The organism is Nissabacter sp. SGAir0207, from assembly GCF_005491205.1.
Taxonomy (GTDB): Bacteria; Pseudomonadota; Gammaproteobacteria; order Enterobacterales; family Enterobacteriaceae; genus Chimaeribacter.
Window position 1 is genome coordinate 744,047 of sequence record NZ_CP028035.1, and the last position, 56,952, is coordinate 800,998.

A 56,952-nucleotide genomic window follows, 5' to 3' on the forward strand; every position below is an offset into this window, starting at 1 on the left:
ATCGGTAACCCAGACCACGGACAGTGGCGCGAATGGCTGCTGGCGTGGCCAGCGGTGAGTGACGGCTCCCGCCCGACGCCGCTGGTGCTGCATGAAGATCGGCTCTACCTGCAACGGATGTGGCAGTGCGAGGCGCAGGTGGCGAGCTTTATCGCCAGCGACTGCGACCAGCCGGCGGATACGCAGGCGCTCGCCGCCATCCTGGATGCGCTGTTTGGCGCGGGCGGCGCGGAGCCGGACTGGCAGAAGGTGGCGGCCGCCGTGGCCATCACCCGGCGCATCTCCATCATCTCTGGCGGCCCCGGCACCGGCAAAACCACCACCGTCGCCAAGCTATTGGCGGCGCTGGTGCAGCTGTCTGGCGGCAAGCCACTGCGCATCCAGCTGGCCGCGCCGACCGGCAAGGCGGCGGCGCGCCTGACCGAGTCGCTGGGCAAGGCCAGCCGCGAACTCAATCTGTCGGTCGCCATCCCGCAGGAGGCATCGACGCTGCACCGCCTGCTTGGCGCGCAGCCCAACAGCCAGCGGATGCGCCATCATGCCGCCAACCCATTGCACCTCGACGTGCTGGTGGTGGATGAGGCGTCGATGGTGGATCTGCCAATGATGGCGCGGCTGATTGCGGCCCTGCCGCCACACGCCAGGGTGATCTTCTTAGGGGATCGCGACCAGCTGGCGTCCGTGGAGGCCGGGGCAGTGCTGGGCGATCTCTGTCGCTTCGCCGAGCAGGGTTACAGTGCGTCCCGCGCTGGCCAGCTCAGCGAGTTGACCGGCTGTGCGCTTGAGGGGGCCGACCACCCGAGCCACGCCTCCGTCCGTGACAGCCTCTGCCTGCTGCGCAAAAGCTACCGCTTCGATGCCCGCTCCGGCATTGGCCGGCTGGCGAGCGCGGTGAATGCCGGGCAGGCCCCGCAGGCGCTGAAGGCGCTGGAGGGGAGCCATGAGGATGTGCGCGGCTACCCGCTGGGCAGCGCCGAGGAGTACCAGCACCTGCTGGCGGTGTGTATGGAGGAGTACCAGCCCTACCTGAAACAGGTGAACGCAGGCGGGGATGCCGCCGAGATTTTGGCACTGTTCAACCGCTTCCGCGTGCTGTGCGCCCTGCGCGAGGGGCCATTTGGCGTCAGTGGGTTGAATGAACGGATTGAGCAGGCGCTGAGCCGACAAGGGGTGATCCGCCGTGCGCCGGGCGCGGCCGGACGCTGGTATGCAGGCCGACCAGTGATGATCAGCCGCAATGACAGTGCGCTGGGGTTGTTCAACGGCGATATTGGCATCACGCTGCGGGACGCGCGCCACGAGCTGCGCGTCTATTTCCAGTTGCCCAACGGCGAGATCAAATCGGTGCAGCCCAGCCGCCTGCCAGCCCACGAGACCGCCTACGCGATGACGGTGCACAAGTCGCAAGGGTCGGAGTTCGACCACACCCTGCTGGTGCTGCCCAACCAGTGGCTGCCAGTGCTGACGCGTGAGCTGGTCTACACCGCCATTACCCGCGCCAAACGGCAGCTTTCGCTCTATACCAGCCAGAAGGTGTTGGCGAGCGCCATCAGCACTCCCACCCAGCGCCGCAGCGGGCTGGGTGATCGGCTGATGCAGCCCCTCGCGTCATAGATCTGGCTTAAACGCACACCGGCGCCTGAGGCGCCGGTGTGGCATTAGAGGTCGGCCAACAGGATCTTGGAACGCCGCTGGTAGTTGTAGAGCGCCAGTTTCTCGGTGGGCAGTACGTCCACCTCCGCTGGCTGGAAGCCGCGCTCCTGGAACCAGTGGATGCTGCGGGTGGTCAGCACAAACAGCTTCTCCAGCCCCATCTGGCGCGCCTGACTGGCGATGCGCTGCAATAGCAACTCGCCACGCGAGGAGCTACGGTACTCCGGGTGCACCGCCACGCAGGCCATCTCGCCAATCTTCTCTTGTGGGAAGGGGTAGAGCGCGGCGCAGGCGATGGTCAGGTTGTCACGCTCGATGATGGTGAACTTGTCGATCTCCATCTCCAGCTGCTCACGCGAGCGGCGCACCAGAATGCCCTGCTGCTCCAGCGGGCGGATCAGTTCGAGGATGCCGCCGATGTCATTGATAGTGGCGCGGCGGATCTGCTCGGCGCTCTCCATCACGATCTGGGTGCCGATGCCGTCCCGTGAGAACAGCTCCTGCACCAGCGCGCCATCCTCCTGATAGCTGATCAGGTGGCTGCGGCGCACGCCGCTGCGGCAGGCTTTCACGGCCCCACGCAGGAAACGCACGGTGTCGGAGTGGTAGTCGCCGCTGCCCTCTAACGTCTCAATCCGCTGTTGGGCATCATTCGGGAACAGTTCAGAGATGATGTTGCCCTCGCCATCCGTCACGCCCTGCTCAGCGCAGAAGCCAATCATCTTCTCCGCCTTCAGTTTAATCGCCAGCTGCGTCGCCACCTCTTCAGAGGTGAGGTTGAAGCTCTCCCCGGTCACTGACACCGCCACCGGCCCCAGCAGCACAATCGCGCCGCTGTCGAGCTGGCGATGGATCGCCTCCTCATCAATGCGGCGGATACGGCCGCTGTGGCAGTAATCCACGCCATCATCTACCCCCAGCGGCTGGGCGATGATGAAGTTGCCGCTCACCACGTTGATGTGCGCGCCCTGCAACGGGGTGTTGTTCAGGCTCATGGAGAGGCGGGCGGTGATGTCCAGTTGCAGCAGGCCGGCCGCCTGCTTCACCCACTCCAGGGTTCTGGCGTCGGTTACCCGCGTATGCTTATGGTAGACCGGCTCGCACTGGTGCTGGGCCAGGTTGGCGTCAATCTGCGGCCGCGCGCCATAGACCACCACCAGCCGGATCCCCAGACTATGCAGCAGGCCGATGTCATTGACGATATTGGCAAAGTTCTCATGCTCAATGGCTTCGCCGCCCAGCATTATCACAAAGGTCTTGCCCCGGTGGGCATTGATATAGGGAACTGAGTGACGGAATCCTTGAACCAGCTCTGTACTACGTTCCTTCACGGCCTCGCCTCTTTGAATTTTTATTCGTAATTTTTGTATTTTTATTCTTTTACAGCGGAAATGGCAAGCGCGAATTGGCGCAGGATTGGTCAGGGAGGGGAAAAAATATGGCGGATTCACAAAGCGTAACGCTCTTTTTGCCCGCCGGGGGGCGTAAGGGGTGACAGGAAGGGACTGATTCGTTAAAGTTTTTGCGGCTTTTTCCTATTTTGGCGGTGCGCTTTCATCGCCCTTACCTTTTTCCGGAGTCGCATGACCGATCAACCCACCAATCTGGCGCGCCGTCGCCTGATGCAGGCCGCCACCGCGACCTGGTTGTTGAGTGTCAGCCGGGTCGGTTTTGCTGCCGCATCGCATGTTATCGCCGTCCGGGTCTGGCCCTCGTCCACTTACACCCGCGTGACACTGGAGTCCAACACGCCGCTCAAGTACCGGCAGTTTGCCCTCAGTCACCCGGAGCGGGTGGTGATCGACATTGAGGGCGTCCACCTCAACAGCGTGCTGGAGGGCATCGGCAAGCAGGTGCGCAGCAACGATCCCTACCTGAAGCGGGCGCGCGTCGGCCAGTTCGACCCCAATACCGTGCGCGTGGTGCTGGAGTTGAAGCGCAACAGCAGCCCGCGCCTGTTTACCCTCAGCCCGGTCTCCAGCTTTAAAAACCGGCTGGTGGTCGATCTCTATCCGGCCAACGGCCATGCCGCCGGGGGGGAGGCGGCGGATCCGCTGCTGTCGCTGTTGCAGGACTACAATCAGGGCGACCTGGAGCGCACTCTGCCAGCGAAGAGCCAGGCGAGCGGCCATGCCGGGCATGACCGGCCCATCATCATCATGCTCGATCCCGGCCACGGCGGCGAGGATCCGGGGGCCATCGGTAAGTACAAAACGCGTGAGAAGGACATTGTGCTGCTGATTGCGCGGCGGCTGAAACGGCTGATTGACCGCGAGCCGCATATGCGCGCCTACATGACGCGCAGTGAGGATGTGTTCATCCCGCTGCGGGTGAGGGTGGCAAAAGCGCGCAAACAGCGGGCCGACCTGTTCGTCTCGATCCATGCCGATGCCTTTACCAACCGGGCGGCGCGCGGCTCCTCGGTGTTTGCGCTCTCCACCAAGGGGGCGACCAGCGCGGCGGCGCGCTATCTGGCGCAGACGCAAAATGAGTCCGATGAGATTGGCGGCGTCAGCCGCAGCGGCGACAAGTACCTCGATCACACCATGTTTGATCTGGTGCAGACCGCCACCATCAATGACAGCCTGAAATTCGGCAAAGAGGTGCTGGGGCGGATGGGCAAGGTCAACCACCTGCACAAGAGCAAGGTCGATCAGGCGGGCTTTGCGGTGCTGAAGGCACCAGACATTCCGTCGATTCTGGTGGAGACGGCCTTTATCAGCAATGTGCAGGAGGAGCGCAAGCTGAAAACCAGCCGCTTCCAGCAACAGGTGGCGGAGTCCATTTTGGCCGGCATTAAGGCCTACTTTGCCAAGGGCGGGCTGGCGGCACGGCGCGGATAGTCAGCGGACGTCGATGGGCAGGGAGGCCCGTCGATATGCAAAAGGGGAGGGGGAAAAATGGGCGGAGGCCAGAAACAAAAAAACACCCGGAAGGGTGTCATTTAAGTTGGTTGCGGGGGCCGGATTCGAACCGACGACCTTCGGGTTATGAGCCCGACGAGCTACCAGGCTGCTCCACCCCGCGTCCGTCTTACTGCTTTAGGGTACTGCTATTTTTACCTTCAATCACTGCTGGTACAGCGTTGAAGTGGTTGCGGGGGCCGGATTCGAACCGACGACCTTCGGGTTATGAGCCCGACGAGCTACCAGGCTGCTCCACCCCGCGTCCGTCTTACTTCTCACTTTTACATCGTACCATCTTATGGCTGGCGCTTGCCAGTGCATCAGATTGGTTGCGGGGGCCGGATTTGAACCGACGACCTTCGGGTTATGAGCCCGACGAGCTACCAGGCTGCTCCACCCCGCGTCCGATGTGGAGCGCACTATACCCGGCATGAGATTTGTTGCAAGTGGTTTTTACAAATAACTGGCCGGGCGGGGGTTTTTTAAACAAATTGGGCCGGATTGGGTGGATTTTCGCTCGAAAGGCCCGTTTCCTTTTTTTAGAGCGGAGAATTCCTTTCTTTAGGCCCGTTTGTTATCGTGCGCAGAAGGAAATTCGGCAAAGAGTGCAGGCAATGAGAGGAATGTTCAAATATATCGTCAGTGGATTGGTGGTGGCCGTGCTGGCTGGCTGTTCATCCAAGCCCACCGATCGCGGCCAGCAGTATAAGGATGGGCATCTCAAGCAGCCGTTGGAGCTGGTGAATGAGCCAAATGCCAAGGGAAAACCGGTCAATGCGAAGGATTATTCTGACCAGTTGCTGGAGATCCGCTACGCCTCGCCGGGCCTGTTCGATCGCAACAGCGCCACCTACCAGAATGTGCAGCAGTGGATCCGCGATGGCGCCGACACCCGCGCCCTGAGCCAGTATGGCCTGAATGCCTACCAGATGGAGGGGGTGGATAACTTCGGCAACGTGCAGTTCACCGGATACTATACGCCGGTGGTGCAGGCGCGCTACACGCCGCAGGGCGAGTTCCGTTACCCGCTCTACCGGATGCCGCCGAAGGGCAAGCGCCGCCTGCCGGATCGCGCCGCCATTTACTCCGGCGCGCTGGATGAGCGTTATGTGGTGGCCTACACCAACTCGCTGATGGACAACTTCATGATGGAAGTGCAGGGCAGCGGCTACGTGGATTATGGCGATGGCCGCCCGCTGATGTTCTTCGGCTATGCCGGTAAGAATGGCCACGCCTATCGCAGCATTGGCAAGGTGCTGATTGATCGCGGCGAGGTGGCGCGCGAAGATATGTCGATGCAGGCAATCCGCAAGTGGGCCGACAGCCACTCCGAGGCCGAGGTGCGCGAGCTGCTGGAGCAGAACCCCTCCTTTGTCTTCTTCAAGCCGGAGATGTTCGCACCGGTGAAGGGCGCGAGCGCCGTGCCGCTGATCGCCAAGGCGTCGGTGGCCTCTGACCGCTCGCTGATCCCCGCTGGCACCACGCTGCTGGCCGAAGTGCCAGAGCTGGACAACGAGGGCAAGTTCACCGGAAAATACCACATGCGGCTGATGGTGGCGCTGGATGTGGGCGGGGCCATCAAGGGCCAGCACTTTGACATCTACCAAGGCATTGGGCCGGACGCCGGTCACGCCGCGGGCTACTACAACCACTATGGCCGGGTCTGGGTGCTGAAATCCAAACAGAGCGGCGGCCCGCTGTTTACCGCCTACCAGAGCCAAGGCAAGCCCGGCTTGCAGACCTCCAGCCCACAGGGCGGGAGCTTCCTGGTCAATAACCAGCAATAACTGCCTGCCGGCTTCGCACCAAGCGGCCTGCGGGCCGCTTTTTTTATTTATGCATGACCGCCCGCCGGTCCGTTATCTGAGGTAAAAGCCGTGACAACTCCTGCGTACTCTGACGCTTATCTGCAACGTTTTGGCGGCACCGCCCGGCTCTATGGCCAGTCTGCGCTGGCGGTATTTGCCCAGGCGCATGTCTGCGTCATCGGCATCGGCGGCGTCGGCTCCTGGGCCGCCGAGGCACTGGCGCGCACCGGCATCGGTGCCATTACGCTGATTGACATGGATGATGTCTGCGTCACCAACACCAACCGCCAGATCCACGCCCTGAAACAGAGCGTCGGGCAGGCGAAAACCGAGGTGATGGCCGAGCGCATCCGCGCGATCAACCCGGAGTGCCGCGTCACCTGCGTGGATGACTTCATCACGCCAGACAACGTGGCCGAGCTGCTGAACCGCGATTTTAGCTACGTGATTGACGCCATCGACAGCGTGCGGCCAAAGGCGGCGCTGCTGGCCTACTGCCGACGCTTCAAGATCCCGGTGGTGACCACCGGCGGGGCGGGCGGGCAGATCGACCCGACGCGGATTGAGGTGACGGATCTGGCGAAAACCATTCAGGATCCGCTGGCCGCCAAGCTGCGCGAGCGGCTGAAAGGGGAGTTCAACGTGGTGAAAAACAGCAAGGGCAAGCTGGGGATCGACTGCGTATTCTCCAGCGAGCCGCTGGTCTACCCACAGCCGGATGGCTCGGTCTGCGCCTCGCGCAGCACCGCCGAGGGGCCAAAGCGCATGGATTGCGCCGCCGGGTTTGGCGCGGCCACCATGGTGACCGCGACCTTTGGCTTTGTCGCGGTTTCCCATGCGCTGAAGAAGATGGTGGCGAAGGCCGAACGGCTGGCCGCCGCCAGCTAATCAGCCGCCTTCGGTGGCGGCGATGCGCGCCACGGCATCCGCCAGCGCCTGCAAGCCGCCAGCGCGGGTGGCGCTAAGCTGCTGGCGCAGGCCGAGGGTGTCAAACAGCGCCAGCAGATCCCACTGGCGCAGGGCAGCAGGCGTCTGCCCCTCTACTGCCGTCAGGATCACCGCCAGCAGCCCCTTGACGATCCGTCCCTCGCTGTCGCCATAGAAGTGCAGCGTGCCATCCGCATTGCGCTGGTAATCAAACCAGACGCGGTTCTCACAGCCGGACAGCTCCCGCGCCGGCGTTTTCAGCGCCTCATCCATCGGCGGCAGCCGCCGTGCCAGCTGGATCAGCTGGCGATAGCGATCCTCCCACTGGCTGTATCCGGTGAAGGTGGCGACCAGCGCCTCCAGGGTGATCTCCGTCCCGAAGGGGTGGGGGGCGAGCAACATAATTGACTCCAGTCAGGTTAATCCAGCAGCAGGGCGCGAGCCTGACGCACGGCAGCCACCAGCGCCTCCACGTCCTGCGGGGTGTTGTAAGGGGCGAAGGAGGCGCGCAGCGTGCCGCTGACGCCCAGTTGCGCCATCAGCGGCTGGGCGCAGTGCTGGCCAGCGCGCAGCGCGATGCCCTGTTCCGCCAGCAGCGTGACCAGATCGCTGTGGTGCAGATCGGTGAAGTCGAACGCCAGTAGGCTGGAGTCCGACCGGCGGAAGCTGCGAAAGTGCGGCAGCTCCGCCAGCTGACGCTCGGCCTCCCGCGCCAGTTCGCAGCTGTAGCGCTCCGCCGCCGCCATATCCTGTTCCGCCAGCCAGCCAAGAGTGGCGGAGAGGCCAATCACCCCGGCGATATTGGGGGTGCCAGCCTCAAAGCGGTGCGGCGCGGGCTGCTGGCGGTAATCCTCAAAGGTCACCTGACTTATCATCTTGCCGCCGCCCTGCCAGGCATCCATCTCCGCCAGCAGCGCGCTTTTGCCATACAGCACGCCAAGGCCAGTCGGCCCATAGAGCTTATGGGCGGAGAAGGCATAGAAGTCGATGTCCAGCGCCTGCACATCCGGCGGGCAGTGCACCGCGCCCTGCGCGCCATCCACCACCACCAGCGTCTGGTTGGCATGGGCCAGCGCCACTGCGCGCGCCAGATCCGGGCAGCCGCCAGTGACGTTCGACATCTGCCCAAGGGCGAGCAATCGTGTGCGTGGCCGCAATAGCTCAGCTAATGCGTCCACGTCCGGGATCTGCTGCGCATTCAGCGGCAGCGGCAGCACTTTCGCGCCAGTCTGCTCGGCCAGCATCAGCCAGGGCAACAGGTTGGCGTGGTGCTCCGCCTGGCTGACCAGAATCTCATCGCCCGGTTGCAGGCGCGGGCGGAAATAGCCCTGCGCCACCAGATTCAACGCCTCGGTGGCACCGCGCGTCCAGACGATGTCCTGCGGCTGCGGGGCGTGGATCAGGGCCGCCACCTGGGCGCGCGCCGACTCATAGCGGGCGGTCTGCGCCAGCGCCTGCGCGTGCTGGCTGCGGTGCACCGTCACGCCGCCCTGCTGGTAGAAGGCGGTGGTGGCGTCAATCATCGCCTGAGGTTTCAGCGCCGTGGCCGCGCTGTCGAGGTAGCTGCCGGGCTGCGCCAACGCCGGGAAGTGGCGGCGGAAGCCGGCGGGATCAAAGGGGGTCATGACATTCACTCTGTTGGTTACTGGCGGCGATCCTCGCCGATTTGGCGCGCTGGCACAAGACCGCCGCGGCGCCCGGCGGTTTTCTGGCAAACCGTCGGAACTTTGTTATGCTAATTTATGACAGGTGGAAAGATTTTCCCCTGACAACATCAACGATTTCGAGAGTATAACCCTCTACAAGGAGTTCATGATGAAGAAGATAGCGGCAGTGGTTTCTGCGGTAATGCTCACGTGTACTTTGGCTGCCTGTTCCAGCAACTATGTCATGCATACGAATGATGGTCGTACCATCGTTGCTGATGGCAAACCGAAAGTTGATGATGATACCGGGATGATCAGCTACACCGATGCCTACGGCAATCAGCAGCAGATTAACCGTTCCGATGTCAAAGAGATGGTGAAAGGGGAGTAAGCTTCCTGCCTGGCGGGGCACGGCTCCGCCACGGGCAAAAAAAAGCACCGCTAAAGGGCGGTGCTGCATAAAATCACTATTGACAGACAGGGTAAATGTACAGGAAGTGAAAAAGAGTAGCTCGCGCTACTGTGTCTGGATTGCCAGACAACTTGCAAACACAACATCACAACCACAAGCCAAAAGCCTCAGCGTATCCTCATACCCCTCAACTTTTCGTTCCGGCCCGGGAAGTGCCGCCACTATAGGTATTTGCTGGCGCATCCTCAACGGACAAATTATAATGGCTCGGATAAAAAAAACTAATAAGTAACTAAAGATTATTTTATTGCAACCGCATACTAACCAATAAGCTGTCACCATGTCCAAACGTCTACCGCCACTCAATGCCCTAAGGGTGTTTGATGCGGCCGCCCGCCACCTGAGCTTTACCAAGGCGGCAGAAGAGCTGTTCGTTACCCAGGCCGCTGTCAGCCACCAAATCAAGTCACTGGAAGATTTCCTCGGCCTGAAGCTGTTCCGTCGGCGTAACCGCTCGCTGCTGCTGACCGAAGAGGGGCAGAGCTACTACCTTGATATCAAGGAGATCTTCACCGCGCTGAATGACGCCACGCGCAAATTGCAGGCGCGCAGTGCCAAGGGGGCGCTGACGGTCAGCCTGCCGCCCAGCTTCGCTATCCAGTGGCTGGTGCCGCGCCTCTCAGGCTTCAACTCCGCCTATCCTGGCATCGATGTGCGCATCCAGGCGGTTGACCGCGAGGAGGACAAGCTGGCGGATGACGTGGATGTCGCCATTTTTTATGGCCGCGGCAACTGGCCGGGGCTGCGCACCGAGCGCCTCTACGCCGAGTACCTGCTGCCAGCCTGCGCGCCCACGTTGATAACCGGTGGCGAGCACCCGCTGAAAACCCCCGCTGACCTGGCTTACCACACCCTGCTGCATGACTCGTCGCGCCGCGACTGGCTGGCCTACACCCGCCAGCTTGGCTTGCAGCACATCAATGTGCAGCAGGGGCCGATCTTCAGCCACAGTGCAATGGTGGTACAGGCGGCGGTGCATGGGCAGGGGGTGGCGCTGGTGAACAATGTGATGGCACAGATGGAGATTGAGGCGGGCCGGTTGATCTGCCCCTTCAATGACGTGCTGGTAAGTAAAAACGCTTTTTATCTGGTTTGCCATGACAGTCAGGCAGAACTCGGTAAAATAGCGGCCTTCCGACAGTGGATCCTGGCGCGCGCCGCCAGTGAACAGGAAAAATTCCGTTTTCGTTATGAGCATTAAGCACGCGCCGCGCGCGGGCTTTTATCCTCTTTTATCGACAGTTTCACAGCGATGGGCCATACCATGAGCAGCCGTTTCATGTTGATTTTCGCCGCCATCAGCGGCTTTGTGTTTGTCGCGTTGGGCGCGTTTGGTGCCCATGTTTTGAGTGGGTCGCTGGGTGCCAAGGAGATGGCCTGGATCCAGACCGGCCTGAATTATCAGGGTATCCACACCCTGGCAGTGATGGCGCTGGGTGTGGCGATGCAGCGCCGCACCTGCCTCTGGTTCTACTGGAGCGGCGCACTGCTGGCGCTGGGCACGGTGCTGTTCAGCGGCAGCCTCTACTGTCTGGCGCTGTCACAGCTGCGCCTGTGGGTTTTCGTCACGCCGGTCGGGGGATTCTGTTTCCTGGCGGGCTGGGTATTGATGTTGATTGGCGCGTTGCGTCTTAAGAAAAGGGCAGAACGCCATGAATAAATTAGCGTTATATTGCCGTCCGGGCTTTGAAAAAGAGTGCGCGGCGGAGATCACCGAGAAAGCGGCCACCCTTGAGGTGTTTGGCTTTGCGCGTGTGAAAGAGAACAGCGGCTACGTGCTGTTTGAGTGCTACCAGGTGGATGACGCCGATAAGCTGGCGCGTAACCTGCCGTTCCGCGAGCTGATCTTCGCCCGCCAGATGCTGGTGGTCGGCGAGCTGCTGAAAGACCTGCCGGTGGATGACCGGGTGTCGCCGATTGTCGGGATGCTGGTGGGGGTGATTGAGGGCGCGGGCGACCTGCGCGTCGAGGTGCCAGACACCAACGAAGGCAAAGAGCTGACCAAGTTCTGCCGCAAGCTGACGGTGCCGCTGCGCGCCGGGATGCGCGCGCAGAAGGTGATGGCGCAGCGCGAGAACCCGCACCGCCCGGTGGCGCACGTGTTCTTCATCGCTGCCGGTTGCTGCTACGTCGGCTACTCCTACAGCAACAACAACTCGCCGTTCTACATGGGCATTCCGCGCCTGAAGTTCCCGGCCGATGCGCCAAGCCGCTCCACCCTGAAGCTGGAGGAGGCGTTCCACGTCTTTATCCCGGCGGATGAGTGGGACGAGCGTCTGGCGAGTGGTATGCATGCGGTGGATCTGGGCGCCTGCCCCGGCGGCTGGACTTACCAACTGGTGAAGCGCAGCATGATGGTGCACGCGGTGGACAACGGCCCGATGGCCCCAAGCCTGATGGATACCGGCCAGGTGACGCACCATAAGGCCGATGGCTTCCGCTTTGAGCCGACGCGCAGCAACATCTACTGGCTGGTGTGCGACATGGTGGAGAAGCCAGCGCGCGTGGCGCAGCTGATGTCTGACTGGTTGGTGAATGGCTGGTGCCGTGAGGCGATCTTCAACCTGAAGCTGCCGATGAAAAAGCGCTACGAAGAGGTGAGCCAGAACCTGCAACTGATCAAGGCTCGGCTGGATGAGCAGGGCATCAACTCCGAGATCCACGCCAAGCAGCTCTACCACGACCGCGAAGAGGTGACGGTGCACGTGCGCCGTATGTGGTCTGCGGTGCCGGGTCGCCGCGACGAGCGGTAATCCCTGAACGGCGCACCCTGTGCGCCGTTTTTTTTAGGCTGGCAACCTGAGCTGTTGCAGATTGCCATGCAGCGTGACGTCCGTGCGCAGCGTCGCCACCTGCTTGCTGATGAACGCTGCCTCACGGTGCTGCTCCAGCTTCTTGCGCCACTTCTCCGGCACCGCCGCCAGATTCTCATACAGCCCCTCCAACGAGCCCGCTTGCTGCAACAGGGTGACGGCAGTTTTCGGCCCAACGCCGCTGACGCCGGGGATCTTGCTGCTGCCGATACCTGCCAGCCCCCAGAAATCCGGCAATTGCGCCGGTGCCACGCCAAACTCCTGCATCACGAAGGGCAAGTCGAGCCAGCGCTTCTGGAAGTAATCCCGAATCTGTACCTGCGGAGCCAGCAGTTGGCAGTAGCCCTTGTCGGTGGAGACGATGGTCACCTGGTGGCCAGCGGCAGAGACCCTGGCCGCCAGCGTGGCGGCGATGTCATCCGCCTCATGGCCCGGCGACTGCCAGCAGGCGACGCCCGCCGCCTCAAAGGCCGCCCGCAGTTGCGGCAGCTCCTGTTGCAGCGTCTCTGGCATCGGCGTGCGCCCCGCCTTGTAGGCAGGCAGGCTGCGGTGCCGCCAGCTGTCGGCGCGGTCATCCTCATCAAATACCGCCACGGCGTGGGTGGGGCTGGCGTGCTGGCGCAGCTGGTGCAGGGCGTGCAGGCAGGCTTCCTGACAGGGGGAGCCTTGTACGGCATGGATGCGCCGGATCAGGTTCAGGGCATCGACAATCAAAAGGTGGATCATGGTGGGCAGACCTGGTTGAACATTCGCCCGCGGGCAGGGCCACGGGTGAGAAAAGGGGCGCCGCATGGCGGCGCCAGAGTGTGCGTCAGGCGCAGATTTCGTAGCAGGGGATGTAGGCGCTGCCGGGCAGCTTCATCCGGTGCTGGGCGACAAAGCCCTGTAACAGGCTGTCCATCTGCTTCATCAGTTGCGGATCGCCATGCAGCTTGTAGGGGCCAAAAGCCTCAATCGCATGGATGCCGAACTCCTTCACGTTGCCAGCGACAATGCCGGAGAAGGCGCGGCGCAGTGCGGCCGCCAGCGCCTCGGGCGGCTGGTCAGGGAAGAGGTTGAGGGCCGCCATGTTCTCATGGGTCGGCAGGAACGGCAGTTGCAGCGCCGACTCAATGTGGATTGACCAGTTAAAGCTGTAGGCGTCGCCGCTGTTGCGGCGGTTCTCTTTCACCAACGGCATCGCCCGCTTCATTTGGCGCGCCACTTCCGCTGGATCGTCAATGATGATGGTGTAGTGGCGGCGCGCCGCCTCACCCAACGTATTGAAGATAAATTCATCCAGTACGCGGAAGTAATCAGCGCTCTCCTTTGGCCCGGTGAGGATCAGCGGCAGTACCTGATCGTGGTTGGCAGGATCCATCAGGATGCCCAGCAGGTAGAGCAGCTCCTCGGCGGTGCCGACGCCGCCGGGGAAGATGATGATGCCGTGGGCAAGGCGCACGAAGGCCTCCAGCCGCTTCTCAATGTCCGGCATGATGATCAGCTCATTGACCAGCGGGTTCGGCGGCTCGGCGGCAATGATCGACGGTTCAGTCATGCCGATGAAGCGGCCCAATTTATAGCGCTGTTGCGCATGGCCGACCGCCGCGCCCTTCATCGGTGCCTCCATCGCGCCCGGCCCGCAGCCGGTGCAGATATTGAGCTCACGCAGCCCCAGCTCGCTGCCGACGCGGCGCGCGTAGAGGTACTCCGTCTCATTGATGGAGTGGCCGCCCCAGCAGACCACCAGATTCGGGTCTTCATCCAGGTGCAGCGCCCGGGCGTTGCGCAGGATGGAGAAGACGATGTTGGTGATGTGCGCCGGGTTCTCCGGGTCGAGGTGCTGGAAGCGCCCGGCATTGGCCAGCTGCCCGTTGACGAACAGGATGTCGCGCAGCACTGCGAACAGGTTGGCCTGGAGCGAGCGGATGATCCGCCCATCGACAAACGCCTCTTCAGGCGGGTTGACCAGCTCCAGCTTCACGCCGCGCTCACGGCGCAGCACGTTGATGTCAAAGGATTGGTAGCGATCCAGCAACTGTTTGCTGTTATCGGTCTGGCTGCCACTGTTGAGCACGGCCAGGGAGCAGTTACGGAAAAGGCGGTAGAGGTCGCTGCTGGCGGTCCGTTTCAGCATGTCGACCTCAAGTTGGGACAACAGATCCATAGAGCCGAGCGGGCTGATATGTGTAATCAAAATTGCTCCTTACATCCTGTGTGATGCCGTTGTTATCTCTCTTAACCTTCTTAACCTTAACGGCGCTCCCGGCGTTTTACCAATGGTGGCGTGATGTTCGGCGCTTTGTTGAGCAGCGCCTCCCAATTACTGCCGAACCAGACGCCCGTTGGCTGGCGTAAAGTCAAAGTTGGCGCGCCACGGGTTGATGTCCAGACCGCCGCGACGGGTGTAGCGTGCATAGACCGCCAGCTTCTCCGGCTGGAAGAAGCGCATCAGGTCATTGAAGATACGTTCCACGCACTGCTCATGGAACTCATTGTGATGGCGGAAGGAGACCAGATAGCGCAGCAGCGCCTCGCGATCGATCTGGTTGCCGCGATAGTGGATCTGCACCGAACCCCAGTCTGGCTGGTGGGTGATCAGGCAGTTGGATTTCAACACATGGCTGACCAGCGTCTCCTCTACCGGCGCGCCACCGCGGGCCTGCTCAAGGAAATCAGTGCTGAACTCATAGCTGTCGATGCGGATATCCTGCTCATCAATGCACTCGCCGTGGAAGCGGCTGATGGGCTGCCCCTCCACCTCGCTAAGGCGGAACAGCTCGACCGTCACCTCACCGTCGGCGCAACGGGAGAGATCGCGTTGCAGGGTGGCCTGCACCTCTTCCCAACTGGCAAAGTGGGTCTGGTTAAAGCTGTTGAGGTAGAGCTTGAAGCTTTTTGACTCCACCAGATTCTGGCTGCTGGCATCCAGCCGCACCTCACCGACCGCCACCTGCGGCAGGCCATTGGCGTTCAGCCAGGAGAGTTCGTAGAGCGTCCAGATGTCCGCGCCGTGGAACGGCAGGTTGTCCGGGTAAAGTCCCAGCGGTTCGCGGTTCATGCTGCGCGGCACGGCCTGGAGCAGGGCAGCGTCATAGTGATCCTGGTAGGCGGTGGGTTTCCCCAGCGTCAGTTGTTGCAGAGCCTGATGCTCCTGATAAGAAGACATGCTGTCACCTTACGTTGAGAGAGTTACAATGCCGATAGTTTACCGTACCCCCGTCCAGGAGATGAGAGAAATATGACAGAGACCGCACAGGCGCTGGCCGCCTTTACCCAGCGCTATGAGGCATTATGGCGCAATGAAACCGGTTTACCTCCTGCCAGTGAGGCACTGTTGGGTGTGCCTTCGCCCTGCATCGTACGCAGCAGCGACAGCGAGGTTTTCTGGCAAGCGCAGCCCTTTACCCCGGCGGCAACGCTGGTGGCGGTGGAGCGCGCGCTGGAGATCCGCCTGCGCGAGGAGATTCATCCCTTCTATACCAGCCAATATGCCGGTGATATGGGTGCCAATTTTGACGGACAGGCGTTGACGCTGCTACAAGTATGGAGTGAAGAGGATTTTACCCGCCTGCAGGAGAATCTGATTGGCCATTTGGTGACGCAAAAGCGCCTGAAACTCTCGCCGACGCTGTTCATCGCCACCACTGATTCAGAAATGACCATGGTGTCGCTCTGCAATGTCAGTGGCAACGTAGTACTTGAACAATTTGGCACCGCCAAGCGTACGGTGCTCGCCCCGACCCTGGACGCCTTCCTGACCCAATTGGAACCGGTTCTATCGTAGCGTTTATTGCCAATTTATTTGTGAGATATCTCTTACAAAGAGTGTGAGACATTGCTTTTAATTTCGCGTGTAATTATTTGGCTGTAATTTGAAAAGTTTTCCTTTTCAATTAGTTAAGTAAGTTTGTTCTAAGCTTATTACAAGAACGTGTAACGATAAGGACTTACACTGGCTTGCGGGGAAAGGTCAAATAAGCGAATGTATTAGCACCAGAGGGAAATACTGGTGAAACAGGGTAATCAGGATGATCCCCGTTTCAAAAAAAGGAGAGCGTCCAGGATGGAGGCAGGAGGCGTCAGGATGAGGCCAGGAGACTTCAAGGATGAGGTAAGGGACACCTCCAGGACGGAGAAAGAGAGCTTGTCCACGGAGCCGACAAGTGGGTCAGGATGACTAAAGGATACGCACCGGCAGGGTGCAGGATGACGCGTCAGGATGAAAGAGGGACGGCCGCAAGGGATGGCTGGGTTAGGATAACCGCGGGAAAAGTTTTCAAGGATCGAGCAGGGAGCACACAGGTAGCGGGATCGCTGCAAAACGAACCGGGGGTACTGTTTATACAGTACCCCCTTTTTTTATGCCCGTCGCTGAACAGGTTTGGTGCTATGCTCTGCCGGCCAACGGTTTGAGAAGCAAGTTGAGAGTTGATGATGAGTAAAGAGACCCAAGTCCAGCACTGTCTGCTGGAAATTGAAGAGGCGATGAAGGCAGCGGCCCTGTGGCAGGCGGCACCGCCGGCCCCGGCAGCCTTTGAGAGCACGGAGCCTTTCAGCGTGGATACCATGGACGCCGAGCAGTGGTTGCAGTGGGTATTTCTGCCACGTATGCAGGCCCTGCTGGCGCAGCGTGCCACGTTCCCCACCCGCTTTGCCCTGACCCCCTATTTTGAGGTGGCCTTCACCCAGGCGGGCACACCGGCCCCGGCCCTGCTGGCGGCGTTGCAGCGCCTTGACGACCTGCTGAACCAAGACGCCTAAGATGCTGGAAATCCTTTACCAAGATGAACATCTGGTGGCGGTCAACAAGCCCGCCGGCTGGCTGGTGCACCGTAGCTGGCTCGACCGCCATGAGACGCAATTTGTGATGCAGACCCTGCGCGACCAGATTGGCCAGCATGTGTTTACCGTCCATCGCCTTGACCGGCCCACCTCTGGCGTGTTGCTGATGGGGCTGTCGAGCGAGGTGGGCCGCCTGCTCTCGCAACAGTTTGAGCAGCGGCAGGTAGGCAAAACCTACCACGCGATAGTGCGCGGTTATGTGCTGGAAGATGGCACCATTGACTATGCGCTGACCGAGGAGCTGGACAAGATCGCCGACAAGTTCAGCCAGCCGGACAAGGCCCCGCAGCCGGCGGTCAGCCACTACCGCGCGCTGGCACAGGCAGAGGTGCCGCTGGCGATTGGCCGCTACCCGACCTCACGCTACAGCCTGCTGGAACTGACGCCGGAAACCGGCCGCAAGCACCAGTTGCGCCGCCACATGGCCCATTTGCGCCACCCGATTGTCGGCGACACCACCCACGGTGACTTGCGCCAGAACCGGGGCATCGCCAGCCACTTCGACTGTCCCGGCCTGATGCTGCACGCCAGCCATATGACGCTGGCGCACCCGGTGACCGGCGCGCCACTGGCGATCACCGCCCGCTGGGATGCTCGCTGGCAGCGGCTGACCCACGCCTTCGGCTGGCAGGGAAAACTGCCCGCGTTGGAAAGGGTTGAGTTTCCCGACGAGTCGGGTCAGGATAACGGCTGATCTCAATCACCCAGAGGGGAGGAGTCACCATGGCTCAGGTGGGTATTTTTGTTGGGACCGTCTACGGCAATGCGTTGCTGGTGGCGGAAGATGCGGAAGCCATCCTTACCAAGCAGGGTCATCAGGTGACGCTGTTTGAGGAGGGGACGCTGGAGGCGTGGCAGTGCTACCGCTCCCACTATGCGCTGGTTGTCACCTCGACCACCGGGCAGGGCAACCTGCCGGACTCCATCGTGCCGCTGTATGAGGCGATCCGTGAGCAGCTGGGCTACCAGCCAGAGTTGCGTTACGGCATCATCGCGCTGGGCGACAGCAGCTATGACCACTTCTGCGGCGCGGGGCGCTCCTTCGATGCGCTGTTGCAGGAGCAGGGTGCGGCGCGGCTCGGTGAGCGTCTGGAGATTGACGCCATGGAGCAGCCGGAGCCGGAAGTCGTGAGCGGCCCCTGGGTGCAGCAGTGGGGCACACTGCTCAAATAAAAAAAGAGTGGCCAGGTGCCACTCTTTTTTTACGTCTCTCTCTGCTGGCCTGTGCCCCTAGCGGCCGTTTTTGGTCAGCTTCTCCAGATCGGCCTCAATCTCACTGATCTTGTTGGCGACCACTGACTCCAAATGGCGCAGGTCATCGAGGATTTTGTGCTTCAGGTCAACTTCCTCCTGATCGCGCTGGCAGATCTGGTCAAGCTCATCAATCACATAGCGTAGGTTTGGGTTGATCTCATGGATATCCCGGAAGCCCTGCGTCGTGTTGTCAGCCACCACGGTTTTCCGCTGGCGTGGATATTTGAACTTCACGCTTTTGGCGAAAAACTCCCCCTTATCCTTTCTGAAGTAGATTTTGAGAATATCGTTGTTGGCCTCCTGGCGCAGGCTGTAACGATCAATGTCATCCGGGTTGGCAATCCCCAGGCCTTTCAGGTTGTCATACATAGCGGCACCTTTTGGTTATTTTCCACCCCCTATTATGGCGTGAATAGATGAACCGGGGTGTGACGCCAGACAAGGCCGCTTACAGAGAGGCAAAAAAATAGCGGGCCAGAGGCCCGCTACGTGTCATTGTCAGACAGGGATCAGTCGATGGAGCGCAGCAGCTCGTTGATGCCGACTTTGCCACGGGTTTTGGCATCCACTTTCTTCACGATCACTGCGCAGTAGAGGCTGTAGCTGCCATCTTTGGACGGCAGGTTGCCGGAAACCACTACCGAGCCAGCCGGTACGCGGCCGTAGTGCACTTCGCCGGTTTCGCGGTCATAGATCTTGGTGCTCTGGCCAATGTAGACGCCCATGGAGATCACGGAACCCTCTTCCACGATCACACCCTCGACCACTTCAGAGCGCGCGCCGATGAAGCAGTTGTCTTCGATGATGGTCGGGTTGGCCTGCAGCGGCTCCAGTACGCCACCGATGCCGACGCCGCCGGAGAGGTGGACGTTTTTGCCGATCTGCGCACAGGAGCCAACGGTGGCCCAGGTGTCAACCATGGTGCCTTCATCGACATAGGCGCCGATATTGACGTAGGAGGGCATCAGCACAGTGTTGCGGGCGATGAACGCACCCTGACGCACAGCGGCAGGCGGCACCACACGGAAGCCCTCTTTCTGGAAGCGCGCTTCGTCGTAGCCAGCAAATTTCATCGGCACTTTGTCGTAGTAACGGGTTTCCGCGCCATCGATAACCTGGTTGTCGTTGATGCGGAAGGAGAGCAGCACGGCCTTTTTCAGCCACTGATGCGTTACCCACTGGCCATCGACCTTCTCGGCGACGCGCAGCGCGCCGCTGTCCAGCAGACCGATAACCTGGTTAATCGCTTCGCGCGTTACGGTGTCTACGTTCGCCGGGGTGATCTCTGCGCGGCGCTCGAAGGCGTTTTCAATAACGGTTTGTAATTGCTGCATCCTGATGTCTGTCCTGATTTGTCATTTAGAGAAAAACTACTTTTATCACACTTTATCGTTCGGATTGAGTGCTTCTGTCAATCGTTGTTCCAGCTTTCGCCGCGTCTCGCGGTTCAGCGCGCGCCGATCGCCATCCGCCAGGATGAAGAGATCCTCCACCCGCTCGCCGATGGTGGTGATGCGCGCGCCATGCAGCGACAGCCCCAGATCGGAGAAGACCTCGCCCACCCGCGCCAGCAGGCCGGGCTGGTCGAGGGCCACCAGCTCCAAATAACTGCGGCGATCGGTGTGGGTCGGCAGGAAGTTGACGTTGGTCGGCACGCTGAAGTGGCGCAGCTTCGAGGAGGGGCGGCGCGCGCGCGGCGGCTGGTACTCCTGGGTGGTGGCCTGCGCCAGCGCCTGACGGATCGCCTCGTGGCGATCCGCTGCCAGCGGGCTGCCGTCCGGCTCCAGCACAATAAAGGTGTCCATCGCCATGCCGTCGCGGTTGGTGAAGATCTGCGCGTCATGGATGCTCAGGTTGCGGCGATCCAGCTCGCCAGCCACCGTGGCGAACAGGTAGGGGCGGTCGGGCGCCCAGATGAAGATTTCCGTGCCGCCGCGCGTGGCCTGACGGCTCACCAACACCAACGGCTGGCTGGCGTCGTGATCCAGCAGGTGGCGGGCGTGCCACGCCAGCTGGTTGGGCGAGTGGCGCAGGAAGTAGTCGGCGCGGCAGCGGCTCCAGAGATGGTGCAGCGCCTCCTCATCAATGTTGTCCATGCGCAGCAGCGCCAGCGCTTGCAGGCGGTGGTGGCGCACCCGCTCGCGCAGGTCAGGGCTGTTCTGCATCCCGCGGCGCAACTGCTTCTCGGTGGCGAAGTAGAGTTCGCGCAACAGGCTCTGTTTCCAGCTGTTCCAGAGGGTCTCATTGGTGGCGCAGATGTCGGCCACGGTCAGGCTGATGAGGTAGCGCAGCCGGGTTTCACTCTGCACCTCGGCGGAGAATTGCTGGATCACCGTCGGATCCTGGATGTCGCGCCGCTGGGCGGTCACGGACATCAGCAGGTGGCAGCGCACCAGCCAGGCCACCAGCTGGCTCTCGCGCGAGTTGAGGCCATGCAGGCTGGCGAACTCCAGCACATCCTGTGCGCCGAGGATCGAGTGGTCGCCGCCGCGCCCCTTGGCGATGTCATGGAATAGCGCCGCCACTAGCAGCAGCTCCGGGTGCGGCAGGCGCGGGTAGATCTCGACGCACAGCGGATGGCGCGGGCGCGTCTCCTCATCGGCGAAGCTCTCCAGCTTTTGCAGCACCCGGATGGTGTGTTCATCCACCGTGTAGGCATGGAACAGGTCGAACTGCATCTGGCCGACGATGTTGCTCCACTGCGGCATATAGGCCAGCAGCACACTGTGGCGGTGCATTGGCACCAACGCCCGCGACACCGCGCCGGGGTGGCGCAGGATCGCCATGAACAGGTCGCGCGCCGCCGGAATGGTGCAGAGCGGCGCGGCGAGGTGGCGGCGGGCGTGGCGCAACTGGCGCAGCGTGGTGGAGTAGATGCCCTCGATGTCGCGGTTGCGCACCATCAGGTAGAACATCCGCACGATGGCTTCAGGCTTGCGCTCAAACAGCGTCTCGTCGCGCAGGTCAATCAGGTTGCCGCGCAGCTGGAACTCCTCATCCAACGGGCGCGGCTTCTCATGGGCACCGATGGCAAGGATCGCCTCATCAAACAGTTGCAGCAGCATGTGGTTCAGCTCGCCGACGCGGCGCGTTACGCGGTAGAAATCTTTCATCATCCGCTCCACCGGCTCATTACCCTCGCCTTGGTACTGCAACAGCTGGGCGACGTTGAGCTGGCGGTCAAACAGCAGCCGGTTGTCATAGCGCGGCAGCACCAGATGCAGGGCGAAGCGGATGCGCCAGAGGAAGCTCTGGCACTCATTTAGCTCGTTGCGCTCCGCCTTGGTGAGGAAGCCGAAGCCCACCATCTCATCCAGCGAGGTGGCACCAAAGTGGCGGCGCGCCACCCACAGCAGGGTGTGGATGTCACGCAGGCCGCCGGGGCTGCTTTTGATGTCCGGCTCCAGGTTGTAGCTGGTGCCGTGGTAGCGCAGGTGGCGGTCGTGCTGCTCCTGGATCTTGGCCTGAAAGAAGTCCGGCGACGGCCAGAAGCCCTCGCTGAAGATGTGCTTCTGCATCGAGAGGAACAGCGCCACGTCGCCGCAGATCATGCGTGACTCAATCAGGTTGGTGGCGACCGTCAGATCCGCCAGTCCCTCCAACAGGCACTCCTCGAGCGTGCGCACGCTGTGGCCCACCTCCAGCTTCAGATCCCACAACAGGGTGATCAGTTCGCCGCCGCGCTGCGCCTGCTCGTCGCTCAGGCGTTTCTGGCTCAGGATCAGCACGTCGATGTCCGAAAGCGGGTGCAACTCGCCCCGGCCATAGCCGCCCACCGCCACCAGCGCGGTCTCTGGGATCTGCTCAAAGCCGTAGAAGCGCCACAGCCGACGCAGCAGGCGATCGATGTAGCGGCTGCGCGCCGCCACCAGCGTCTCGGCGCTGCCGCCAGCGTTGAAGGCATCGGCCAGCCACTGCTGGAAGGTCTCCAGCTGCTGCTTCAGGATGGCACGGGTCAGTTGCTCATCCTGGAGCGTGCTGGGGGAGGGCGGCTGCTCAGGCAGCAGATGCTCAGGCACCACCGGGATTTCTTGTTCGAGGAAAGTAGACATAAGCGCCGCCCATTAAAAAGCCGGCGTGCGCCGGCTTGTTCTTTTTTACTGTTCGTGCGTAATCACCGCAGGCAAGGTGTCGTCCTTGCGCAGGGTCATTATTTCACAGCCGTTCTCTGTCACCACAATAGTATGCTCATACTGGGCCGACAAGCTGCGATCCTTGGTTTTTACCGTCCAGCCATCTTTCATGGTGCGGATGCGGTAGTCACCGGCGTTGACCATCGGTTCGATGGTGAAGGCCATGCCCGGTTGCAGCACCACGCCGCCGTCATCGGTGTCATAGTGCAGCACCTGCGGCTCCTCGTGGAAGCCCTCGCCGATGCCGTGGCCACAGTACTCGCGTACCACGGAGAAGTTCTCCGCTTCGACGAACTGCTGGATCGCCTTGCCGAGGGTACGCAGGCGGATGCCGGGGCGCACCATCTTGATCGCCAGGTAGAGGCTCTCCTGGGTAATGCGGCAGAGGCGCTCGCCAAGGATGGTGGGCTTGCCGACGATGAACATCTTGGAGGTGTCACCGTGGAAGCCATCTTTGATCACCGTGACGTCGATGTTGACGATGTCGCCATCCTTCAGCACCTTGTCATCGCTCGGGATGCCGTGGCACACCACCTCATTAATGGAGATGCAAACCGACTTCGGGAAGCCGTGGTAGTTCAGGCAGGCGGAGACCGCCTGCTGCTGTTCGGTGATGTGCGCGTGGCAGATACGGTCCAGCTCGCCGGTGGTCACACCCGGTTTGACGTGTGGCTCGATGATCTCCAGCACTTCCGCGGCCAGGCGGCCGGCAACGCGCATTTTCTGAATGTCTTCAGCAGTTTTGATTGAAATTGCCATGAATGTTTCCGCAGGTATTCGGGGGCGCTGCCCGTTGGGGCGCAGCAAAGAGTCAATAGGGCAATATGGTATCAGCCCGGTTGTGGGCTGCCAAACGCTGATTTTCCGTCGCGCCGTGGCGCAACAACTATTGGAGTCTGGGGCGGGATTGTGGTATAAAGCGCGCCGGCGAACCGCATCTGCGTCGTAATTAATGACCGGACGGTATCGGCCAACTAAACTCATATGTGTATAACACACACGTATCGGCACATGCGCCGGGGTGCCCCGCGAAGTTCGCTTCAACGGGTCGGCGTTATGGGATACGTGGAGGCATAACCCCAACATCTACTATAGAGGTTTTATCATGGCAACTGTTTCCATGCGCGACATGCTCAAGGCTGGTGTTCACTTCGGTCACCAGACCCGTTACTGGAACCCGAAAATGAAGCCGTTCATCTTCGGTGCACGTAACAAGGTTCACATCATCAACCTTGAGAAGACCGTACCGATGTTCAACGAAGCTCTGGCTGAGCTGACCAAGATCTCTTCCCGTAAAGGTAAGATCCTGTTCGTTGGTACCAAGCGCGCTGCAAGCGAAGCGGTAAAAGAGTCAGCTAACAGCTGCGACCAGTTCTTCGTGAACCATCGCTGGTTGGGCGGCATGCTGACCAACTGGAAAACCGTTCGTCAGTCCATCAAGCGTCTGAAAGATCTGGAAACCCAGTCCCAAGACGGTACCTTCGACAAGCTGACCAAGAAAGAAGCTCTGATGCGTACCCGTGAGCTGGAAAAACTGGAAAACAGCCTGGGCGGTATCAAAGACATGGGCGGCCTGCCGGACGCACTGTTCGTTATCGATGCTGACCACGAGCACATCGCGATCAAAGAAGCTAACAACCTGGGTATCCCGGTATTCTCCATCGTTGATACCAACTCCGATCCGGATGGCGTTGACTTCATTATCCCGGGTAACGACGACGCAATCCGTGCAGTAAGCCTGTACCTGAGCGCTGTTGCTGCCGCTGTTCGTGAAGGCCGTTCGCAAGATCTGGCTGTTCAGGCAGAAGACAGCTTCGTAGAAGCTGAATAATAAGGCACGCTCTTACTGAGCCCTTATTAACCAGGTATTGAATATGGTTGGTTAGGGGGCCTTTTATAGGCCCCCTTTGCTTATCTTAAATGCGAGAACCGTCTCTGTGAGAGCCTCTCGCTCCCCCACGAGATAACCGAGGAAAATAGAATGGCTGAAATTACCGCATCCCTGGTAAAAGAGCTGCGCGAGCGTACCGGCGCAGGCATGATGGATTGCAAGAAAGCGCTGGTTGAAGCAGGCGGCGATATCGAGCTGGCAATCGAAAACATGCGTAAATCTGGTGCGATCAAAGCAGCGAAGAAAGCAGGCAACGTGGCTGCTGACGGCGTGATCATCACCAAGATCGACGGTACTTACGGCATCATTCTGGAAGTTAACTGCCAGACTGACTTCGTGGCAAAAGACAGCGGCTTCCAGGCCTTTGCTAACAAAGTGCTGGACGCGGCGATGGCAGGCAAGATCACTGACGTTGAAGTTCTGAAAGCGCAGTTCGAAGAAGAGCGCGTGGCACTGGTTGCGAAAATCGGTGAGAACATCAACATCCGTCGCGTAGCTTCCCTGGAAGGCGAAGTACTGGGTTCTTACCAGCACGGCGCGCGTATCGGTGTTCTGGTTGCGGCTAAAAACGCAAGCGAAGAGCTGGTTAAGCAGCTGGCGATGCACATCGCAGCAAGCAAGCCGGAATTCGTGAAGCCGGAAGACGTCTCTGCTGAAGTAGTAGAGAAAGAGTACCAGGTTCAGCTGGACATCGCGATGCAGTCTGGCAAGCCGAAAGAGATCGCAGAGAAAATGGTTGAAGGCCGCATGAAGAAATTCACCGGCGAAGTTTCTCTGACTGGCCAGCCTTTCGTCATGGACCCGAGCAAATCTGTTGCTCAGCTGCTGAAAGAGCAGAACGCTGACGTCACTGACTTCATCCGCTTCGAAGTGGGCGAAGGCATTGAGAAAGTTGAGACTGACTTTGCTGCTGAAGTTGCAGCAATGAGCAAACAGTCTTAATGACTTACGGAGCCGCCATCAGGCGGTTCCGTTTTATCCAGCCAGATTTATCCCAATGACATCCTGCCTTGTAGCGCCTGCAACAAAGTTGTGATGTGATACACAAAAAACCCCACTACTCTCACTGCTTCTTAGGACAGAACACCATGGCAACCAATGCAAAACCCGTATATCAGCGAATCCTGCTTAAGCTGAGTGGCGAAGCCCTGCAAGGCGCAGAAGGTTTTGGTATCGACGCTAGCGTTTTGGATCGTATGGCACAGGAAGTAAAGGAATTGGTCGAGCTGGGCATCCAGGTCGGTGTGGTCATTGGCGGGGGTAACTTATTCCGTGGTGCAGGTCTGGCGCAAGCTGGCATGAACCGCGTAGTGGGCGATCACATGGGAATGCTGGCCACCGTCATGAACGGTCTGGCGATGCGTGATGCGCTGCACCGTGCCTATGTGAATGCCCGCCTGATGTCTGCCATTCCGCTGAATGGCGTGTGCGACAACTACAGTTGGGCGGAGGCGATCAGCCTGCTGCGCAACAACCGCGTGGTGATCTTCTCCGCCGGTACGGGCAACCCCTTCTTCACCACCGACTCCGCTGCCTGCCTGCGCGGCATCGAGATCGAGGCCGACGTAGTGCTGAAAGCCACCAAAGTGGACGGCGTTTACTCAGCGGACCCGGTGAAGAACCCGGATGCCACCCTGTACGATCAGCTCTCCTACGCCGATGTGCTGGAGCGCGAACTGAAGGTGATGGATCTCGCCGCCTTTACCCTGGCGCGCGACCACAACCTGCCGATCCGCGTGTTCAACATGAACAAGCCGGGCGCACTGCGCCGTGTGGTGATGGGCGAGAAAGAAGGCACGCTGATCTGCAAATAACGGTCTGCCGTTAAGTTTGCTATCATGGGGGCCATCCGGGCCGGTCACCGACCTGGCCCCCATGCTATCTTTGGCCAGCTCTGCTGGTTTAAGTATTTACGGGCTATACTAGACGTAGAGTCTGCCAAGTAACCAGTTTTCAAGGGTTCGCAACGTGATTAACGAAATCAAAAAAGATGCTGAAACGCGCATGGAAAAATGCGTCGACGCGTTTAAAAACCACATCAGCAAAATCCGTACAGGCCGTGCATCCCCAAGCCTCCTGGATGGTATCCAGGTGGAGTATTACGGCTCCGCAACACCGCTGCGCCAGCTGGCGAACGTGGTGGCGGAAGATGCGCGCACCCTGGCAATCACTGTCTTCGACCGCACCCTGGGTCCGGCCGTGGAAAAAGCGATCATGGCGTCTGACCTGGGTCTGAACCCCTCTTCAGCCGGCACCGTGATCCGCGTTCCGCTGCCACCGCTGACCGAAGAGCGTCGCCGCGACCTGATCAAGGTAGTACGTGGTGAAGCAGAGCAGGGCCGTGTCTCGGTTCGCAACGTTCGTCGCGATGCCAACGACAAAGTCAAAGCGCTGCTGAAAGACAAAGAGATCAGCGAAGATGAAGAGCGTCGCTCCCAGGACGACGTCCAGAAGATGACCGACGTCTTCATCAAGAAAATCGATGCCGCCCTGGCAGAGAAAGAAGCGGAATTAATGGAGTTTTAATTTCCGCGTGAAATAAAGCGTCGCCTTGGCGGCGCTTTATTATTTTATACGGTGATATTTCTGTTTTACCGCTGAAATCCCATAGACATCTGACGTCTCAGGTTTCAGACTGGACGCCTTCTAATCATAATAAACAGTTATTCAGAGCACCCTCATGAAGCAACTGACCATTCTGGGTTCCACCGGCTCTATTGGCCTTAGCACCCTGGCCGTGATTCGCGCCAACCCCCAGCAATTTGCAGTGAAGGCCCTGGTGGCCGGATACAATGTTGATGTCATGGCGCAACAGTGCGCCGAGTTCCATCCTGACTACGCGGCAATGGCCGATGAACAGGCCGCCCATGACCTGCGGCGGCGGCTGGCAGAGCTGAACCTCAAGACCGAAGTACTGGCAGGGGAGGGCGCAGCCTGCGAACTGGCGGCGCTGGATGGCGTCGACCAGGTGATGGCCGCCATTGTCGGTGCCGCTGGCCTGCTGCCAACGCTGGCCGCCATCCGGGCCGGCAAGCAGGTGCTGCTGGCCAACAAAGAGTCGCTGGTGACCTGCGGGCGCATCTTTATGGATGCGGTCGCCCAAAGCGGCGCGCAACTGCTGCCTATCGACAGCGAGCACAACGCCATCTTCCAGAGCCTGCCGGAGGCAATCCAGACCCGCCTCGGCTATGCCTCGCTGGAGGAGCATGGCGTCTCGCGCATCATCCTGACCGGTTCCGGTGGCCCGTTCCGCGAAACCGCGCTCACTGAGCTGCCAATGATGACCCCGGCCCAAGCCTGCGCCCATCCCAACTGGTCGATGGGGCGTAAAATCTCCGTGGACTCCGCCACCATGATGAACAAGGGGCTGGAGTACATTGAGGCGCGCTGGCTGTTCAACGCCTCCGCCGAGCAGATGGAGGTGATCCTGCATCCGCAATCGGTGATCCACTCCATGGTGCGCTACCGTGATGGCAGCGTGCTGGCGCAGCTTGGCTCGCCAGACATGCGAACCCCCATCGCCCACGCGATGGCCTACCCACAGCGGGTGGGGGCGGGCGTCGAGCCGCTGGACTTCTGCCGCATTGGCGCGCTGACCTTCATGGAGCCTGACTACCAGCGCTATCCGTGCCTGCAACTGGCGATTGAAGCCTGCAATGCCGGGCAGGCGGCCACCACGGCGCTGAACGCAGCCAATGAGGTGGCGGTCGCGGCATTTTTGAATAATGAGATCCGCTTCACCGACATCGCCGCGGTAAACCGCCGCGTCCTTGATACACTGGCGCTGTCAGAACCGCACGCTGTAGAGGACGTGCTGGCGATTGACCGCCAGGCGCGCGATGCCGCGTTAAGCGTGGTCGGCGCCGGTTGCCGTTGAGCTATCTGCTTGCAATGCGGGCCGTTTGTCGATGATAGGTGAAAATGATATAGTCAGCGCCACCCGGCACTCTGTTATGAATATCAGTAAAATGCATGTACAGCGGTACGATGCCGCTGGCAGGCCGGGGGCAGTTTAGGGTAAGCCGTGCCTGGTTCACGGCTTTTTTGCGCACACAGGGCCTTATGTTCCGGTAGCACTGTTGTATTTCTGATTGAGGAAATAAGTACGCGTTATGTCGTCCGCAAATCAACACGGGGCTGACCTGCCCATCCCGGGACCACGCCACGTTGCCATTATCATGGATGGCAATGGCCGTTGGGCTAAACGTCAGGGAAAGTTACGCATCTTTGGTCATAAAGCAGGGGTGAAATCGGTACGCCGGGCGGTAAGCTTTGCGGCCAACCATCATCTCGATGCACTCACGCTTTATGCCTTTAGCAGTGAAAACTGGAATCGCCCCGCACAGGAAGTCTCTGCCTTGATGGAGTTGTTCATCAGGGCGCTGGACAGCGAAGTCAAAAGTCTGCATAAACATAACGTCCGCTTACGGATTATCGGCGATACCAGCCGTTTCAGTCCCCGTTTGCAGGAGCGTATCCGCCGTTCAGAAGCGTTGACCGCTGAAAATGATGGCCTGACGCTGAACATCGCCGCGAATTATGGCGGCCGGTGGGATATTATTCAGGGAGTGAAAACGCTTGCGCGGCAGGTACAGGCCGGCGAGCTGCACCCGGAGCAGATTACAGAGGAAGCCCTGGGCGACCTGGTTTGTCTGCATGAACTGGCCCCCGTGGATCTGGTTATCCGTACGGGCGGGGAGCACCGGATCAGTAACTTTTTGCTGTGGCAGATTGCCTACGCGGAACTTTACTTTACCGATATCCTCTGGCCTGACTTTGATGAACATGTCTTTGAAGGTGCGCTGAATGCATTTGCACATCGCGAGCGCCGCTTCGGGGGAACAACACCTATCGGCGCTGATGCGTCCTAGGGGGAACTTTTGCTGAAGTATCGCCTCATCACCGCGTTTATTTTGATCCCCATTGTCATTGCCGCGCTGTTTCTGCTTCCGCCGGTGGGGTTCGCCATTGTCACTCTGATCGTTTGCATGCTTGCTGCTTGGGAGTGGGGCCAGCTGGCTGGCTTCGCTTCGCGTAACCAGCGGGTCTGGCTGGCCATTCTGTGCGGCTTCCTGCTGGCGCTGATGATGCTGACCCTCCCTGCTTACCGCCAGTCGTTGCACGTGCCGCAGGTCAGCCTGTCGCTTTGGGCGTCGCTGGTCTGGTGGGGCGTGGCACTGCTGCTGGTGCTGTTCTACCCGCGCTCGGCGGGGCTGTGGCGCAAGTCAAAGCCACTGCGCCTGCTGTTTGGGCTGCTGACCATCGTCCCTTTCTTCTGGGGCATGGTGGCGCTGCGCCAGTATGGCTACGAGGAGAACCACGCGAACGGTGCATGGTGGCTGCTGTATGTCATGCTGCTGGTGTGGGGCGCAGACTCGGGTGCCTATGTATTCGGCAAGCTGTTTGGCAAGCATAAGCTGGCCCCTAAGGTCTCGCCGGGCAAAACCTGGCAGGGCCTGATTGGCGGGTTGGTGACCTCGGCGGTGATTGCCTGGCTGTTCGGGCGCTTTGCCCCGCTCAGCATCCAGCCGATGATGCTGCTGGTCTGCTCCATCGTCGCCGCGCTGGCCTCGGTGCTGGGCGACCTGACAGAGAGCATGTTCAAGCGTGAGGCCGGTATCAAGGACAGCGGCAACCTTATCCCTGGTCATGGCGGTATCCTTGACCGTATCGACAGCCTGACGGCGGCAGTGCCGGTCTTTGCCTGCCTGATGCTGTTGGTGTTTTGAACGGTCTGAGACGGGGAGTGGTGGGATTATGATGAGCATACTCTGGAGCCTGGCGGCCTTTATCGTGGCGCTGGGCGTGTTAATCACCGTACATGAGTTCGGTCACTTCTGGGTCGCCCGCCGCTGTGGCGTGCAGGTTGAGCGCTTCTCCATCGGCTTTGGCCGCGCCCTGTGGCGGCGCACCGATCGCCAGGGCACGGAGTATGTCATCGCCCTGATCCCCCTTGGTGGTTACGTCAAGATGCTGGATGAGCGCGTGGAGTCGGTTCCGCCGGAACTGCGCCACCGCTCCTTCAACAACAAAACCGTCTGGCAACGTGCCGCTATCATCAGCGCCGGGCCGATCGCCAACTTCATTTTCGCCATCTTCGCCTACTGGCTGGTGTTCATCATCGGCGTGCCGAGCCTGCGCCCGGTGGTGGGGGAGGTGCTGCCCGACTCCGTGGCGGCGCACGCTGAAATTTCTCCCGGCATGGAACTTAAGTCACTTGGTGGCATCGAAACGCCTGATTGGGATTCGGTGCGTCTGGAGCTAATTGGCAAAATTGGCGATGCGCAAACCACGGTGACAGTGGCGCCATTTGGTGCTGGCATGAGCCGGGAGGTGGAGAAGCGCCTCGACCTGCGCCAGTGGCAGTTTGAGCCAGATAAGCAGGATCCCGTTGTGGCACTGGGCATCGTGCCGCGCGGCCCGACGATCGAAAAGGTGCTGGCGGAAGTACAGGCCGGTTCGGCGGCGGAAAAAGCGGGTTTGCAACCCGGTGATAGGATCGTTAAAGTCAATGGTCAGCCGCTGGCGCAGTGGCGAACCTTTGTCGCTGACGTACGCGACAATGCCGGCAAGCCGCTGGCGATTGAGATTGAACGGGCGGGCTCGCCGCTGTCCGTGACCCTGGTGCCAGATAGCAAACCGGCTGGCCGGGCAGGGGTAGAGGGATTTGCCGGGGTTGTACCCAAGGTCATCCCGCTGCCTGACGAGTACAAGACGATTCGCCAGTATGGGCCGTTTACGGCGCTCTACGAAGCCGGAGACAAGACCTGGCAGCTGATGAAGCTAACCGTGTCCATGCTGGGTAAGTTGATTACCGGCGATGTGAAGCTGAACAACCTGAGTGGCCCTATCTCGATTGCACAGGGCGCTGGGATGTCAGCGGAGTTTGGGTTGGTCTACTACCTGATGTTTTTGGCGCTGATTAGCGTGAACCTCGGGATTATCAACCTGTTCCCACTGCCGGTACTGGATGGTGGACACCTGCTCTTTTTGGCGATTGAAAAGCTGAAGGGCGGGCCGGTTTCTGAGCGAGTACAAGACTTCAGCTACCGCATCGGCTCCGTATTGCTGGTGTTGTTAATGGGACTTGCACTTTTCAATGATTTCTCCCGCCTCTGAGGCAGGGGATTAGGTTAGGAAGAACGCATAACAACGATGGCGATGAAAAAGTTGCTCATAGCGTCGCTGCTGTTTGGCAGCGCCACCGTATACGGTGCAGACGGGTTCGTAGTGAAGGACATTCATTTCGAAGGCCTGCAACGAGTTGCCGTCGGTGCGGCGTTACTCAATATGCCGGTTCGCGTAGGCGATACGGTGGATGACGAAGACATCAGTAACACCATCCGGGCGCTGTTCGCGACCGGCAACTTTGAGGACGTTCGCGTACTCCGGGATGGTGATACCTTAATCGTGCAGGTCAAAGAGCGCCCGACAATCGCCAGCATCACCTTCTCCGGCAATAAGTCGGTGAAGGATGACATGCTCAAACAGAACCTTGAGGCGTCTGGCGTGCGTGTAGGCGAAGCGTTGGACCGCACCACGCTCTCCAGCATTGAGAAGGGGCTGGAGGACTTCTACTACAGCGTCGGCAAATACAGCGCCTCGGTGAAAGCCGTGGTCACGCCGCTGCCGCGCAACCGCGTTGACCTGAAACTGGTCTTCACCGAGGGCGTTTCAGCCAAAATCCAGCAGATCAACATTGTGGGGAACCATGCGTTCACCACGGAAGAGCTGATCTCCCGTTTCCAGCTGCGTGACGAAGTGCCGTGGTGGAACCTGGTTGGCGACCGCAAATACCAGAAGCAGAAACTGGCGGGCGATCTCGAGACCCTGCGCAGCTTCTACCTGGATCGCGGCTATGCCCGTTTCAACATCGACTCCACCCAAGTGAGCCTGACGCCGGACAAGAAGGGCATCTACATCACCCTGAATATCACCGAAGGCGATCAGTACAAGCTGTCGGGTGTGGAGCTGAATGGCAACATGGCTGGCCACTCCGCAGAAGTGACGGCGCTGACCAAGGTGGAGCCGGGCGAGCTGTATAACGGCGCCAAGGTCACCAAGATGGAAGGCGACATCAAGCAGCTGCTGGGCCGCTATGGCTACGCCTACCCGCGCGTGATCACCCAACCGGAGATCAATGACGCGGACAAGACGGTGAAGCTGCACATCTCCGTGGATGCTGGCAACCGCTTCTACGTACGCCATATCCGCTTTGAGGGTAACGACACCAGCAAGGACTCCGTACTGCGCCGCGAAATGCGCCAGATGGAAGGGGCCTGGCTGGGCAATGACCAGGTTGATCAGGGCAAAGAGCGCCTGAACCGCCTGGGCTACTTCGAATCGGTGGACGTGGATACCCAGCGTGTGCCGGGCACCGCTGACCAGGTGGACGTGACCTACAAAGTGAAGGAGCGCAATACCGGCACCTTCAACTTCGGTATCGGCTACGGCACCGAGAGTGGCGTCAGCTTTCAGGTGGGCGTCCAGCAGGACAACTGGCTGGGCACCGGTAACACCGTGGGCATCAGCGGCACCAAGAATGATTACCAGACCTATGCGGAACTCTCCCTGACCGACCCGTACTTCACGGTGGATGGGGTGAGCCTGGGCGGCCGTCTGTTCTACAACGACTTCCAGGCAGATGACGCAGACCTCTCTGACTACACCAACCGCAGCTACGGCCTCGGCACGACGCTCGGTTTCCCGGTCAATGAGAACAACTCCCTGCGTCTGGGTCTGGACTACGTGCACAATGACCTCTCCGACATGGAGCCGCAGGTGGGCATGTGGCGCTACCTGAACTCTGTGGGCGTCAACCCTGGCGTGGTGGTGGGCGAGGACTCCAGCGACACCGAATTCAGCGCGGATGACTTCATGCTGAACCTCGGCTGGACCTACAACAACCTCGACCGTGGTTACTTCCCGACCGCCGGGACACGTGCCAGCCTGAGCGGCAAGGTGACGGTGCCGGGTTCAGACAACGAATACTATAAAGTCACCTTCGACTCGACCTCTTACCTGCCATTGAGTGAGAACCACGAGTGGGTGCTGATGGGACGTGCGCGCGCCGGCTATGCAGATGGCCTGGGCGGTAAAGAGGTGCCGTTCTACGATAACTTCTATGCCGGCGGCTCCAGCTCCGTGCGTGGCTTCCAGTCCAACACCATTGGCCCGAAAGCTGCTTACTTCCGCTGTAACTCCGGTGACGGCAGCTACGCCGGATGCCCGGTGGAGAACTCTGACGACGCCGTGGGCGGTAACGCCATGGCCGTGCTGAGCGCCGAACTGATTGTGCCGACGCCGTTCATCAGCGACAAATACGCCAACTCCGTGCGTACCTCGCTGTTCGTGGATGGTGGTACCGTCTGGGATACCAACTGGGAGAACACCTCCGCGACCCGTGCAGCCGGCGTGCCGGACTACAGTTCGCCAGACAATTTCCGTGTCTCCACCGGTATTGCATTGCAGTGGATGTCCCCGCTGGGGCCGCTGGTCTTCTCCTACGCGCAGCCAATCAAGAAGTACGATGGCGACAAGGCGGAGCAGTTCCAGTTTAACATCGGTAAAACATGGTAATGCCGCTTCGCGCGCGCATATGCTGTAACTTCACGACAATCTTGTGTAGTTGCTCCCACTCCCAGGCGCTGCTTGGGGGTGGGCAGTGTGGTATGCTGGATAGGTTGTGTAATTCAAGTGTCTCTGACACAAACGGATGATGGTAAGGAGTTTATAGTGAAAAAGTGGTTGTGTGCCGCAAGCCTCGGTTTAGCAATGGCTGCGTCTGCCGGCGCTCAGGCTGCCGATAAAATCGCAGTCGTTAACGTCTCCAGCATTTTCCAACAGCTTCCAGCGCGTGACGCAGTGGCGAAGCAGCTGGAAAATGAGTTCAAAGGCCGTGCCTCTGAACTGCAAAACATGGAGCGTGACCTGCAGACCCAAATGCAGAAACTGCAACGTGACGGCTCTACCATGAAAGCCAGCGAGCGCAGCAAGCTGGAAAAAAGCGTGATGGCTCAGCGTGAAACCTTCTCCAGCAAAGCGCAGGCTTTCGAGCAGGATAACCGCCGTCGCCAGATGGAAGAGCGTAACAAAATCCTGAGCCGTATCCAGGACGCGGTGAAGTCTGTTGCCAGCAAAGAGGGCTATGACGTGGTCATCGACGCCAACGCCGTCGCTTACGCCAATGCTGACAAAGACATTACTGCTGATGTGCTGAAACAGGTTAAATAATTCATGTCTTCAATTCGACTGGCTGATCTTGCACAGCAGTTGGATGCACACGTGCACGGTGATGGCGATCTCGCCATCACCGGCATTGCTTCTATGCATTCCGCAGATTCTGAGCACATCACCTTCTTATCCAACAGCCATTACCGTGAACAACTTGCCAGCTGCAAAGCCGGCGCCGTGGTGTTGACGGAGGCTGACTTGCCGTTCTGGCATGGCGCCGCTCTGGTCGTCAAAAACCCCTACCTGACCTATGCGCGTATGGCGCAGCTGATGGATACCACGCCATCGCCGGCGGAAGATATCGCGCCGAGCGCCGTGGTGTCGCCGCAGGCCAGCTTGGGTGCAAATGTGTCGATTGGTGCCAATGCTGTCATTGAGTCCGGTGTAGTACTGGGTGACAACGTGGTGATCGGTGCGGGATGCTTTATCGGTAAAAATAGCCGCCTTGGCGCAGGCACCCGCCTGTGGGCCAACGTCACCATCTACCATAACATCGAAATTGGCCAGCAATGCCTGATACAATCCGGCACGGTCATCGGTGCAGATGGCTTTGGCTACGCCAACGATCGCGGCAACTGGATCAAAATTCCCCAGCTCGGCACGGTGCAAATTGGCGACCGTGTCGAGATTGGCGCCTGTACCACCATTGACCGTGGCGCGCTGGATAACACGATTATCGGCAACGGCGTTATCATTGATAACCAATGCCAGATTGCACACAACGTCGTGATTGGCGACAATACGGCGGTCGCGGGCGGCGTAATCATGGCCGGCAGCCTGAAAATTGGCCGCTACTGCCAGATTGGCGGCGCCAGCGTGATTAACGGCCACATGGAAATCTGTGACAAGGCCGTTGTCACCGGAATGGGAATGGTTATGCGACCAATTACCGAACCTGGGGTATACTCTTCAGGCATTCCGTTGCAGCCCAATAAAGCGTGGCGCAAAACCGCCGCGCTGGTGATGAATATTGACGAAATAAACAAGCGCTTGAAAGCTGTTGAGCGTAAAGTCGGAAAAGACTAATCACCACCCTTGCCCGTAAGGCGGGCAAGGTGCGCAGAATCGCTGGCTGCGCATACACATACCCCTATTTGCGGCCTGCCTTATGCCCTCCTTTTGGGGGTTAAGCAGGCCGTGTTATTGATGCCATCAGTTTTTTAGACAGGAAGAGTATTTTGACTACTGACACTCATACTCTGCATATTGAAGAGATTTTGGATTTGCTTCCGCACCGCTACCCGTTCTTGCTGGTTGACCGCGTGCTGGATTTTGAAGAAGGCAAATTTCTTCGTGCAGTGAAAAACGTTTCAGTCAACGAACCGTTTTTCCAGGGCCATTTCCCTGGTAAGCCGATTTTCCCAGGCGTGCTGATCCTTGAAGCCATGGCGCAAGCCACCGGTATTCTGGCGTTCAAAAGCGTTGGCAAACTGGAGCCGGGTGAACTGTACTACTTCGCTGCCATTGACGATGCCCGCTTCAAGCGTCCAGTATTACCAGGTGACCAGATGATTCTGGAAGTTGAATTCATTAAAGAACGTCGTGGCGTTGCACGTTTCAAAGGTGTTGCCAAAGTTGACGGTGAAGTGGCCTGTGAAGCTTCAATGATGTGCGCCCGTCGTCGGGAGAGTTAATTCGTGACTGACAAAACCGCCTTTATCCATCCCAGCGCTATCGTTGAAGAGGGTGCCATCATTGGCGCCGGCGCACATATTGGCCCCTTCTGCTATATCGGCTCGCAGGTCGAAATTGGCGAAGGCACGGTGCTGAAGTCGCACGTGGTCGTAAATGGCGTCACCAAAATTGGTCGTGACAACACTATCTACCAGTTTGTCACCATTGGTGAGGTGAACCAGGATCTCAAATATGCTGGCGAGCCAACCCGCACGGAGATTGGCGATCGCAACAGCATCCGCGAGAGCGTCACCATTCACCGCGGCACCACGCAGGGCGGCAGCCTGACCAAAGTTGGCAGCGACAACCTGCTGATGGTCAACGCACACGTGGCGCATGACTGCGTTATCGGCAACCGCTGCATCCTGGCCAATAACGCCACTCTGGGCGGCCATGTGCAGATTGATGATTTTGCGATCATTGGCGGCATGACGGCCATTCACCAGTTCTGCGTGATTGGCGCGCATGTGATGGTGGGCGGGTGTTCCGGTGTGGCGCAGGACGTCCCACCCTTTGTCATCGCGCAGGGCAACCATGCCACGCCGTTCGGCATCAATATCGAGGGGCTGAAGCGCCGCGGTTTTGATAAAGAGGCGCTGCATGCCATCCGCAACGCATACAAAGTGCTCTACCGCAACGGCAATACGTTGGAAGAGGCGCTGCCAGAAATTGCAGCCCTGGCTGAACAGCATCCGGCGGTAAAACCCTTCAGTGAGTTCTTTGCCCGTTCCAAGCGCGGCATCATTCGCTAATCTATGCAGAAGCGTCCATTGACGATCGGCCTGGTGGCCGGTGAAACATCCGGCGACATTCTGGGCGCCGGTCTGATTCGTGCGCTGAAAAAGCATGTTCCCGACGCCCGCTTTGTGGGCGTCGCGGGGCCGCTGATGCAGGCGGAAGGGTGTGAAGCCTGGTACGAGATGGAAGAGCTGGCGGTGATGGGCATTGTCGAGGTGGTCGAACGGCTGCCTCGCCTGCTGAAGATCCGTCGCGACCTGACCCAGCGCTTCAATGCCCTCAAGCCCGATGTGTTTGTCGGCATCGATGCACCTGATTTCAACATTACGTTGGAGGGGCGGCTGAAGCGTAACGGCATCCGCACCATCCACTACGTCAGCCCTTCGGTCTGGGCCTGGCGGCAGAAGCGCGTTTTCAAAATCGGCAAAGCCACCGATCTGGTGCTGGCTTTCCTGCCTTTCGAAAAGGCGTTTTACGATAAATTTGATGTGCCTTGCCGCTTCATTGGCCATACCCTGGCCGACTCCATGCCGCTGCAACCGGACAAACAGCAGGCGCGCCAGCGTCTGGGCATTCGCCCGGATGCGCGCTGTCTGGCGCTGTTGCCCGGCAGCCGCAATATGGAAGTGGAGATGCTCGGCGCTGACTTCCTGCGTACGGCGCAAAAATTGCGCGCCAGCTACCCTGATCTGGAGATTGTGGTGCCGCTGGTCAATGCCAAACGGCGCGAGCAGTTCGAGCAGATTAAGGCCCAGGTGGCGCCAGATCTGCCGATGCACCTGCTGGATGGCCAGGCGCGTGATGCGATGGTCGCCAGTGACGCTGCGCTGCTGGCCTCCGGCACCGCCGCGCTGGAGTGTATGCTGGCGAAGTGCCCGATGGTGGTGGGGTATCGCATGAAACCCTTCACCTTCTGGCTGGCCGAGCGGCTGATCAAGACGCCCTACGTCTCGCTGCCCAACCTGTTGGCTGGCCGGGAGATAGTCACTGAGCTGTTGCAGCATGACTGCGTGCCGGACAAGCTGGCGGCGGCCCTGATGCCGTTGCTGGCCAGTGGCGAACAGAGCGCCGCACTGAAGCACACCTTCCTTGAACTCCATCAGCAGATCCGCTGCGACGCCGACGAACAGGCCGCGCTGGCGGTATTGGAACTGGCCCAGCCATGAGTGAAATTTTTGTCTATCCCGCCGCGCGCTGTATCGCCGGCGTGGATGAAGTCGGGCGCGGCCCCCTGGTGGGCGCGGTCGTGACCGCCGCCGTTATCCTCGATCCGGCCCGGCCGATCGTGGGGCTGGCAGATTCGAAAAAGTTAAGTGAAAAACGCCGTCTGGCGCTGTTCGATGAGATCAAAGAGAAAGCGCTGGCCTGGAGCCTCGGACGCGCCGAACCGGATGAAATTGACAGCCTGAATATCCTGCACGCCACCATGCTGGCGATGCAGCGGGCGGTAGCGGGGCTGGCGGTGACGCCAGACATGGTGCTGATTGACGGCAACCGCTGCCCGGCCCTGCCGATGGCGTCGCAGGCGGTGGTGAAGGGCGACAGCCGCGTGGCCGAGATCAGCGCTGCCTCTATCCTGGCCAAGGTCACGCGCGATCGTGAGATGGCGCTGTTGGACCAAGAGTTCCCGGATTACGGTTTTGCCCAGCATAAGGGCTATCCCACCCCGTTCCATCTGGAGAGGCTGGCGCAATTTGGCGCAACGGCCCACCACCGGCGCAGTTTCGCCCCGGTGAAACGCGCGTTATCGCTGTCCCCGCGTTAATATGACCCTCTGGCGCCCATGCGCCAGAGCTTCCATTTACTCAATTCTGGTATTTCGATATGGCCGAACCTCGTTTTGTTCACCTGCGCGTACACAGTGACTACTCCATGATTGATGGGCTAGCCAAAGTGGGCCCGTTGGTTAAGCGAGCGGCTGCCCTGGCAATGCCAGCTCTGGCAATCACCGATTTCACCAACCTGTGTGGGTTGGTGAAGTTCTACGGCAGCGCGCATGGCGCCGGTATCAAGCCGATTATCGGGGCCGACTTCCATCTGCAAAGCCCGGAGTTGGGCGACGAACTGGCCCAGCTGACGGTGTTGGCGATGAATAATGAGGGTTATCAGAACCTGACGTTGCTCATCTCCCGTGCCTATCAGCGTGGTTATGGTGCCTTGGGGCCAACCATTGAGCGTGACTGGCTGGTGGAGCACCGCGGCGGGCTGCTGTTGCTCTCGGGCGGACGGCAGGGCGACGTAGGTAAATTCCTGCTGCGCGGCAACCAGACGCTGGTAGAGCAGACGCTCGCCTTCTATGCCGAGCACTTCCCCAGCCGCTACTATCTGGAGCTGATCCGCACCGGCCGCCCGGATGAAGAGAGTTACCTGCATGCGGCGGTGACGCTGGCGACCACCCACGGCGTGCCGGTGGTGGCGACCAACGACGTCCGCTTCATTGAGACGGATGACTTTGACGCCCATGAGATCCGTGTCGCCATCCATGATGGCTTCACCCTCGACGATCCCAAGCGCCCACGCAACTACAGCCCGCAGCAATTTATGCGCAGCGAAGAGGAGATGTGCGAGCTGTTTGCCGACATCCCTGAGGCGCTGGCCAACAGCGTTGAGATCGCCAAGCGCTGTAACGTCACCATCCGGCTGGGCGAGTACTTCCTGCCGCAATTCCCGACCGGCGAGATGACCACCGAAGACTTCCTGGTGGTGAAATCGAAAGAGGGGCTGGAGAAGCGACTGGCCTTCCTGTTCCCGGACGAGGAGGAGCGGGCGCGGCGGCGGCCAGAGTATGACGAGCGGCTCGACATTGAGCTGAACGTAATCAACCAGATGGGCTTCCCCGGCTACTTCCTGATCGTGATGGAGTTTATCCAGTGGTCGAAGGATAACGGCGTACCGGTTGGGCCGGGGCGTGGTTCGGGCGCCGGCTCGCTGGTGGCCTACGCGCTGGAGATCACGGATCTCGATCCGCTGGAGTTTGACCTGCTGTTCGAGCGCTTCCTTAACCCGGAGCGTGTCTCGATGCCCGACTTTGACGTCGACTTCTGCATGGAGAAGCGCGATCTGGTGATTGAGCACGTCGCGGAGATGTATGGCCGTGACGCGGTTTCCCAGATCATCACCTTCGGCACCATGGCGGCGAAGGCGGTTATCCGCGACGTGGGCCGCGTGCTGGGCCACCCCTATGGTTTCGTCGATCGTATCTCCAAGCTGGTGCCGCCCGATCCGGGCATGACGCTGGCGAAAGCCTTTGAGGCGGAACCGCAACTGCCGGAGATCTACGAGGCGGATGAAGAGGTGCGCGCACTGATTGACATGGCGCGCAAGCTGGAGGGGGTGACCCGCAACGCCGGCAAACACGCCGGTGGCGTGGTGATTGCGCCCACCAAGATCACCGATTTCGCGCCGCTCTACTGCGACGCCGAGGGCAACCATCCGGTTACCCAGTTCGACAAGAACGACGTGGAGTACGCCGGTCTGGTGAAGTTCGACTTCCTCGGCCTGCGCACCCTGACCATCATTAACTGGGCGCTGGAGATGATCAACGCCCGGCGTGCCAAGCAGGGGCTGGAGCCGATTGATATCGCCGCCATCCCGCTTGAGGACAAAAAGAGCTTCGACATGCTGCAACGGGCGGAGACCACCGCGGTCTTCCAGCTTGAATCGCGCGGCATGAAGGATCTGATCAAACGCCTGAAGCCAGACTGCTTCGAAGATATGATCGCACTGGTGGCGCTGTTCCGCCCCGGCCCGCTGCAATCGGGCATGGTGGATAACTTCATCGACCGTAAGCACGGGCGCGAGGAGATCTCCTACCCGGATATCCAGTGGCAGCATGAGTCACTGAAGCCGGTGCTGGAGCCGACCTACGGCATCATCCTCTACCAAGAGCAGGTGATGCAGATTGCCCAGGTGCTGGCGGGCTACACCCTGGGCGGCGCCGACATGCTGCGCCGTGCGATGGGCAAGAAAAAGCCAGAAGAGATGGCGAAGCAGCGCTCGGTCTTCAAAGAGGGTGCCGAAGGGATGGGCATCGACGGCGAACTGTCGATGAAGATCTTCGATCTGGTAGAGAAGTTCGCGGGTTACGGCTTCAACAAATCCCACTCCGCTGCCTATGCGCTGGTCTCCTACCAGACGCTGTGGCTGAAGGCGCACTATCCCGCCGAATTTATGGCGGCGGTAATGACTGCCGACATGGACAACACCGACAAGGTGGTCGGGCTGGTGGATGAGTGCTGGCGGATGGGGCTGAAGATCCTGCCGCCGGACATCAACAGCGGGCAGTACCACTTCCACGTCAATGACGAGGGCGAGATCGTCTACGGCATCGGCGCCATCAAGGGCGTGGGCGAGGGGCCGATTGAGGCGATCATTGAGGCGCGCAATCAGGATGGCTACTTCAAGGAGCTGTTCGACCTCTGCGCCCGCTCGGACATCAAGAAGCTGAACCGCCGCATCTTGGAGAAGCTGATCATGTCCGGGGCGTTTGACCGGCTGGGGCCGCACCGCGCGGCGCTGATGAACTCGCTCGGCGATGCGCTAAAGGCGGCGGATCAGCACGCCAAGGCGGAGGCCATCGGCCAGGTGGACATGTTTGGCGTGCTGGCCGAGGCACCGGAGCAGGTGGAGCAGTCCTACGCTAGCGTCGCGCCGTGGCCAGAGCAGAAAGTGCTGGATGGCGAGCGGGAGACGCTGGGGCTGTACCTCACAGGCCACCCGATTACCCAATATCTCAAGGAGATCGAACGCTATGCCGGCGGGCAGCGTTTGAAGGATATGCATCCGACGGAACGGGGCAAAATGACCACTGCCGTTGGCCTGGTAGTGGCATCACGCGTGATGGTCACCAAACGGGGTAACCGCATCGGCGTCTGCACACTCGATGACCGCTCAGGCCGTCTGGAGGTGATGCTGTTCACTGATGCATTGGAAAAATACCAGCATTTGCTGGAAAAAGACCGTATCCTGATTGCCAGCGGACAGGTCAGCTTTGATGACTTCAGCGGCGGCCTTAAAATGACCGCCCGCGAACTCATGGACATCAGTGAAGCCCGGGAAAAATATGCTCGCGGGCTTGCTATCTCGCTGACTGACAGGCAAATTGATGACCAGCTTTTGAACCGTCTCCGACAGTCGTTGGAACCCCATCGATCGGGGACGATTCCAGTGCATCTGTATTATCAGCGCGAAGATGCACGCGCCCGCCTGCGGTTTGGGGCAACGTGGCGCGTAACGCCGACCGACCGCCTCTTGATTGATTTGCGGACGTTGGTCGGCAATGAGCAGGTGGAACTGGAATTTGACTAAAATAGGAATACTATGAGTCTGAATTTTCTTGATTTTGAACAGCCGATTGCAGAGCTTGAAGCGAAAATTGACTCGCTGACTGCAGTCAGTCGTCAAGACGAAAAATTAGATATTAATCTGGATGAAGAGGTGCAGCGCCTGCGTGAAAAGAGCGTAGAGCTGACCCGCAAGATCTTCTCCGATTTGGGTGCCTGGCAGATTGCCCAGTTGGCGCGTCATCCGCGTCGCCCTTACACGTTGGATTATATCGAACATATTTTCACTGACTTTGACGAGTTGGCAGGCGATCGCGCCTACGCTGACGACAAAGCCATCGTGGGCGGCATCGCCCGTCTGGATGGCCGCCCGGTGATGATCATCGGTCATCAGAAAGGCCGTGAAACCAAAGAGAAAATCCGCCGCAACTTCGGTATGCCGGCACCGGAGGGCTACCGCAAGGCCCTGCGCCTGATGGAGATGGCTGAGCGCTTCAAGATGCCGATCATCACCTTCATCGACACCCCAGGCGCCTACCCTGGCGTGGGGGCGGAAGAGCGCGGCCAGTCCGAGGCGATCGCCCGCAACCTGCGTGAAATGTCCCGCCTGAGCGTGCCGGTCATCTGCACCGTGATTGGCGAGGGTGGCTCCGGCGGCGCACTGGCCATCGGCGTGGGTGACAAGGTCAACATGCTGGAGTACAGCACCTACTCCGTGATCTCCCCGGAAGGCTGTGCCTCCATCCTGTGGAAGAGCGCCGACAAAGCGCCGCTGGCGGCTGAAGCGATGGGCATCATCGCCCCGCGCCTGAAAGAGCTGAAGCTGATTGACTCGGTGATCCCGGAGCCGCTGGGCGGCGCACACCGTGACATCCCGGCGGTCGCTGCGTCCCTGAAGGCCCAGCTGCTGGCCGACCTCAGTGACCTCGACACGCTGAATGAAGAAGAGCTGATCAACCGCCGTTACCAGCGTCTGATGACCTACGGTTACTGCTGATTTATCCGCTTAATAAAAAGCCCGCGCCTGTCGCGGGCTTTTTTATGCCTATTAATGGTTGGCTCATTTTTTATTTTTTACTTTTGTCCTGCACTTTTTATCCCCTATTTTTTGATTATTTAGCCCATGCCTGAAATAGTCATTGGCATGACTGTGATTTAATGGCGCTATTGAGCCAACGTGATGCACGGTTTTATTTCCCCCTTATTTATGCTGCCTGTGTCCAGCGTACTGCGGATAGTTTGCGCGACGTGCCAGTGAATAGCGCGGCGGTCGCCTGTCCTGAAAAAATAACAAGGGGTAGAGATAATGATACCATCAGCTCAACATTGGGTGCTTACGCCACTGGCGCTAACCGTCGGATTAACCTGTGCGCTGGGCGCCTATGCCGCTGATACGGCCACGCCCGCGGCGACAGTAGAGATAAAAGCCAGCGAACTGAAAAAGAAAGAGGCGGAATTAACGAAAGACCCATTGATGCTTAGCGTTAAAGAGTCTATTCGCACACTGGATAATGCCACCGTTGAGGCGATTGAACCGGGCAAGCCCTCCAATCCCGCCAACGTGAAACTGGTTGAGAAAATATTAAGTAATAAAGATTGGGAATATATTTTCCCGCTGCGCGCCCCCGAATACAGTTACAGCAATTTCCTGAAGGCGATCGGCAAATTCCCGGCGGTGTGCGGCATCTATACCGATGGCCGTGACTCCGAGGCGATTTGCCGCAAGGTGCTGGCCACCATGTTCGCCCACTTCGCCCAAGAGACCGGCGGCCATGAGAGTTGGCGCGAGGAAGCGGAGTGGCGGCAGGGGCTGGTCTGGCTGCGCGAAATGGGTTGGCAGGAGGGGCAGACCGGCGGCTACAACGGCGAGTGCAACCCGGATGTCTGGCAGGGGCAGACCTGGCCCTGCGGCAAAGATGCGGCCGGCAACTTCCTCAGTTACTTTGGCCGCGGTGCCAAACAGCTCTCTTACAACTACAACTACGGGCCATTCTCTGACGCCATGTTCGGCACCGTCCGTACCCTGCTCGACAAACCGGAGCTGGTGGCGGATACCTGGCTGAACCTGGCGAGCGCGGTGTTCTTCTTCGTCACGCCGCAGCCGCCGAAACCCAGTATGCTGCACGTCATTGATGGCACCTGGCAGCCCAACGACCATGATAAAGCCAGCGGATTGGTACCGGGCTTTGGCGTTACCATCCAGATCATCAACGGTGGGGTAGAGTGCGGCGGCCCGCAGGATATCGCCCAGGGGCTGAACCGTATCTCCTACTATAAGAGCGAGGCCGAGTACCTGAAGGTGCCGGTGCCAGCGAATGAGGTACTGGGTTGCGCCAACATGAAGCAGTTCGATGAGGGGGGCGCGGGCGCGCTGCCTATCTACTGGGAGCAGGATTGGGGCTGGAGCCCGGATACCGTGGATGGCAAAACCTACTCTTGCCAGCTGGTCGGCTACCAGACACCGTTCAGCGCCTTTAAAGAGGGCGACTACGTCCGCTGCGTCCAGCACCACTATGGCAATATGAAAATCGTTGACGATCTGGGCGGCGATGTAACGCCGACACCAACCCCGACGCCGACGCCGACACCGACCCCGACACCGACGCCTATACCAACCCCGACACCAACGCCGACACCGACGCCAACACCAACGCCAGCCCCGGTGGTGCAGAACCATGCCCCGGTGGCGGTGCTGAATGGCCCGACCGGCCCCGTGGAGAGCCAGGCCAACGTCACGCTGAATGCGGCGGAGTCCCATGATGCGGATGGCGACAAGCTCAGCTACCAGTGGATGTTGCCCAACGGCACCACCCTGTCCGGCAGTAATCGCAGCAGCCTGAGCTTTATCGCGCCGGTGGTCACCAGCCAGATGGTCTATAAATTCACCCTGACCGTTTCGGATGGCAAGCTGAGCAGCGTGGCCCGCTACCAGCTGACCGTCACGCCGAAAGTCGCGCCTATCCCGGACACCACCCAAGGCTGCGCCGATAGCTGGAAGAGTGACAAGATCTATTACGGCGGTGAAACCGTAAACTGGAAAGGCAGCGAGTACCGTGCCAACTACTGGACGCAGAACCAGGAGCCGGGCAACGCTGACTTTACCGGCGAGTGGTCGCAGTGGAAGCTGATTAAGTCCTGTAAATAAAAGGGTTGCCGCCCCCATGCCGGGAGGGGCTGGGGGCGGCAGGTTTTCGGGCGGCAGGCGTGATGCCTGCCGTTTTGCTATGTTTGAAGGAGGAAACCCGAAAACCGATAAGGACACTGAATGAATATTATTGCCATCCTTAAGCCACCTACGGCCTACTACAAAGATGAGCCGATGCGGGAACTGGATGCAGCCCTGACCCGGCGCGGGTTTGATCTGGTCTATCCGCAAAATGGTGCGGACTTACTGAAGCTGATCGAGCACAACGCCCGCATTTGCGGGGTGATCTTCGACTGGGACGACTACAGCATGGCGCTGTGCACCGAGATCAACGATCTGAACGAGTCCCTGCCGATCTACGCCTTTATCAACACCCACTCCACGCTGGATGTCTCCCTTAACGAGATGCGCATCGCGCTCTACTTCTTTGAGTATGCGCTACACGCCGCCGAGGATATTGCCACCCGCATCCAGCAGTACACGGACGAGTACCGTGACGCCATCACCCCGCCGCTGACGCGGGCGCTGTTCAACTATGTGAAGGAGGGGAAGTACACCTTCTGCACCCCCGGCCATATGGCGGGCACCGCGTTCCAGAAAAGCCCGGTGGGCACGCTGTTCTATGACTTTTTTGGTGCCAACACGCTGAAGGCGGATGTCTCCATCTCGGTCACGGAGCTGGGATCGCTGCTCGACCACACCGGCCCACACCTGGAAGCCGAGGAGTACATTGCCCGCACCTTTGGCGCGGAGCAGAGCTACATGGTGACCAACGGCACCTCCACCGCCAACAAGATTGTCGGCATGTATGCCGCCCCCGCGGGCAGCACGGTACTGATTGACCGCAACTGCCACAAGTCGCTGGCACACTTGATGATGATGAGCGACATCACCCCGATCTACCTGCGCCCGGTGCGCAACGCCTACGGCATTTTGGGCGGCATCCCGCGCAGTGAGTTCAGCCGGGAGAGCATCGAGCAAAAGGTGGCGCAAACCGCCAACGCCAGCTGGCCAGTACATGCGGTGATCACCAACTCCACCTATGACGGGTTGCTCTACAACACCGATTTCATCAAGCGCGAGCTGGATGTGCCCTCGATCCACTTTGACTCCGCCTGGGTGCCCTACACCAACTTCCACCCGATCTATGCTGGCAAGGGCGGGATGAGCGGTGACCGCATCCCCGGCAAGGTGATCTACGAAACCCAGTCGATCCACAAGATGCTGGCGGCCTTCTCACAGGCCTCGATGATCCACGTCAAGGGCGACTACCATGAGGGCACCTTCAACGAAGCCTACATGATGCACACCACCACCTCGCCCAACTATGGCATCGTCGCCTCCATGGAGACGGCGGCGGCGATGCTGCACGGCAACCCCGGACGGCGGCTGATCCAGCGCTCGGTGGAGCGCGCCTTGCACTTCCGCGATGAGATTGTGCGGCTGCGGCAAGAGTCTGACAGCTGGTTCTTTGATGTCTGGCAGCCAGCCAGCATTGGCGAGGCGGCGTGCTGGCCGCTCAACCCGGATGAGGACTGGCATGGCTTTGGCGCGACCGACCCGGAGCATATGTACCTGGATCCGGTAAAGGTCACCATCCTGACGCCGGGCATGGATGAGCAGGGCAACCTGGCGGCCTCCGGCATCCCGGCGTCGCTGGTGGCCAAGTTCCTGGATGAGCGTGGCATCGTGGTGGAGAAGACCGGCCCCTACAACTTGCTGTTCCTGTTCAGCATCGGCATCGACAAGACCAAGGCGCTCAGCTTGCTGCGCGGCCTGACCGAGTTCAAGCGCGCCTTTGACCTCAATTTGCGGGTGCGCAACATGCTGCCGGATCTCTACGCCGAAGACCCGGACTTCTACCGCAACATGCGCATTCAGGATCTGGCGCAGGGTATCCACCAGATGGTGGTACGGCATGACCTGCCGGGCCTGATGCTGCGCGCCTTTGACGTGCTGCCGGAGATGCGGCTGACGCCGTATGGGATGTTCCAGCAGCAGGTGAGGGGAGAGGTGGAGGAGTGTGAGCTGGAGGATCTGGTGGGCCGCGTCTCGGCCAACATGATCCTGCCCTATCCGCCGGGCGTACCGGTGGTGATGCCCGGCGAGATGGTCACCGAGGAGAGCCGGGCAGTGCTCGACTTCCTGCTGATGCTCTGCGCGATTGGCCTGCGCTATCCGGGCTTTGCCACTGACATCCACGGCACGCGGGTCACCGAGGATGGCCGCTACATGGTGACGGTGCTCAAGCAGCCAGTCAGCAATCCTCAATAATCAGGTAGGCGGCGTGCACCGGCCCGTGCACGCCGACCACCTTGATCAACTCAATATCAGCGGTGGAGCTGGGGCCGGCAATCAGGTTGATGCAGCTTGGCATACGCTCCCCGCGCAATGCCCGCTGGTGCAACTGCTCGGCCAGCTGCGCCACCCGCGGCAGGATGGTACTTTTGCGCAGCACGAACACCGAGGCAGTGGGCAACAGGCTCACCGCCCGGCCACGCTCCGGCGCAGAGAAGAGCACCACGCTGCCGGACTCCGTTAGCCCCGCCTCGGCATAGACCACGCCTACCACCGCCTGCTCCGCCAGCCGCAAGTTCTCCGCGCCAGCCTCCGGTTGCCATACCGCCGCGCCCAGCTGCTGTTGCAGCGCCTGGGTAATGCCGAGCGCCGCCAGCCGCGTGTCGCCGCTGACGATCACTGGCGCGCGGCCATACTCCTCGCACAGCGCCAGCACCGCACTGACGGCCTGATCCTCTGCCACCCGCTGGCAGTTGACCTTCAACGTCTCGCGCGCGTAAGCGACAAAGGCGGCGCAGCGCTCCTCCTGCGTCAGCGAGGTCAGGCGCGAGGTGGCGAAGCTGCTCACCGGCGGTGCCGGTGTCTCTGGCTGGCGGCGCGGTGCGCGGCCGAGCTGGCGGGCAATCTCCGCCAGAAAATCACTGCGGTTCTGTTCATCCAGCATCACTCTTCCCCCGTCGCCTGATGGCGCTTGAACCAACTGCGGAAACTCTCCCCCTCCACCTCCGGCAGGTCGCGCGCGGCCGTCCATTCGCCGATGGCGGCGGGGTGGAAGGGCATCTTGCCCTCTTTGATCAGCCAGCCAGCGGCTTTCGCCCCGGCCTTCATGCCCACTTTCCACAGCATGGGGTGGGCGTTGGCGTAGTTGAACAGCCGGGTGACACGCTGCTCGGCCTTGGGCGTCAGCCCCTGTTCCGCCAGCTTCTGGCGATGCTTCAGGTGCAGTTGCGCTAGCGGAATTTTCACCGGGCAGACCTGATTGCAGGCGGTGCAGAGTGAGCAGGCGTAGGGCAGGTCTTTGTAATCCTCATAGCCGCCAAGCAGCGGCGACAGCACTGAACCAATCGGGCCGGGGTAGATGGAGCCGTAGCTGTGACCGCCAATGTGGCGGTAGGCCGGGCAGGTGTTCATGCAGGCCCCGCAGCGGATGCAGCGCAAAATGTCGCGGAACTCCGAGCCAAGCACCTGCGAGCGGCCGTTGTCGACAATCACCAGGTGGAACTCCTCCGGGCCGTCGAGGTGGCCGGCCTCACGCGGGCCGGTCAGCCAGGTGTTGTAGCTGGTGAGACGAGAACCCACCGCGCTGCGGCAGAGCAGGGTGATCAATACGTCCACTTCGGCGAAGGTCGGCGCGATGCGCTCCATGCCCATCACCGCGATGTGGGTCTTGGGCAGGGTGGTGCTGAGGCGGGCGTTGCCCTCGTTGGTCACCAGACAGATCGAGCCGGTCTCTGCCACCGCAAAGTTGCAGCCGGTGATGCCGATGTCCGCCGTCAGGAAGTGCTCACGGATCTTCTGGCGGATGAACAGCGTCATCGCTTCCGGCGTCTCCGGCCCCTCATAACCCAGCTTGTTGCGTAGCACGTCACGGATCTGGAAGCGATCCTTGTGGATCGCCGGCACCACGATGTGCGAGGGCGGATCCTCATCCAGCTGTAAAATATACTCGCCCAGATCGGTCTCAATCACCTCAATGCCCTGCTGCTGCAACACGGCGTTCATGCCGATCTCTTCCGTGACCATCGATTTGGACTTCACCACCTTTTTCGCCTGCTTACGGGCGGCCACCTGGCTGATGTAGGCGGTGGCCTCCTCTTTGGTGCGGGCGAAGAAGACGTGTCCGCCATTCTCCGTGACCTTTTCCGATAGCTGGTAGAGATAGGCGTCGAGGTTCTCCAGCACGTGGTTGCGGATCTGCTCTGCGCGATCGCGCCACGCCTCCCAGTTGCCCAGCTCCTCAACCATGATCTGCCGGTTGGTGCCGATGCGCTCCTGCGCCATCGCCACCGCATTGCGCATAACGCTGTCCTGCATTTCGATATGGATGCGTGGCTTAAAGGCCACCGCACTGGTTTTCATTGACATGGCAGGCCCCCTAGCGGCTCATCAACACTTCAGCAATATGCAGCACCTTGACCGGCTGCCGCTCGCGGTGCAGTCGGCCGCCAATGTTGATCAGGCAACTGGCATCCGCGCCAATCAGGTAGTCCGGCTTGGCATCCATCATGTGCACCACTTTCTCCTTCACCATCTCACCGGAGATCTCCGCCATCTTGACCGAGAAGGTGCCGCCAAAGCCGCAGCAGGTCTCCTGATTGCGGATCGGCAACAGCTCCAGCCCCTGCACGTGGTGCAGCAGGGTAAGCGGCTCCTCGCGGATGCCCAGCTTGCGGAACAGGCTGCACGAGGGGTGATAGACCGCCCGGCCGGGCAGGCGCGCGCCGACGTCACGCAGGCCGAGCGTATTGACGATAAAGGAGGTGAGATCCTGCATCCGCGCGGCCACCGCCGTGGCGCGCTGCGCCCATGCTGGCTCGTCGGCCAGATAGTCGGCATAGGTCTTGATCGCGTAGGTACAGGAGCCGGCGGGGGAGATGATCGGGTAGTCATTCTCCTCAAAGGCGGCGATCAGGTTTTTCATCGCCGGTTTGGCATCCTTGATGTAGCCGCCATTGATTGCCGGCTGGCCGCAGCAGCCCTGCCGCTCCGGAAAGTGCACCTCGCACCCCAGCCGCTCCAGCAGCAGGACGCTCTTTTTAGCCATGTTGGCTTTGATGGCGTCACCAATACAGGTTACATAAAAGTTAACTTTCATCGACTTGCTCCGGCATAGAAGTGGGCAGCGTTGCCCACTGCTTTTTTATCCTGCAAACAGTGTAGGGCGCGCGCTGGGCAAGGGCCGAGCACTTTATTGATGAAGGTGGGTAAGTGGTGGCTGGCTCAAGGTTTTAACCACTGAAAATCGCAGTCGCAACAATTTATAAACAATTTCGCTGTCTGTTTTCACCCCAGCCCGGCAATTTCGGGCCTTTCTCAGAGTAACCGCATTGACGCTCCAGAACAGGATGGTTAACGTGCGGGCATAAATCACTATAAGGAGTCGGGGATGCTTACACTACGCCAGGTTCACCATATCGCCATCATCAGCAGCAACTACCAGATCAGCAAGCAGTTCTACTGCAACGTGCTGGGTTTCAGCCTGTTGAGCGAGTTCTACCGTGAGGAGCGCGACTCCTGGAAAGCCGATCTGGCCCTCAATGGCGCCTACACCATCGAACTGTTCTCTTTCCCGTCGCCGCCGCCGCGCCCCAGCCGCCCGGAGTCTTGTGGCCTGCGCCACCTGGCCTTCAGTGTGGATAACATCCACGAGGCGATCGAGGCGTTGGAGGCGGACGGTGTCGAGTGCGAGCCGGTACGCATCGATCCGCTGACCGGCCAGCGCTTCACCTTCTTCAGCGATCCTGACGGCCTGCCGCTGGAGCTGTATGAGAGCCGACCGGCCAAGGCAGAATCGATCAAGCCGGACTTGCCTGCCAGCGCCTGAGTGGGTAACGTGCGCATCATGAAAAAGTAAGGCGCAGGATCTACCCGCCACATGAATGATGTCACACTGCTCTCACACCTTGACGCCCAACTGGGCGATCACCCGGCCTGCTGCGTCGCCTTCAGCGGCGGGCTGGACTCCACCGTCCTGCTGCACCTGCTGGTCAGCTTACGCGACGCCGGGCGGGATCTGCCGCTGCGGGCGGTGCATATCCACCACGGCCTGAGCCGCCATGCCGACGAGTGGGTCGCCCACTGTGAATCGCTGTGCGCCGCGTGGCAGGTGCCGCTGACGGTGCGCCGCGTCCAGGTGGATGGGCGCGGTGGCATTGAGGCGGCGGCCCGCGAGGCGCGCTATCAGGCACTGGCTGAGGCATTGCAAATTGGCGAGACGCTGCTGACCGCCCAACACCTTGATGACCAGTGCGAAACCCTGCTGCTGGCGCTGAAGCGCGGCAGCGGCCCCGCTGGCCTCTCCGCGATGAAATCTGCCACCGCCTTCCACGGCCAGGTGCTGCTGCGCCCGCTGCTGGATGTCTCCCGTCAGGAGCTGGAGGGGTACGCGGCCGCACAGGGATTGGCGTGGATTGATGATGACAGCAATCAGGATAATCGCTTCGACCGTAACTTCCTGCGCCGCCAGGTATTGCCGGTGCTGCACCAGCGCTGGCCGCACTTTGCCGCCGCCGCCAGCCGCAGCGCCGCGCTCTGCGCTGAGCAGGAGTCGTTGCTGGATGAGTTGCTGGAGGAGACGCTGGCGGGCCTGCTGGATGCGGAAGGCTCACTGGCGATTGAAGCGCTGCGGCCGATGTCCGAGGCCAAGCGGGCGGCCCTGTTGCGCCGCTGGATGGCGCGGCACGGCTTGCCGATGCCAGCGCGCGAGCAGATTGGCCGCCTGTGGCGTGAGGTAGCGGAGAGCCGCGCCGATGCGGAGCCGCAACTGCAACTGGGCGCGGGATCGGTGCGCCGTTTCCGCCAGCGCCTCTACCTGCTGCCGCCTTTGCAGCCGGTGGAGGAGCACGTACTGGCATGGCAGCCGCCGGAGCCACTGGCACTGCCAGATGGCCTTGGCCAGCTGGTGGTCGGTGAGGATTTCAGTGCCGCCAAGGCGCGTTGGGTGCGTCGCGCCCGGCCGGATGAGCCAGTGACGGTGCGCTTTCGCGCCGAAGGCACCTTCCACATTATGGGCCGGCCGCACTCGCGCCAGATCAAAAAGCTGTGGCAGGAGTTGGCAATCCCACCCTGGGCGCGCACCCGTACTCCCCTGATTTTCTATGGCGAACAGTTGATCGCCGCCCCCGGCATTTTTATCACCCGAGAGGGGGCTGCAAGCGCTGGCCAGCCTGGCTGGGGCATTGAGTGGCAAAAAGAGGCATAACCATGAGAGAAGCAATGAGAACGGCGATCCTGCTGGCGCTACTGGGTGGGCTGGCGTGCCAGACGGCAATGGCGGCGGGCAGCGCGGCGGCGGGCAAAGAGAAGGCCGCCCCCTGTATGGCCTGCCACGGGCTGGATGGCAAGGGCACCGCGCCCATCTACCCCAATCTGGCTGGGCAGCAACCGGCCTATCTGGAGGGGGCGCTGCACGCCTATAAAAATGGCGACCGCAGTGCCGGGCAGGCGGGCATCATGAATGCCTATACTTCTGACCTGTCGGATCAGGATATCGCGGATCTGGCGGCTTACTATTCTGCGCAAAAGCCCTGATGTCTGCGCAAACGCCCTGACGGCAGACATAAAAACGGGCAGCCAGGCTGCCCGTCGGTGTGGCGGCGTACGCGCCGCTGCATCAATCGATGCTGACTTCAACCGTCCCCAGTTCCGGGTGGCTGAAACTGGCAATATGGTCCAGCCGCAGCTCCCTCGCATGGCCGGCCTCCTCAATCACCAGATACTCCACGCGCTTGCGTGAAATCAGATCGCTTGCCTTGCCTTCCACAATCTCTCCGCTACGCAGCTTCAGCGTCAATACAAAGTGCTTCTGACAGGCGAGCTCAAGATTATCGTAGTCATCACAATTGATGGGTTGATACTCATCATTCATCGACATAATCGCTCACCAATAAGTTAGCGGCGGCAAAGGCCGCCTGGTCCCTGACGGAAGACGGAAGCGTCGGATTGGCCGCCACTTCGTCCAATGCTTGCAACACACAGCCCAGCGCATCGGGCACATAACCAAGATCGCCACTGCCGATCTCAGCGTAGAAACGGCGTACTAACTCACAGTATTGTCGCACAATAACCTCCCCTAAGAGCCTATCCCGATAGGATGCGCACGGAAGATGCACCTACGAAGATAAACTCTCATTATCTAACGACTATAGCACAGGCGCCGCAAGGAGTTCAGCGCCCCGTTTTGCCTTTCTCGGATCATCAGGCGTTTAGCCGCTGTCCGGGGTGGCTGGCCGTCACCCTGCGCTTTCAAGTACACTGTCGCCCTACACGTGAGAGGTGAACATGGCGCTGAAGGCCACAATTTATAAAGCGGCGGTTAACATTGCCGATATGGATCGTAATTTTTTTGATGATGCTAACCTGACCATTGCCCAGCATCCCTCCGAAACCGAGCAGCGCATGATGCTGCGCCTGCTGGCCTGGATCTGCCATGCCGATGAGCGGCTGCACTTTACCCGTGGCCTGAGCGCCGAGGGGGAGCCGGAACTGTGGCGGCGCAATGACCACAATGGGCTGGAGCTGTGGATTGAGCTGGGGTTGCCGGATGAGAAGCGGCTGAAAAAAGCCTGCAACCAGTCGGCGGACGTGGTGCTTTACGCCTACGGCGAACGGGCCGCTGGCGTCTGGTGGTCACAGATGGCGGAGAAGGCGCGCGCGCTGCGCAACTTGCGGGTGCGTTTTCTGGATGACGCCCAGATGGCGCAACTGGCCGCGCTGGCAAATCGCAATATGACCCTGCAGGCGACGTTGCAGGAGGGGGCGATCTGGCTCTCAGATGCAACCTCCAGCCTCGAGATCCACTTCGACGAGTGGCAGCAGGTGGAGTAGGGTGGCACTCATTATCTCCAACAGCGTCACGCTGCCCGAGAGCGAGATTGAGCTGACCGCCATCCGCGCCCAAGGGGCGGGCGGCCAGCACGTCAACAAGACCTCGACGGCGATCCATCTGCGTTTTGACATCCGCGCCTCCAGCCTGCCGCCGTTCTACCAAGAGCGGCTGCTGGCGATGAGTCACCACCTCATTACCGCCGAAGGGGTGGTGATCATCAAATCGCAGGAGCACCGCAGCCAGGAGATGAACCGCGAGGCGGCGCTCAACCGGCTGGTGGCGCTGATCCGCGAGGCGGTAAAAGTGGAAAAAGCGCGGCGACCGACGCGACCGACCAAAGCCTCCAACCAGCGACGGCTGGAGGGCAAAAGCCGCAAGGCTTCCACCAAGGCCCTGCGCGGCAAAGTGCGCTAAGGGATTCAACGGGAACATGGACACAGTAGGAGAGTCGCTGTGAAAAAGATCACCCTTGCACTGCTGTTTTCGCTGGGGGCGTTGGCGCTGATTGGCTGCCACCACGCCTCCCGGCCACAGGAACTGACGCTGCAACCGATGGAGCAGAGCTATCAGGGCGTCATACCCTGTGCGGATTGCAGTGGCATTGAGACCTCACTGTTCCTGATGGAGGATGGCACCTACATCCTGCAGGAGCACTATCAGGGGCGCGAGACGGCACCACGCGCCAGCTACGGCCAGTGGGCGCGCACCGCGGACAAGCTGGTGCTGACGGCGGCTGATGGCGACAAGCGCTACTTCCGCGCCCATGAAGAGAGTCTGGAGATGCTCAAGCGCGACGGGACACCGATTGTCTCCACGCTCAACTATACCCTGCACTCAGTGGAGCAGCCGTTGCCCACGACGCCGATGGCGATGCACGGCCTCTACCACCAGCAGGCGGGAAGCGCCACCTTCCAGGATTGTGCCACCGGCAAGCGCTACCCAGTGGCGACCAGCGGCCTGATGGCGCAGGCGCTGCACCGGTTGCAGGGCCGGCCAGAGGAGGAGCCGGTCTTCCTGACGCTTGAGGGGCACTACAGCCAACCGGGCGGCGAGCAGGCAGAGCGCACGCTGGTGCCAGACAGCACACCGCAGGCCCATCCCGGCCAGCAGTGTGACTGACCGCCGGACGCAGGCATAAAAAAACGCCCCATTGGGGCGTTTTTTTATGGCCAAAGACAGCGGGCTTAGCGCGGGATCTGGCTGAGCAGGAATGCCACCATGTCGGCGGTTTTCAGCATCTGCTTCTCACCGGAGCGGCGGTTTTTGTACTCCACCTCTTCGCTGTCCAGATTGCGATCGCCAATCACGATGGTGTGCGGCACGCCAATCAGCTCCATGTCCGCGAACATCACGCCCGGACGCTCTTTACGGTCGTCCAGCAGCACGTCCACGCCCTGCGCGCGCAGGGTGTGGTACAGCTCTTCCGCCACCTCTTTCACGCGGAAAGATTTGTGCATGTTCATCGGCAGGATAGCGACCTGGAACGGTGCGATGGCGTCCGGCCAGATGATGCCGCGCTCATCGTGGTTCTGCTCAATCGCCGCGGCGACCACGCGGGTCACGCCGATGCCGTAGCAGCCCATGGTCATGACCTGATTGCGGCCATCTTCACCCTGTACGGTGGCGTTCATCGCCTCGGAGTACTTGGTGCCGAGCTGGAAGATGTGGCCCACTTCAATGCCACGCTTGATCAGCAGGGTACCCTGGCCGTCCGGGCTGATGTCACCCTCTTTGACGTTACGGATGTCCGCCACTTGCGGCAGCGCCAGGTCACGCTCCCAGTTGATGCCGAACAGGTGCTTGCCGTCACGGTTGGCACCGGCGCTGAAGTCGCTCATCACCGCCACTGCGCGGTCAGCCACGACCGGCACCGACAGATTGACCGGGCCGAGGGAGCCAGGGCCAGCGCCGACCAGTTCACGGATCTCCGCTTCGGTAGCGAAGGTCAGCGGTACGGCAACCAGCGCCACTTTCTCTGCCTTCACTTCGTTCAGCTCGTGGTCACCACGTACCAGCAGGGCCACCAGCTTGTGGCCGCTCTCTTCACGGGCGTGCACCAGCAGGGTCTTGATGGTCTTCTCAATCGGCTGGTCGAACTGCTCAACCAGCTCGGCGATGGTTTTGGCGTTCGGCGTATCCACTTCACGCAGCGCTTCAGACGGCGCATCACGCTCGGCTTTCGGCGCGACCGCTTCCGCCAGCTCAATGTTGGCCGCGTAGTCAGAACCGGTGGCGAAGACGATGTCATCTTCACCGCTGGAGGCCAGCACCTGGAACTCGTGGGAGGCGCTGCCACCGATGGAGCCGGTATCCGCCTGTACCGCACGGAAGTCGAGGCCCATGCGGGTGAAGATTTTGCTGTACGCGGCGTACATCGCGTCGTAGGTCTCTTGCAGGGAGTCCTGAGTAGTGTGGAAGGAGTAGGCATCCTTCATCAGGAACTCGCGCGAGCGCATCACGCCAAAGCGCGGGCGCACTTCATCACGGAATTTGGTCTGGATCTGGAAGAAGTTCAGCGGCAGCTGCTTGTAGGAGCTGATCTCGTTACGGATCAGATCCGTAATCACTTCCTCATGCGTCGGGCCGAGCACGAACGGGCGATCGCCGCGATCGACAAGGCGCAGCAGCTCGGGGCCATACTGCTCCCAACGGCCGCTCTCCTGCCACAGGTCGGCTGGCTGCACCACCGGCATCGAGACTTCAATCGC

The 56,952-nt window shown here is 60.3% G+C and carries 53 protein-coding genes and 3 tRNA genes (2 of these 56 only partly in view); 37 read left to right on the forward strand and 19 right to left on the reverse strand.

Annotation, left to right across the window (positions count from 1 at the left end):
• Positions 1-1,614 carry the 3' portion of an exodeoxyribonuclease V subunit alpha gene (recD, locus tag C1N62_RS03210; protein WP_137762271.1) on the forward strand. 228 nt of this gene lie to the left of the window's left edge, so the window shows 1,614 of its 1,842 coding nt (coding positions 229-1,842); its start codon lies beyond the left edge, outside the window; its stop codon occupies positions 1,612-1,614.
• A 44-nt stretch (positions 1,615-1,658) separates the two neighbouring features.
• Here the strand turns inward: recD and argA are convergent, their stop codons facing one another.
• Positions 1,659-2,984 carry an amino-acid N-acetyltransferase gene (argA, locus tag C1N62_RS03215; RefSeq protein WP_137762272.1) on the reverse strand — a complete coding sequence of 442 codons (1,326 nt, stop codon included), beginning with the start codon at positions 2,982-2,984 and terminating at the stop codon, positions 1,659-1,661.
• Positions 2,985-3,236: 252 nt separating this feature from the next.
• Between argA and amiC the strand changes: the two genes are divergently transcribed.
• Positions 3,237-4,496 (forward strand): N-acetylmuramoyl-L-alanine amidase AmiC, encoded by a 1,260-nt coding sequence (gene amiC / locus C1N62_RS03220; protein WP_137762273.1) that lies wholly within the window; start codon positions 3,237-3,239, stop codon positions 4,494-4,496.
• Positions 4,497-4,603: 107 nt separating this feature from the next.
• On the opposite strand, the gene C1N62_RS03225 is transcribed toward amiC, so the two are convergent.
• From C1N62_RS03225 to C1N62_RS03235, 3 genes are all read right to left on the reverse strand, one after another.
• Positions 4,604-4,680, reverse strand: a tRNA-Met gene (locus tag C1N62_RS03225).
• Positions 4,681-4,744: 64 nt separating this feature from the next.
• A tRNA-Met gene (locus C1N62_RS03230) sits at positions 4,745-4,821 on the reverse strand.
• Between the two features lie 64 nt (positions 4,822-4,885).
• Positions 4,886-4,962 (reverse strand) — tRNA-Met (locus tag C1N62_RS03235).
• A gap of 211 nt (positions 4,963-5,173) precedes the next feature.
• On the opposite strand from C1N62_RS03235, the gene mltA reads away from it, so the two are divergent.
• Positions 5,174-6,346 (forward strand): murein transglycosylase A, encoded by a 1,173-nt coding sequence (mltA, locus tag C1N62_RS03240; RefSeq protein WP_137762274.1) that lies wholly within the window; start codon positions 5,174-5,176, stop codon positions 6,344-6,346.
• Between the two features lie 90 nt (positions 6,347-6,436).
• Entirely contained in the window at positions 6,437-7,255 is an 819-nt protein-coding gene (tcdA, locus tag C1N62_RS03245; RefSeq protein WP_137762275.1) for a tRNA cyclic N6-threonylcarbamoyladenosine(37) synthase TcdA, read from the forward strand.
• Here the strand turns inward: tcdA and csdE are convergent, their stop codons facing one another.
• Both csdE and csdA read right to left on the reverse strand, forming a co-directional pair.
• A complete protein-coding gene (csdE, locus tag C1N62_RS03250; protein ID WP_206057775.1) occupies positions 7,256-7,693 on the reverse strand; it encodes a cysteine desulfurase sulfur acceptor subunit CsdE in 438 nt (145 codons plus the stop codon).
• A gap of 20 nt (positions 7,694-7,713) precedes the next feature.
• Entirely contained in the window at positions 7,714-8,919 is a 1,206-nt protein-coding gene (gene csdA / locus C1N62_RS03255; RefSeq protein ID WP_137762277.1) for a cysteine desulfurase CsdA, read from the reverse strand.
• A gap of 190 nt (positions 8,920-9,109) precedes the next feature.
• On the opposite strand from csdA, the gene C1N62_RS03260 reads away from it, so the two are divergent.
• From C1N62_RS03260 to rlmM, 4 genes are all read left to right on the forward strand, one after another.
• The gene (locus tag C1N62_RS03260; RefSeq protein ID WP_137764887.1) at positions 9,110-9,331 is read left to right on the forward strand and encodes a YgdI/YgdR family lipoprotein; all 222 of its coding nucleotides are present in this window, start codon (positions 9,110-9,112) and stop codon (positions 9,329-9,331) included.
• Positions 9,332-9,692: 361 nt separating this feature from the next.
• On the forward strand, positions 9,693-10,613 hold the full coding sequence (locus C1N62_RS03270; protein WP_137762278.1) for a transcriptional regulator GcvA: 921 nt from the start codon (positions 9,693-9,695) through the stop codon (positions 10,611-10,613).
• 63 nt (positions 10,614-10,676) lie between these two features.
• Positions 10,677-11,072 (forward strand): DUF423 domain-containing protein, encoded by a 396-nt coding sequence (locus C1N62_RS03275; protein WP_137762279.1) that lies wholly within the window; start codon positions 10,677-10,679, stop codon positions 11,070-11,072.
• Positions 11,065-12,165 (forward strand): 23S rRNA (cytidine(2498)-2'-O)-methyltransferase RlmM, encoded by a 1,101-nt coding sequence (gene rlmM, locus C1N62_RS03280; RefSeq protein WP_137762280.1) that lies wholly within the window; start codon positions 11,065-11,067, stop codon positions 12,163-12,165. The genes C1N62_RS03275 and rlmM overlap by 8 nt, the downstream gene beginning before the upstream one ends.
• A 33-nt stretch (positions 12,166-12,198) precedes the next feature.
• On the opposite strand, the gene xni is transcribed toward rlmM, so the two are convergent.
• The 3 genes from xni to queF all read right to left on the reverse strand — a co-directional run bounded on the left by xni (position 12,199) and on the right by queF (position 15,373).
• Complete coding sequence (gene xni / locus C1N62_RS03285; protein ID WP_137762281.1) at positions 12,199-12,951, reverse strand: flap endonuclease Xni; 753 nt, start codon at positions 12,949-12,951, stop codon at positions 12,199-12,201.
• A gap of 85 nt (positions 12,952-13,036) precedes the next feature.
• The gene (ppnN, locus tag C1N62_RS03290) at positions 13,037-14,401 is read right to left on the reverse strand and encodes a nucleotide 5'-monophosphate nucleosidase PpnN (RefSeq protein ID WP_137762282.1); all 1,365 of its coding nucleotides are present in this window, start codon (positions 14,399-14,401) and stop codon (positions 13,037-13,039) included.
• A gap of 126 nt (positions 14,402-14,527) precedes the next feature.
• Positions 14,528-15,373, reverse strand: coding sequence for an NADPH-dependent 7-cyano-7-deazaguanine reductase QueF (queF, locus tag C1N62_RS03295; protein WP_137762283.1), 846 nt, complete (start codon positions 15,371-15,373; stop codon positions 14,528-14,530).
• A gap of 72 nt (positions 15,374-15,445) precedes the next feature.
• On the opposite strand from queF, the gene syd reads away from it, so the two are divergent.
• The 4 genes from syd to C1N62_RS03315 all read left to right on the forward strand — a co-directional run bounded on the left by syd (position 15,446) and on the right by C1N62_RS03315 (position 18,222).
• Positions 15,446-15,991: a SecY-interacting protein gene (gene syd, locus C1N62_RS03300; protein WP_137762284.1), complete on the forward strand. Its 546-nt coding sequence runs from the start codon at positions 15,446-15,448 to the stop codon at positions 15,989-15,991.
• A 650-nt stretch (positions 15,992-16,641) separates the two neighbouring features.
• Positions 16,642-16,968 carry a YqcC family protein gene (locus C1N62_RS03305; protein WP_137764888.1) on the forward strand — a complete coding sequence of 109 codons (327 nt, stop codon included), beginning with the start codon at positions 16,642-16,644 and terminating at the stop codon, positions 16,966-16,968.
• Position 16,969: 1 nt separating this feature from the next.
• A complete protein-coding gene (gene truC / locus C1N62_RS03310) occupies positions 16,970-17,743 on the forward strand; it encodes a tRNA pseudouridine(65) synthase TruC (RefSeq protein WP_137762285.1) in 774 nt (257 codons plus the stop codon).
• Positions 17,744-17,772: 29 nt separating this feature from the next.
• Positions 17,773-18,222, forward strand: coding sequence for a flavodoxin (locus C1N62_RS03315; protein ID WP_137762286.1), 450 nt, complete (start codon positions 17,773-17,775; stop codon positions 18,220-18,222).
• A gap of 57 nt (positions 18,223-18,279) precedes the next feature.
• Here the strand turns inward: C1N62_RS03315 and C1N62_RS03320 are convergent, their stop codons facing one another.
• The 4 genes from C1N62_RS03320 to map form a co-directional block, all read right to left on the reverse strand.
• On the reverse strand, positions 18,280-18,672 hold the full coding sequence (locus C1N62_RS03320; RefSeq protein ID WP_137762287.1) for a DUF3461 family protein: 393 nt from the start codon (positions 18,670-18,672) through the stop codon (positions 18,280-18,282).
• 140 nt (positions 18,673-18,812) lie between these two features.
• Positions 18,813-19,637: a 2,3,4,5-tetrahydropyridine-2,6-dicarboxylate N-succinyltransferase gene (gene dapD / locus C1N62_RS03325; protein ID WP_137762288.1), complete on the reverse strand. Its 825-nt coding sequence runs from the start codon at positions 19,635-19,637 to the stop codon at positions 18,813-18,815.
• Between the two features lie 45 nt (positions 19,638-19,682).
• Positions 19,683-22,355, reverse strand: coding sequence for a bifunctional uridylyltransferase/uridylyl-removing protein GlnD (gene glnD / locus C1N62_RS03330; protein ID WP_137762289.1), 2,673 nt, complete (start codon positions 22,353-22,355; stop codon positions 19,683-19,685).
• 45 nt (positions 22,356-22,400) lie between these two features.
• Positions 22,401-23,195: a type I methionyl aminopeptidase gene (map, locus tag C1N62_RS03335; protein ID WP_137762290.1), complete on the reverse strand. Its 795-nt coding sequence runs from the start codon at positions 23,193-23,195 to the stop codon at positions 22,401-22,403.
• Between the two features lie 346 nt (positions 23,196-23,541).
• Here map and rpsB point away from each other — a divergent pair, with 346 nt between their 5' ends.
• The 19 genes from rpsB (at position 23,542) to C1N62_RS03430 (ending at position 47,673) form a co-directional block, all read left to right on the forward strand.
• A complete protein-coding gene (gene rpsB, locus C1N62_RS03340) occupies positions 23,542-24,267 on the forward strand; it encodes a 30S ribosomal protein S2 (RefSeq protein WP_137762291.1) in 726 nt (241 codons plus the stop codon).
• A gap of 150 nt (positions 24,268-24,417) precedes the next feature.
• Complete coding sequence (gene tsf, locus C1N62_RS03345; RefSeq protein ID WP_137762292.1) at positions 24,418-25,269, forward strand: translation elongation factor Ts; 852 nt, start codon at positions 24,418-24,420, stop codon at positions 25,267-25,269.
• 146 nt (positions 25,270-25,415) lie between these two features.
• Positions 25,416-26,141, forward strand: coding sequence for a UMP kinase (gene pyrH, locus C1N62_RS03350; protein ID WP_137762293.1), 726 nt, complete (start codon positions 25,416-25,418; stop codon positions 26,139-26,141).
• Between the two features lie 154 nt (positions 26,142-26,295).
• Positions 26,296-26,853, forward strand: coding sequence for a ribosome recycling factor (frr, locus tag C1N62_RS03355; protein ID WP_137762294.1), 558 nt, complete (start codon positions 26,296-26,298; stop codon positions 26,851-26,853).
• A 154-nt stretch (positions 26,854-27,007) separates the two neighbouring features.
• On the forward strand, positions 27,008-28,204 hold the full coding sequence (gene ispC, locus C1N62_RS03360) for a 1-deoxy-D-xylulose-5-phosphate reductoisomerase (RefSeq protein WP_137762295.1): 1,197 nt from the start codon (positions 27,008-27,010) through the stop codon (positions 28,202-28,204).
• Positions 28,205-28,439: 235 nt separating this feature from the next.
• Complete coding sequence (gene ispU / locus C1N62_RS03365) at positions 28,440-29,198, forward strand: (2E,6E)-farnesyl-diphosphate-specific ditrans,polycis-undecaprenyl-diphosphate synthase (RefSeq protein WP_137762296.1); 759 nt, start codon at positions 28,440-28,442, stop codon at positions 29,196-29,198.
• A 9-nt stretch (positions 29,199-29,207) separates the two neighbouring features.
• Complete coding sequence (gene cdsA, locus C1N62_RS03370; protein ID WP_137762297.1) at positions 29,208-30,056, forward strand: phosphatidate cytidylyltransferase; 849 nt, start codon at positions 29,208-29,210, stop codon at positions 30,054-30,056.
• A gap of 28 nt (positions 30,057-30,084) precedes the next feature.
• Complete coding sequence (gene rseP / locus C1N62_RS03375) at positions 30,085-31,446, forward strand: sigma E protease regulator RseP (RefSeq protein ID WP_137762298.1); 1,362 nt, start codon at positions 30,085-30,087, stop codon at positions 31,444-31,446.
• Positions 31,447-31,482: 36 nt separating this feature from the next.
• Positions 31,483-33,906 carry an outer membrane protein assembly factor BamA gene (bamA, locus tag C1N62_RS03380; RefSeq protein ID WP_137762299.1) on the forward strand — a complete coding sequence of 808 codons (2,424 nt, stop codon included), beginning with the start codon at positions 31,483-31,485 and terminating at the stop codon, positions 33,904-33,906.
• A gap of 156 nt (positions 33,907-34,062) precedes the next feature.
• Positions 34,063-34,560, forward strand: a complete 498-nt coding sequence (skp, locus tag C1N62_RS03385; RefSeq protein ID WP_137762300.1) for a molecular chaperone Skp — start codon at positions 34,063-34,065, stop codon at positions 34,558-34,560.
• A gap of 3 nt (positions 34,561-34,563) precedes the next feature.
• Positions 34,564-35,586 (forward strand): UDP-3-O-(3-hydroxymyristoyl)glucosamine N-acyltransferase, encoded by a 1,023-nt coding sequence (gene lpxD / locus C1N62_RS03390; RefSeq protein WP_137762301.1) that lies wholly within the window; start codon positions 34,564-34,566, stop codon positions 35,584-35,586.
• Between the two features lie 152 nt (positions 35,587-35,738).
• Positions 35,739-36,194: a 3-hydroxyacyl-ACP dehydratase FabZ gene (gene fabZ / locus C1N62_RS03395; RefSeq protein WP_137762302.1), complete on the forward strand. Its 456-nt coding sequence runs from the start codon at positions 35,739-35,741 to the stop codon at positions 36,192-36,194.
• 3 nt (positions 36,195-36,197) lie between these two features.
• The gene (lpxA, locus tag C1N62_RS03400; RefSeq protein WP_137762303.1) at positions 36,198-36,986 is read left to right on the forward strand and encodes an acyl-ACP--UDP-N-acetylglucosamine O-acyltransferase; all 789 of its coding nucleotides are present in this window, start codon (positions 36,198-36,200) and stop codon (positions 36,984-36,986) included.
• Positions 36,987-36,989: 3 nt separating this feature from the next.
• A complete protein-coding gene (gene lpxB, locus C1N62_RS03405; RefSeq protein ID WP_137762304.1) occupies positions 36,990-38,138 on the forward strand; it encodes a lipid-A-disaccharide synthase in 1,149 nt (382 codons plus the stop codon).
• Entirely contained in the window at positions 38,135-38,737 is a 603-nt protein-coding gene (gene rnhB / locus C1N62_RS03410) for a ribonuclease HII (protein ID WP_137762305.1), read from the forward strand. Before lpxB ends, rnhB begins: the two co-directional genes overlap by 4 nt.
• Positions 38,738-38,796: 59 nt before the next feature.
• On the forward strand, positions 38,797-42,279 hold the full coding sequence (gene dnaE, locus C1N62_RS03415; protein ID WP_137762306.1) for a DNA polymerase III subunit alpha: 3,483 nt from the start codon (positions 38,797-38,799) through the stop codon (positions 42,277-42,279).
• A 12-nt stretch (positions 42,280-42,291) separates the two neighbouring features.
• Positions 42,292-43,251 (forward strand): acetyl-CoA carboxylase carboxyl transferase subunit alpha, encoded by a 960-nt coding sequence (accA, locus tag C1N62_RS03420; protein WP_137762307.1) that lies wholly within the window; start codon positions 42,292-42,294, stop codon positions 43,249-43,251.
• Between the two features lie 309 nt (positions 43,252-43,560).
• On the forward strand, positions 43,561-45,399 hold the full coding sequence (locus C1N62_RS03425) for a chitinase (RefSeq protein ID WP_137762308.1): 1,839 nt from the start codon (positions 43,561-43,563) through the stop codon (positions 45,397-45,399).
• A gap of 120 nt (positions 45,400-45,519) precedes the next feature.
• Complete coding sequence (locus C1N62_RS03430) at positions 45,520-47,673, forward strand: lysine decarboxylase LdcC (RefSeq protein ID WP_137762309.1); 2,154 nt, start codon at positions 45,520-45,522, stop codon at positions 47,671-47,673.
• Here the strand turns inward: C1N62_RS03430 and C1N62_RS03435 are convergent.
• The 3 genes from C1N62_RS03435 to C1N62_RS03445 are packed head-to-tail and all read right to left on the reverse strand — an operon-like array spanning position 47,657 to position 50,512.
• Positions 47,657-48,361, reverse strand: a complete 705-nt coding sequence (locus C1N62_RS03435) for a lactate utilization protein C (RefSeq protein WP_137762310.1) — start codon at positions 48,359-48,361, stop codon at positions 47,657-47,659. The genes C1N62_RS03430 and C1N62_RS03435 overlap by 17 nt on opposite strands.
• Positions 48,361-49,782 carry a LutB/LldF family L-lactate oxidation iron-sulfur protein gene (locus C1N62_RS03440; protein WP_137762311.1) on the reverse strand — a complete coding sequence of 474 codons (1,422 nt, stop codon included), beginning with the start codon at positions 49,780-49,782 and terminating at the stop codon, positions 48,361-48,363. Before C1N62_RS03440 ends, C1N62_RS03435 begins: the two co-directional genes overlap by 1 nt.
• Positions 49,783-49,792: 10 nt before the next feature.
• Complete coding sequence (locus C1N62_RS03445; protein WP_137762312.1) at positions 49,793-50,512, reverse strand: (Fe-S)-binding protein; 720 nt, start codon at positions 50,510-50,512, stop codon at positions 49,793-49,795.
• 291 nt (positions 50,513-50,803) lie between these two features.
• On the opposite strand from C1N62_RS03445, the gene C1N62_RS03450 reads away from it, so the two are divergent.
• From C1N62_RS03450 to C1N62_RS03460, 3 genes are read left to right on the forward strand one after another with little or no spacing between them, the layout of a single operon-like run.
• Positions 50,804-51,241, forward strand: a complete 438-nt coding sequence (locus tag C1N62_RS03450; RefSeq protein ID WP_137762313.1) for a VOC family protein — start codon at positions 50,804-50,806, stop codon at positions 51,239-51,241.
• 51 nt (positions 51,242-51,292) lie between these two features.
• Entirely contained in the window at positions 51,293-52,618 is a 1,326-nt protein-coding gene (gene tilS, locus C1N62_RS03455; RefSeq protein WP_137762314.1) for a tRNA lysidine(34) synthetase TilS, read from the forward strand.
• A 14-nt stretch (positions 52,619-52,632) separates the two neighbouring features.
• Positions 52,633-52,947 carry a cytochrome c gene (locus C1N62_RS03460; RefSeq protein ID WP_137762315.1) on the forward strand — a complete coding sequence of 105 codons (315 nt, stop codon included), beginning with the start codon at positions 52,633-52,635 and terminating at the stop codon, positions 52,945-52,947.
• A gap of 82 nt (positions 52,948-53,029) precedes the next feature.
• Here C1N62_RS03460 and rof read toward each other — a convergent pair whose 3' ends face one another.
• Positions 53,030-53,290, reverse strand: a complete 261-nt coding sequence (gene rof, locus C1N62_RS03465; protein WP_137762316.1) for a Rho-binding antiterminator — start codon at positions 53,288-53,290, stop codon at positions 53,030-53,032.
• Positions 53,277-53,477 carry a YaeP family protein gene (locus tag C1N62_RS03470; RefSeq protein ID WP_137762317.1) on the reverse strand — a complete coding sequence of 67 codons (201 nt, stop codon included), beginning with the start codon at positions 53,475-53,477 and terminating at the stop codon, positions 53,277-53,279. Before C1N62_RS03470 ends, rof begins: the two co-directional genes overlap by 14 nt.
• Positions 53,478-53,697: 220 nt before the next feature.
• Between C1N62_RS03470 and C1N62_RS03475 the strand changes: the two genes are divergently transcribed.
• From C1N62_RS03475 to nlpE, 3 genes are read left to right on the forward strand one after another with little or no spacing between them, the layout of a single operon-like run.
• On the forward strand, positions 53,698-54,243 hold the full coding sequence (locus C1N62_RS03475; protein ID WP_137762318.1) for a YaeQ family protein: 546 nt from the start codon (positions 53,698-53,700) through the stop codon (positions 54,241-54,243).
• Position 54,244: 1 nt separating this feature from the next.
• Positions 54,245-54,658: an alternative ribosome rescue aminoacyl-tRNA hydrolase ArfB gene (arfB, locus tag C1N62_RS03480; protein WP_240775718.1), complete on the forward strand. Its 414-nt coding sequence runs from the start codon at positions 54,245-54,247 to the stop codon at positions 54,656-54,658.
• A 39-nt stretch (positions 54,659-54,697) separates the two neighbouring features.
• Positions 54,698-55,363 carry an envelope stress response activation lipoprotein NlpE gene (gene nlpE, locus C1N62_RS03485; RefSeq protein ID WP_137762320.1) on the forward strand — a complete coding sequence of 222 codons (666 nt, stop codon included), beginning with the start codon at positions 54,698-54,700 and terminating at the stop codon, positions 55,361-55,363.
• Positions 55,364-55,428: 65 nt separating this feature from the next.
• On the opposite strand, the gene proS is transcribed toward nlpE, so the two are convergent.
• Positions 55,429-56,952 carry the 3' portion of a proline--tRNA ligase gene (gene proS / locus C1N62_RS03490; protein WP_137762321.1) on the reverse strand. It continues 195 nt past the right edge of the window, so 1,524 of the gene's 1,719 nt are visible here — the last part of the coding sequence; its start codon lies beyond the right edge, outside the window; it ends in the stop codon at positions 55,429-55,431.

Coding starts and splice junctions, on each gene's coding strand:
- amiC (WP_137762273.1), top strand. CDS start 3,237: ATGACCGATCAACCCACCAATCTGGCGCGCCGTCGCCTGATGCAGGCC.
- mltA (WP_137762274.1), top strand. CDS start 5,174: ATGAGAGGAATGTTCAAATATATCGTCAGTGGATTGGTGGTGGCCGTG.
- csdA (WP_137762277.1), bottom strand. CDS start 8,919: ATGACCCCCTTTGATCCCGCCGGCTTCCGCCGCCACTTCCCGGCGTTG.
- C1N62_RS03260 (WP_137764887.1), top strand. CDS start 9,110: ATGAAGAAGATAGCGGCAGTGGTTTCTGCGGTAATGCTCACGTGTACT.
- C1N62_RS03270 (WP_137762278.1), top strand. CDS start 9,693: ATGTCCAAACGTCTACCGCCACTCAATGCCCTAAGGGTGTTTGATGCG.
- C1N62_RS03275 (WP_137762279.1), top strand. CDS start 10,677: ATGAGCAGCCGTTTCATGTTGATTTTCGCCGCCATCAGCGGCTTTGTG.
- rlmM (WP_137762280.1), top strand. CDS start 11,065: ATGAATAAATTAGCGTTATATTGCCGTCCGGGCTTTGAAAAAGAGTGC.
- xni (WP_137762281.1), bottom strand. CDS start 12,951: ATGATCCACCTTTTGATTGTCGATGCCCTGAACCTGATCCGGCGCATC.
- queF (WP_137762283.1), bottom strand. CDS start 15,373: ATGTCTTCTTATCAGGAGCATCAGGCTCTGCAACAACTGACGCTGGGG.
- syd (WP_137762284.1), top strand. CDS start 15,446: ATGACAGAGACCGCACAGGCGCTGGCCGCCTTTACCCAGCGCTATGAG.
- C1N62_RS03305 (WP_137764888.1), top strand. CDS start 16,642: ATGAGTAAAGAGACCCAAGTCCAGCACTGTCTGCTGGAAATTGAAGAG.
- truC (WP_137762285.1), top strand. CDS start 16,970: ATGCTGGAAATCCTTTACCAAGATGAACATCTGGTGGCGGTCAACAAG.
- C1N62_RS03315 (WP_137762286.1), top strand. CDS start 17,773: ATGGCTCAGGTGGGTATTTTTGTTGGGACCGTCTACGGCAATGCGTTG.
- C1N62_RS03320 (WP_137762287.1), bottom strand. CDS start 18,672: ATGTATGACAACCTGAAAGGCCTGGGGATTGCCAACCCGGATGACATT.
- dapD (WP_137762288.1), bottom strand. CDS start 19,637: ATGCAGCAATTACAAACCGTTATTGAAAACGCCTTCGAGCGCCGCGCA.
- glnD (WP_137762289.1), bottom strand. CDS start 22,355: ATGTCTACTTTCCTCGAACAAGAAATCCCGGTGGTGCCTGAGCATCTG.
- map (WP_137762290.1), bottom strand. CDS start 23,195: ATGGCAATTTCAATCAAAACTGCTGAAGACATTCAGAAAATGCGCGTT.
- rpsB (WP_137762291.1), top strand. CDS start 23,542: ATGGCAACTGTTTCCATGCGCGACATGCTCAAGGCTGGTGTTCACTTC.
- tsf (WP_137762292.1), top strand. CDS start 24,418: ATGGCTGAAATTACCGCATCCCTGGTAAAAGAGCTGCGCGAGCGTACC.
- pyrH (WP_137762293.1), top strand. CDS start 25,416: ATGGCAACCAATGCAAAACCCGTATATCAGCGAATCCTGCTTAAGCTG.
- ispC (WP_137762295.1), top strand. CDS start 27,008: ATGAAGCAACTGACCATTCTGGGTTCCACCGGCTCTATTGGCCTTAGC.
- ispU (WP_137762296.1), top strand. CDS start 28,440: ATGTCGTCCGCAAATCAACACGGGGCTGACCTGCCCATCCCGGGACCA.
- rseP (WP_137762298.1), top strand. CDS start 30,085: ATGATGAGCATACTCTGGAGCCTGGCGGCCTTTATCGTGGCGCTGGGC.
- bamA (WP_137762299.1), top strand. CDS start 31,483: ATGGCGATGAAAAAGTTGCTCATAGCGTCGCTGCTGTTTGGCAGCGCC.
- lpxD (WP_137762301.1), top strand. CDS start 34,564: ATGTCTTCAATTCGACTGGCTGATCTTGCACAGCAGTTGGATGCACAC.
- lpxB (WP_137762304.1), top strand. CDS start 36,990: ATGCAGAAGCGTCCATTGACGATCGGCCTGGTGGCCGGTGAAACATCC.
- rnhB (WP_137762305.1), top strand. CDS start 38,135: ATGAGTGAAATTTTTGTCTATCCCGCCGCGCGCTGTATCGCCGGCGTG.
- dnaE (WP_137762306.1), top strand. CDS start 38,797: ATGGCCGAACCTCGTTTTGTTCACCTGCGCGTACACAGTGACTACTCC.
- accA (WP_137762307.1), top strand. CDS start 42,292: ATGAGTCTGAATTTTCTTGATTTTGAACAGCCGATTGCAGAGCTTGAA.
- C1N62_RS03425 (WP_137762308.1), top strand. CDS start 43,561: ATGATACCATCAGCTCAACATTGGGTGCTTACGCCACTGGCGCTAACC.
- C1N62_RS03430 (WP_137762309.1), top strand. CDS start 45,520: ATGAATATTATTGCCATCCTTAAGCCACCTACGGCCTACTACAAAGAT.
- C1N62_RS03435 (WP_137762310.1), bottom strand. CDS start 48,361: ATGCTGGATGAACAGAACCGCAGTGATTTTCTGGCGGAGATTGCCCGC.
- C1N62_RS03440 (WP_137762311.1), bottom strand. CDS start 49,782: ATGTCAATGAAAACCAGTGCGGTGGCCTTTAAGCCACGCATCCATATC.
- C1N62_RS03445 (WP_137762312.1), bottom strand. CDS start 50,512: ATGAAAGTTAACTTTTATGTAACCTGTATTGGTGACGCCATCAAAGCC.
- C1N62_RS03450 (WP_137762313.1), top strand. CDS start 50,804: ATGCTTACACTACGCCAGGTTCACCATATCGCCATCATCAGCAGCAAC.
- tilS (WP_137762314.1), top strand. CDS start 51,293: ATGAATGATGTCACACTGCTCTCACACCTTGACGCCCAACTGGGCGAT.
- C1N62_RS03460 (WP_137762315.1), top strand. CDS start 52,633: ATGAGAACGGCGATCCTGCTGGCGCTACTGGGTGGGCTGGCGTGCCAG.
- rof (WP_137762316.1), bottom strand. CDS start 53,290: ATGTCGATGAATGATGAGTATCAACCCATCAATTGTGATGACTACGAT.
- C1N62_RS03475 (WP_137762318.1), top strand. CDS start 53,698: ATGGCGCTGAAGGCCACAATTTATAAAGCGGCGGTTAACATTGCCGAT.